Source organism: Stenotrophomonas maltophilia group sp. RNC7, assembly GCF_030910085.1.
In the GTDB taxonomy this organism is placed as follows: domain Bacteria; phylum Pseudomonadota; class Gammaproteobacteria; order Xanthomonadales; family Xanthomonadaceae; genus Stenotrophomonas; species Stenotrophomonas sepilia.
Window position 1 is genome coordinate 1 of the sequence record NZ_JAVFVN010000719.1, and the last position, 49,290, is coordinate 49,290.

Annotated in this window: 49 protein-coding genes and 2 pseudogenes; 30 read left to right on the top strand and 21 right to left on the bottom strand. The window is 67.0% G+C overall.

What is annotated here, in order from left to right:
* Positions 1-288: 288 nt before the first annotated feature.
* Together RCF13_RS15650 and RCF13_RS15655 are read right to left on the bottom strand one after the other, a co-directional pair.
* Positions 289-1,809 carry a thioredoxin family protein gene (locus tag RCF13_RS15650; RefSeq protein ID WP_134968372.1) on the bottom strand — a complete coding sequence of 507 codons (1,521 nt, stop codon included), beginning with the start codon at positions 1,807-1,809 and terminating at the stop codon, positions 289-291.
* A 123-nt stretch (positions 1,810-1,932) separates the two neighbouring features.
* Positions 1,933-2,382, bottom strand: coding sequence for a GNAT family N-acetyltransferase (locus RCF13_RS15655; protein ID WP_134968371.1), 450 nt, complete (start codon positions 2,380-2,382; stop codon positions 1,933-1,935).
* A gap of 66 nt (positions 2,383-2,448) precedes the next feature.
* Between RCF13_RS15655 and RCF13_RS15660 the strand changes: the two genes are divergently transcribed.
* From RCF13_RS15660 to RCF13_RS15700, 9 genes are all read left to right on the top strand, one after another.
* A complete protein-coding gene (locus RCF13_RS15660; protein ID WP_134968370.1) occupies positions 2,449-3,384 on the top strand; it encodes a TIGR03571 family LLM class oxidoreductase in 936 nt (311 codons plus the stop codon).
* 125 nt (positions 3,385-3,509) lie between these two features.
* Positions 3,510-3,821 (top strand): DUF3817 domain-containing protein, encoded by a 312-nt coding sequence (locus tag RCF13_RS15665; protein ID WP_134968382.1) that lies wholly within the window; start codon positions 3,510-3,512, stop codon positions 3,819-3,821.
* A 154-nt stretch (positions 3,822-3,975) separates the two neighbouring features.
* Positions 3,976-5,172: an MFS transporter gene (locus RCF13_RS15670; RefSeq protein ID WP_134968369.1), complete on the top strand. Its 1,197-nt coding sequence runs from the start codon at positions 3,976-3,978 to the stop codon at positions 5,170-5,172.
* Positions 5,169-6,362 carry an isochorismate synthase gene (locus tag RCF13_RS15675; RefSeq protein WP_231352151.1) on the top strand — a complete coding sequence of 398 codons (1,194 nt, stop codon included), beginning with the start codon at positions 5,169-5,171 and terminating at the stop codon, positions 6,360-6,362. Before RCF13_RS15670 ends, RCF13_RS15675 begins: the two co-directional genes overlap by 4 nt.
* Entirely contained in the window at positions 6,359-8,011 is a 1,653-nt protein-coding gene (locus RCF13_RS15680) for an AMP-binding protein (RefSeq protein WP_134969450.1), read from the top strand. The genes RCF13_RS15675 and RCF13_RS15680 overlap by 4 nt, the downstream gene beginning before the upstream one ends.
* Positions 8,011-8,643: an isochorismatase family protein gene (locus RCF13_RS15685; protein ID WP_061480001.1), complete on the top strand. Its 633-nt coding sequence runs from the start codon at positions 8,011-8,013 to the stop codon at positions 8,641-8,643. The genes RCF13_RS15680 and RCF13_RS15685 overlap by 1 nt, the downstream gene beginning before the upstream one ends.
* Complete coding sequence (locus RCF13_RS15690) at positions 8,643-8,900, top strand: phosphopantetheine-binding protein (protein ID WP_100478273.1); 258 nt, start codon at positions 8,643-8,645, stop codon at positions 8,898-8,900. Before RCF13_RS15685 ends, RCF13_RS15690 begins: the two co-directional genes overlap by 1 nt.
* Complete coding sequence (locus tag RCF13_RS15695; protein WP_231352150.1) at positions 8,897-12,787, top strand: enterobactin synthase subunit F; 3,891 nt, start codon at positions 8,897-8,899, stop codon at positions 12,785-12,787. The genes RCF13_RS15690 and RCF13_RS15695 overlap by 4 nt, the downstream gene beginning before the upstream one ends.
* The gene (locus tag RCF13_RS15700) at positions 12,778-13,536 is read left to right on the top strand and encodes a 2,3-dihydro-2,3-dihydroxybenzoate dehydrogenase (protein WP_134969318.1); all 759 of its coding nucleotides are present in this window, start codon (positions 12,778-12,780) and stop codon (positions 13,534-13,536) included. The genes RCF13_RS15695 and RCF13_RS15700 overlap by 10 nt, the downstream gene beginning before the upstream one ends.
* Before the next feature lie 149 nt (positions 13,537-13,685).
* Here the strand turns inward: RCF13_RS15700 and RCF13_RS15705 are convergent, their stop codons facing one another.
* The 4 genes from RCF13_RS15705 to RCF13_RS15720 are packed head-to-tail and all read right to left on the bottom strand — an operon-like array spanning position 13,686 to position 17,607.
* On the bottom strand, positions 13,686-14,054 hold the full coding sequence (locus RCF13_RS15705) for a DUF2894 domain-containing protein (protein ID WP_134969317.1): 369 nt from the start codon (positions 14,052-14,054) through the stop codon (positions 13,686-13,688).
* Positions 14,044-14,682 carry an OmpA family protein gene (locus RCF13_RS15710; protein WP_061479995.1) on the bottom strand — a complete coding sequence of 213 codons (639 nt, stop codon included), beginning with the start codon at positions 14,680-14,682 and terminating at the stop codon, positions 14,044-14,046. The genes RCF13_RS15705 and RCF13_RS15710 overlap by 11 nt, the downstream gene beginning before the upstream one ends.
* Positions 14,679-16,943, bottom strand: coding sequence for a DUF802 domain-containing protein (locus tag RCF13_RS15715; RefSeq protein WP_231352149.1), 2,265 nt, complete (start codon positions 16,941-16,943; stop codon positions 14,679-14,681). Before RCF13_RS15715 ends, RCF13_RS15710 begins: the two co-directional genes overlap by 4 nt.
* Positions 16,944-16,953: 10 nt before the next feature.
* Complete coding sequence (locus RCF13_RS15720) at positions 16,954-17,607, bottom strand: DUF3348 family protein (protein WP_154350971.1); 654 nt, start codon at positions 17,605-17,607, stop codon at positions 16,954-16,956.
* 146 nt (positions 17,608-17,753) lie between these two features.
* Here RCF13_RS15720 and RCF13_RS15725 point away from each other — a divergent pair, with 146 nt between their 5' ends.
* Positions 17,754-18,677, top strand: a complete 924-nt coding sequence (locus RCF13_RS15725) for a M14 family metallocarboxypeptidase (protein WP_061479992.1) — start codon at positions 17,754-17,756, stop codon at positions 18,675-18,677.
* Here the strand turns inward: RCF13_RS15725 and RCF13_RS15730 are convergent.
* The 9 genes from RCF13_RS15730 to RCF13_RS15770 form a co-directional block, all read right to left on the bottom strand.
* Positions 18,581-20,392, bottom strand: a complete 1,812-nt coding sequence (locus RCF13_RS15730; RefSeq protein WP_134969329.1) for a phosphoethanolamine--lipid A transferase — start codon at positions 20,390-20,392, stop codon at positions 18,581-18,583. The two genes, RCF13_RS15725 and RCF13_RS15730, sit on opposite strands and share 97 nt — an antisense overlap.
* Before the next feature lie 73 nt (positions 20,393-20,465).
* Positions 20,466-20,852, bottom strand: a complete 387-nt coding sequence (locus tag RCF13_RS15735; protein WP_134969330.1) for a diacylglycerol kinase — start codon at positions 20,850-20,852, stop codon at positions 20,466-20,468.
* Between the two features lie 57 nt (positions 20,853-20,909).
* On the bottom strand, positions 20,910-22,151 hold the full coding sequence (locus RCF13_RS15740; RefSeq protein ID WP_134969331.1) for a HAMP domain-containing sensor histidine kinase: 1,242 nt from the start codon (positions 22,149-22,151) through the stop codon (positions 20,910-20,912).
* On the bottom strand, positions 22,148-22,822 hold the full coding sequence (locus RCF13_RS15745; protein ID WP_134969332.1) for a response regulator transcription factor: 675 nt from the start codon (positions 22,820-22,822) through the stop codon (positions 22,148-22,150). Before RCF13_RS15745 ends, RCF13_RS15740 begins: the two co-directional genes overlap by 4 nt.
* A 278-nt stretch (positions 22,823-23,100) precedes the next feature.
* Entirely contained in the window at positions 23,101-23,448 is a 348-nt protein-coding gene (locus tag RCF13_RS15750; protein ID WP_021204235.1) for an RcnB family protein, read from the bottom strand.
* A 134-nt stretch (positions 23,449-23,582) separates the two neighbouring features.
* A complete protein-coding gene (locus tag RCF13_RS15755) occupies positions 23,583-25,019 on the bottom strand; it encodes an efflux transporter outer membrane subunit (RefSeq protein WP_231352148.1) in 1,437 nt (478 codons plus the stop codon).
* Positions 25,016-25,900 (bottom strand): biotin/lipoyl-binding protein, encoded by an 885-nt coding sequence (locus tag RCF13_RS15760; protein ID WP_134968992.1) that lies wholly within the window; start codon positions 25,898-25,900, stop codon positions 25,016-25,018. The genes RCF13_RS15755 and RCF13_RS15760 overlap by 4 nt, the downstream gene beginning before the upstream one ends.
* 1 nt (position 25,901) lies before the next feature.
* Positions 25,902-26,111: a DUF1656 domain-containing protein gene (locus RCF13_RS15765; protein ID WP_061479984.1), complete on the bottom strand. Its 210-nt coding sequence runs from the start codon at positions 26,109-26,111 to the stop codon at positions 25,902-25,904.
* A 4-nt stretch (positions 26,112-26,115) separates the two neighbouring features.
* A complete protein-coding gene (locus RCF13_RS15770) occupies positions 26,116-28,086 on the bottom strand; it encodes an FUSC family protein (RefSeq protein ID WP_235643202.1) in 1,971 nt (656 codons plus the stop codon).
* 70 nt (positions 28,087-28,156) lie between these two features.
* On the opposite strand from RCF13_RS15770, the gene RCF13_RS15775 reads away from it, so the two are divergent.
* The 8 genes and pseudogenes from RCF13_RS15775 to RCF13_RS15810 all read left to right on the top strand — a co-directional run bounded on the left by RCF13_RS15775 (position 28,157) and on the right by RCF13_RS15810 (position 34,659).
* Positions 28,157-28,951, top strand: coding sequence for a helix-turn-helix transcriptional regulator (locus RCF13_RS15775; RefSeq protein ID WP_134968995.1), 795 nt, complete (start codon positions 28,157-28,159; stop codon positions 28,949-28,951).
* A gap of 33 nt (positions 28,952-28,984) precedes the next feature.
* Positions 28,985-30,490, top strand: a pseudogene (locus tag RCF13_RS15780) (RHS repeat-associated core domain-containing protein); the annotation flags it as partial.
* A 521-nt stretch (positions 30,491-31,011) separates the two neighbouring features.
* A pseudogene (locus tag RCF13_RS15785) lies at positions 31,012-31,539 on the top strand (RHS repeat-associated core domain-containing protein); the annotation flags it as partial.
* A 426-nt stretch (positions 31,540-31,965) separates the two neighbouring features.
* Positions 31,966-32,130: a hypothetical protein gene (locus tag RCF13_RS15790; protein ID WP_181357905.1), complete on the top strand. Its 165-nt coding sequence runs from the start codon at positions 31,966-31,968 to the stop codon at positions 32,128-32,130.
* An 83-nt stretch (positions 32,131-32,213) separates the two neighbouring features.
* The gene (locus RCF13_RS15795; protein ID WP_181357904.1) at positions 32,214-32,654 is read left to right on the top strand and encodes a hypothetical protein; all 441 of its coding nucleotides are present in this window, start codon (positions 32,214-32,216) and stop codon (positions 32,652-32,654) included.
* Positions 32,655-32,829: 175 nt separating this feature from the next.
* Positions 32,830-33,153, top strand: coding sequence for a hypothetical protein (locus RCF13_RS15800; protein ID WP_134968991.1), 324 nt, complete (start codon positions 32,830-32,832; stop codon positions 33,151-33,153).
* A 487-nt stretch (positions 33,154-33,640) separates the two neighbouring features.
* Positions 33,641-34,030, top strand: a complete 390-nt coding sequence (locus RCF13_RS15805) for a hypothetical protein (protein ID WP_061479978.1) — start codon at positions 33,641-33,643, stop codon at positions 34,028-34,030.
* 149 nt (positions 34,031-34,179) lie between these two features.
* A complete protein-coding gene (locus tag RCF13_RS15810) occupies positions 34,180-34,659 on the top strand; it encodes a hypothetical protein (protein ID WP_231352146.1) in 480 nt (159 codons plus the stop codon).
* 19 nt (positions 34,660-34,678) lie between these two features.
* Here the strand turns inward: RCF13_RS15810 and RCF13_RS15815 are convergent, their stop codons facing one another.
* Positions 34,679-35,053: a hypothetical protein gene (locus tag RCF13_RS15815; protein ID WP_134968990.1), complete on the bottom strand. Its 375-nt coding sequence runs from the start codon at positions 35,051-35,053 to the stop codon at positions 34,679-34,681.
* A 566-nt stretch (positions 35,054-35,619) separates the two neighbouring features.
* Here RCF13_RS15815 and moaA point away from each other — a divergent pair.
* The 11 genes from moaA to RCF13_RS15870 all read left to right on the top strand — a co-directional run bounded on the left by moaA (position 35,620) and on the right by RCF13_RS15870 (position 43,590).
* Entirely contained in the window at positions 35,620-36,600 is a 981-nt protein-coding gene (gene moaA / locus RCF13_RS15820; protein WP_231352145.1) for a GTP 3',8-cyclase MoaA, read from the top strand.
* 8 nt (positions 36,601-36,608) lie between these two features.
* Positions 36,609-37,607 (top strand): bifunctional molybdenum cofactor biosynthesis protein MoaC/MoaB, encoded by a 999-nt coding sequence (gene moaCB, locus RCF13_RS15825; RefSeq protein ID WP_134968985.1) that lies wholly within the window; start codon positions 36,609-36,611, stop codon positions 37,605-37,607.
* A complete protein-coding gene (gene glp / locus RCF13_RS15830) occupies positions 37,604-38,857 on the top strand; it encodes a gephyrin-like molybdotransferase Glp (RefSeq protein ID WP_134968973.1) in 1,254 nt (417 codons plus the stop codon). The genes moaCB and glp overlap by 4 nt, the downstream gene beginning before the upstream one ends.
* Positions 38,857-39,117 (top strand): MoaD/ThiS family protein, encoded by a 261-nt coding sequence (locus RCF13_RS15835; protein WP_005416856.1) that lies wholly within the window; start codon positions 38,857-38,859, stop codon positions 39,115-39,117. The genes glp and RCF13_RS15835 overlap by 1 nt, the downstream gene beginning before the upstream one ends.
* 3 nt (positions 39,118-39,120) lie before the next feature.
* The gene (locus RCF13_RS15840; RefSeq protein WP_134968974.1) at positions 39,121-39,621 is read left to right on the top strand and encodes a molybdenum cofactor biosynthesis protein MoaE; all 501 of its coding nucleotides are present in this window, start codon (positions 39,121-39,123) and stop codon (positions 39,619-39,621) included.
* A gap of 107 nt (positions 39,622-39,728) precedes the next feature.
* The gene (locus RCF13_RS15845; RefSeq protein ID WP_134968975.1) at positions 39,729-40,271 is read left to right on the top strand and encodes a molybdenum cofactor guanylyltransferase; all 543 of its coding nucleotides are present in this window, start codon (positions 39,729-39,731) and stop codon (positions 40,269-40,271) included.
* A complete protein-coding gene (locus tag RCF13_RS15850; RefSeq protein WP_134968976.1) occupies positions 40,268-40,633 on the top strand; it encodes a hypothetical protein in 366 nt (121 codons plus the stop codon). The genes RCF13_RS15845 and RCF13_RS15850 overlap by 4 nt, the downstream gene beginning before the upstream one ends.
* Positions 40,634-40,701: 68 nt before the next feature.
* On the top strand, positions 40,702-41,478 hold the full coding sequence (locus RCF13_RS15855; protein WP_134968977.1) for a helix-turn-helix domain-containing protein: 777 nt from the start codon (positions 40,702-40,704) through the stop codon (positions 41,476-41,478).
* Positions 41,479-41,501: 23 nt separating this feature from the next.
* Complete coding sequence (gene modA, locus RCF13_RS15860; RefSeq protein ID WP_134968978.1) at positions 41,502-42,245, top strand: molybdate ABC transporter substrate-binding protein; 744 nt, start codon at positions 41,502-41,504, stop codon at positions 42,243-42,245.
* A 3-nt stretch (positions 42,246-42,248) separates the two neighbouring features.
* A complete protein-coding gene (gene modB / locus RCF13_RS15865) occupies positions 42,249-42,932 on the top strand; it encodes a molybdate ABC transporter permease subunit (protein ID WP_134968979.1) in 684 nt (227 codons plus the stop codon).
* Entirely contained in the window at positions 42,922-43,590 is a 669-nt protein-coding gene (locus RCF13_RS15870; RefSeq protein ID WP_134968980.1) for an ATP-binding cassette domain-containing protein, read from the top strand. Before modB ends, RCF13_RS15870 begins: the two co-directional genes overlap by 11 nt.
* Positions 43,591-43,683: 93 nt before the next feature.
* On the opposite strand, the gene RCF13_RS15875 is transcribed toward RCF13_RS15870, so the two are convergent.
* The 5 genes from RCF13_RS15875 to RCF13_RS15895 all read right to left on the bottom strand — a co-directional run bounded on the left by RCF13_RS15875 (position 43,684) and on the right by RCF13_RS15895 (position 47,963).
* Entirely contained in the window at positions 43,684-45,213 is a 1,530-nt protein-coding gene (locus RCF13_RS15875; RefSeq protein ID WP_134968981.1) for a sulfite reductase flavoprotein subunit alpha, read from the bottom strand.
* On the bottom strand, positions 45,210-45,638 hold the full coding sequence (locus RCF13_RS15880; protein WP_134968982.1) for a PAS domain-containing protein: 429 nt from the start codon (positions 45,636-45,638) through the stop codon (positions 45,210-45,212). Before RCF13_RS15880 ends, RCF13_RS15875 begins: the two co-directional genes overlap by 4 nt.
* A 136-nt stretch (positions 45,639-45,774) precedes the next feature.
* Positions 45,775-46,329 (bottom strand): hypothetical protein, encoded by a 555-nt coding sequence (locus RCF13_RS15885; RefSeq protein WP_134968983.1) that lies wholly within the window; start codon positions 46,327-46,329, stop codon positions 45,775-45,777.
* 591 nt (positions 46,330-46,920) lie between these two features.
* Entirely contained in the window at positions 46,921-47,235 is a 315-nt protein-coding gene (locus RCF13_RS15890) for an AzlD family protein (RefSeq protein WP_134968986.1), read from the bottom strand.
* Positions 47,232-47,963: an AzlC family ABC transporter permease gene (locus RCF13_RS15895; RefSeq protein ID WP_231352144.1), complete on the bottom strand. Its 732-nt coding sequence runs from the start codon at positions 47,961-47,963 to the stop codon at positions 47,232-47,234. Before RCF13_RS15895 ends, RCF13_RS15890 begins: the two co-directional genes overlap by 4 nt.
* Positions 47,964-48,090: 127 nt before the next feature.
* Between RCF13_RS15895 and RCF13_RS15900 the strand changes: the two genes are divergently transcribed.
* Positions 48,091-48,555, top strand: coding sequence for an Lrp/AsnC family transcriptional regulator (locus RCF13_RS15900; RefSeq protein ID WP_134968984.1), 465 nt, complete (start codon positions 48,091-48,093; stop codon positions 48,553-48,555).
* The last annotated feature ends 735 nt before the right edge of the window (positions 48,556-49,290 follow it).

Consider the following 49,290-nt stretch of genomic DNA (forward strand, 5'->3'; position numbering starts at 1 on the left):
TAGTGCCGGCCGCTGGCCGGCAATCAGCGAAGGTCGGGTTGCCGGCCCGCGGCCGGCACTACCAGACCCCGCTTTTCGAACCTCACCGGCGCGCTGATGTGCTGCCCGCGCTCGCAGAAACTGTCAGGAGGGGGCGGGGGCCGCTGGACAGGACCGTTGGCGCCAAGGATGGCGCCATCGAGCACCATGGAGGGGCTTTTGCGTGTCCTGGCCAGCGGCCCCCGCCCCCTCCCACACGTATCAACAAAAGCGCCGGCAGGCGAACCAGCCGCCCGCGTTTTCATCAACTCAACTCAACCACTGCTTGCACGCGCCATCCACCTGTTCACCGCACGCCTGCTGCATCCGCTGCTGCAGACGCGCCAGTGTCTCGGCACCCTGGTGCTTGCCGCTCCACGCTTTCAACTGCCCGGCCAGGCGCTCGAAGCGCTGGCGGGTGCGCTGGTGGTAGCCCGACGGCTGCGCCTCCAGTTCGGCGATCAGCGAGGCGGTGGCCTGCTCGATGCGCGGCGCGTCGTTCGGCGCCAGCTTCAGCAACCCTTCCACGTACAGCACGCCCCATTGCACGCGGGTGGCCGGGCCCTGCGCACCGTCGTAGGCACGCTTCAACCACTCCAGCGCACCGGCGGTGTCGCCCCGCTGCTCGGCCAGTTCGGCCAGTTCGGGCATGTAGTAGTACGGCTGCTCGCTGCGCTTCAGTTCGGCCAGCAGCAGCGCTTCCGCACCGGCGTCGTCACCGACCTGGCGCAATGCGTACGCCGCGCTGCTGATCGTTGCCTGGCGCGCGTGCGCATCGGTGGCGGCGGCATCGGCAGCGGCCACGCGCTGCTTGACCCGCTCAACCATGGCCGCGGGCAGTGCGCCCTTCGGCTGCTGCTGGCGGGCAAGCGATACTTCGATCAGCGCCCGCGACAATGCGTCGTCGGCGCGGTCGCCGCGCTCGGCATCTGCGCGTTCCAGCGCAACCAGCAGCTGCTGTCCCAGCGTGTTGCGGGTGGCCGGCCCGGCACTGGCCTGCTTGACCAGCTGCACGCCTGCATAGCCCAGCAACTCACGGTTGCGGCGGACTTCGGCGGGCTGCGCCAGCACGGCCTGCAGCAGCTCGCGTACTTCGGTAGGCGAGCTGGCGGGCGTGTCGGCGGTGGCCAGGGCCAGCAGGGCGAAGCGGCGCTGCAGGGCGGCATCCGGTGCCGCCTTGGACAGCTGCCGCAGTACATCCTGGCTCCTGCGCTCGCCAGCCAGGCGGTTGGCGTCGACTTCCCAGCCGTAGTCGCCCAGCACCTGCCAGTCTTCGGCAGCCAACTTCTCCGGCGTGGCCAGGGCGGTAGCCAGGGTGGCAGCGATTGCACTGCGGCGCCCGGCGGCGACGGTCAACGCCCGGGTCAGTTCGGCGGCGTCGTTGCCACCGGCCACGCGGGTAAGTTCATTGCGCTGTGGGTCCAGTACGATCAGGGTCGGGTAGCCGCGCACCCCGAAGCGTTCGCCCCAGGCCTGCGCACCTTCCTCGTCGCCATCCAGATAGACCGGCACGAACTTGCCGGTCAACGCGATGAACGCCGGGTCCTTGAACAGGCCGGCCTTGAGCTGGTTGCACGGCGGGCACCAGACCGCGCCCCAGTACAGCAGCACCGGCTTGCCGCTCTCTGCGGCTTCGGCGAAGGCATCATCGACGTCGCCCTGGCGCCACGCGATTCCCTTGGCCGGCGCAGGTGCCTCGGCGGAGTTGGCGGTGGAAACCGGGGCCGGGGTGCAGGCGCTCAGCGCCGAAGCCAGCAGCAACACGGAAAGCGCGACGCGCATCGGCGGCATCTCGAAGGGGGACAGTCCATTGTAGGAATGGCCGGGGAGTGTGCTGATTCAGTTTGCTTATGACGGGCGTGCTGCAGGGCATGACGCCCGCCGGGCATTGCCGGGCATGCCCGGCGGATGCCTTCAGGCCGCTGCCCGCACCATCTGCTGATACACCAACCCATTGAGCTCGCCGACGTCGCCGTCCAGCACGAAGCCATAGCGCAGATAGGTCGGCACAGCATTGAGCGATGCGCGTACGGTCAGGACCGGCTCGCGTACCTGCGGCAGCAGCGCCTCGAACAGTGCATGGCCGATGCCCTGGCCCTGGCAGGCGGGATCGACGAACAGCATCGCCAAGTGCCGGCCTTCCTTCAGCTCGACCACGCCGACGACGCGGCCGTCCTGCTCGGCCACCAGGATGTGGTTGTCGCCGTGCAGGCGCGCGCCGAACGCTTCGGCAGCGGCGACACTGCCGAAGGTGGCGATGCCGGCCGCGCTGAGCGAAGGCGCGACCGCGGCAGTGAACGCAGCCAGGCACACCGCACTGATCGCGGGCAGGTCATCGACATGGGCAGGGCGGATCATCGGCATGCAGTGTTCTTCCGGTAGTGGGCGGCGCGTCATCGTCGCCGCATGACTGCACGCTAAGCTGCCGGCATGAGTGATTTCAATCCCGCTTACGCTGCGTTGTTTCCGCAACAGGGGCTGAGCCTGGGCCTGATGACGCCTGTCGCCGCGCATGGGCTGGCCGATCCGCATGACGCCAGGCGCATCGCACGGCTGGCCGATGACCTGGGCTTTGCCGCGTTGTGGACGCGTGATGTGCCATTGATGGTGCCGCAGGGTCCGGACGCGGTAGCGAGCGCGCTGGATGACCCGTTCCTGTGGCTGGGCATGCTGGCCGCTGCGACTGATCGCATTGTGGTCGGCAGCGCGGCCATCGTGCTGCCATTGCGCCAGCCGTTGCAGGTGGCGAAGTCGGCCTTGAGCCTGGACCGGATCAGCGGCGGACGCTTCGTGCTGGGCCTGGGTTCGGGCGACCGCCCGGAAGAATTCGCCGCCTTCGGTGAGGATCTGGAGGGCAGGGCGGCGACGTTCCGTGAGCGCTGGACGTTGCTGCGCGCGGCGTTGTCACCGGAGGCCTATGAGCGGAGCGCTGTACTACAGGCCACGGGTGGCTTCGACGTGCTGCCGGCGCCGGCAGCGCGCATTCCGATGCTGGTGGTGGGTACCGCGCGGCAGAGCCTGCAGTGGATCGCGCGCGAGGCCGAAGGCTGGGCCACCTATCACCGCGACGAGGCCGCGCAGGAAGGACGCATCGGCCTGTGGCAGCAGGCGCTGGCGCAGCGGGGCGGACCAAGCAAGCCGTTCGTGCAGTCGATGCTGCTGGACCTGCAGGCCGATCCGCAGGCGCCAGCCGAGTCGCTGCCGCTGGGCCTGAAGGTCGGCCGCGATGGCCTGCGTGACTATCTGCTGCGCGTGCATGCGCAGGGCGTGGCGCATGTGATGTTCAATCTGGTCGACAACGGGCGGCCGATGGACGCGGTGCTGCGTGAGATCGGGGAGCAGGTTCTGCCGCATATGCTCGGGTAGGTGTCTACCTTGGTGGACACGCTCCAGCAGTCGAGCACGGCTCGACTCTACATGAGGTTCGCATCTGCGTATCATTCGCATTTGATACCCCGATGCCGGAGCCCCACGTGACCCAACCTTCCCCCATGCACCCGACCGGACGCCTGTTCGCCGCGGTGGCCTTCATCGAGGCCGTGACCTGGGCCGGCCTGCTCATCGGCATGTGGATGAAGTACGGCCCGATGGCCAGCGTGGCGCTGGTGAAGCTGTTCGGGCCGCTGCACGGCGTGGCCTTCCTGGCCTATGTGGCAGTCACCCTGTTTGCGGCTGTGCGCCTGCGCTGGCCGTGGTGGGCCAGTGCACTGGCCCTGTTGGCGGCGATCCCACCGCTGGTGACGTTGCCGCTGGAATGGTGGTTCAAGCGCCGTGGCCTGCTGGGCCTGCGTCCGATGCGCTGAACCGACTGTTGCATGCCCATTCAAGAGAATGGGTATCAAACGCAAATACGAGCCGTTATCATTTGAGGATGGCGTCCGGTCCTGAGCGGGGCGGATGCCGGGCGGGGCGCGCAGGCGCGTCCGGCCAATCCTTCCCTGTTACGGCTGGTGTTTCATGCACGCACGTCCCGTCGTTCCCGGCTTGCCGGCGCTGGTGTTGGCTGCCCTGATCGGCACCATGGCGATGATGTCCTTCGTCGCGGTGATCGGTCCGGTGGTCCGCATGCTCGGCTTGTCCGAGTGGCATGCCGGACTGTCGGTCACCGCCGCGGGCGTGTTGTGGATGCTGGCCGCGCGCCCCTGGGGCCAGCTCAGCGACCGCATCGGCCGCAAGCGTGTGCTGATGCTGGCGATGAGTGCCTACACCGTGGTCTACATCGCGCTGGCGGTGTTCATCGACGTGGCCCTGCAGGCAGTGCCGCCGGTACTGGTGTCAGTGCTGGTGCTGGTCGGTGCGCGCGGCCTGATCGGCCTGTTCTACGCGGCGGTGCCGCCTACCGCAGCGGCACTGATCGCCGACAAGGCACCGACCGGCCAACGTGCGAAATTCCTCGCCCGCCTGGGCAGCGCCAATGCGCTGGGCATGGTGCTCGGCCCCGCCGCTGCCGGCTGGCTTGCCTATACCAACCTTTCGCTGGCGCTGTACGTGGCCGCGTTGCTGCCGTTGCTGGCACTGGCATTGCTGGCCTGGCGGCTGCCGGCCACGCCGCCCGTGGTGGGTGCGTCCTCACAACGCCGCACGCCGGTGAGTCGCCTCGACACGCGCCTGCGCCTGCCGCAGCTGGCGGCGTTCATCGCGATGGTCTCGGTGACCATCGCGCAGGTCACGGTCGGCTTCTTCGCGATTGATCGCCTGGGCCTGGATGCGGCTGCGGGCGCACGCATGGCCGGCATTGCACTCACCGCCGTTGGCGTCGGCCTGATCCTGGCGCAGGCACTGGTGATGAAGCTGGAGGTCCATCCACGCCGCTGGATCGTCCTCGGCGCGCTGATTTCTGGCATTGGCTTTGCTTCGGTGGCGGGCGTGCAGCAGGGCTGGCAGTTGCCGGCGGCGTATGCGCTGGCAGCGTTCGGCATGGGCTTTGTATTCCCCTCGTTCCAGGCGCTGGCCGCCGACGCGGTGGAAGCGCACGAGCAGGGTGCCGCAGCAGGCACCGTCGCGGCAGCGCAGGGCCTGGGCATGGTGGCCGGGCCGATGCTCGGCACGCTGTTGTATCGCGGCGGGCCCAGCCTGCCATACCTGTTGGTCGGCGCGTTGCTGCTGTTGCTGTGCGCGCTGGCTGCAGCGCATCGGATGAAGGAGGCCCCATGAACGATTCCCTGAAGCAGAGCGCGTGGCCGGAGGCTGCGCCAGCGCCGCAGGAAGGCACCGACGACGCGTCGCTGTTCCTGCTGCAGCACGCCGGCCAGCACGTGCACGCACGCGGTTGCCGCGCCACGCTGCCGGCCGGTGCACTGGCGACCTTGGCAGAGCGCGTTGCGGCGTTCTTTGCCCAGCAGCGTGGCGGCCCGGGCCTGCTGGTGGGGGCGGTGCCGTTCGAACCGCGTGCGGACGACGCGTTGTACCAGCCCGAGCGCCTGCTGCCAGCCCTGCCGTTGCCGCCGCAGGCCGCGCCGGCGCTGGAGGGTGCCCTGCAGGCCGAGCCCGCGCCCGAGGCATACGCGGCGTCGGTGGCGGCTGCGGTGCAGGTACTGCGCGCGCCCGGACTGGACCTGCAGAAGGTGGTGCTGGCGCGCAGCCTGCTGGCACGCACGCGGCAGTCACTTTCCCCCGAGGTGCTGCTGGCACGCCTGGGCGCGGATCCTTCGGTGGCGACCTACGCGGTGCCGTTGCCGGTGGCGCCGGGGCAGGCACCCGCCTGGCTGGTGGGCGCGACGCCGGAACTGCTGCTGCGCAAGCGCGGCGCCGAGCTGTTGTCGCATCCGCTGGCCGGTTCCGCGCGGCGCAGCGCCGATGCCGCCGAGGACGAGCGTGCGGCGCAGGCGCTGCTGGCCTCGACCAAGGACCACGACGAGCACCGCCACGTGGTCGAAGCCATCGTCGAGGGCCTGGCACCGTACTGCAGCCACATCGATGCACAGCCGCGGCCGGCGCTGCATGCCACCGCCAGCATGTGGCATCTGGGTACCCGCATCCATGCCACCCTGAAGGATCCGCAGACATCGGCGGCCGCGCTGCTGGCGCAGCTGCATCCCACGCCGGCGGTCTGCGGTACGCCGCGGTTGGCGGCGCTGCAGCGCATCCGCGAGCTGGAACCTGTACCGCGTGGCTTCTATGCCGGCGCCGTGGGTTGGTTGGACGCGCAGGGTGACGGCGACTGGTACGTGGCGATCCGCTGCGCGCGCCTGCAGGGCACGCAACTGCGCCTGTATGCCGGTGCCGGCATCGTCGCCGAGTCGCACCCCGAGGCCGAGGTGGCCGAAACCGCAGCGAAGTTTGCTGCCCTGTTGAACGCGCTGGGTGTCCATGAATCCGCGCCCGCCATCGAGCCTGCCGCATGAATGCTTCCGTTGAATCCTCCCGCCTGCCACTGCAGCAGGTGTGGCCCGACGCGCTGGTGGCGCGCTATCGCGAGGCCGGTCACTGGCGTGGCGAGACCTTCCCGGCGTTCCTGCGCGAACGTGCGGAACGCTATGCCGACGACATCGCGGTGGTCGCCGGTGATGTCCGCCTGAGCTACGCGCAGCTGTGGCACGAGGCCGGGCGCATCGGTGCCGGCCTGCTGGCGCTCGGCCTGCAGCCTGGCGAACGGGTGCTGGTGCAGCTGGGCAACACCGCAGGCTTCATCACCACGGTCTGCGGCCTGTTCCGGGCCGGCCTGGTGCCGGTGTACGCGCTGCCGGCGCACCGCATCACCGAGCTGGCGCACTTCGCCAACAAGGCCGAAGCCAGTGCCTACATCACCACGGCACTGCACGATGGCTTCGATCATCGCGGGCTGGCGCGGGCACTACAGGCCGAGGCCCCGGCAGTGCGCCATGTGGTGATCGACGGCGATGCGGCGGAGTTCATCGCGCTGGAGGCGCTGCAGGGCGATCGCAGCCAGCTGCCGGTCGATCCGGACCCGCAATCGGTGGCGTTCCTGCAGATTTCCGGAGGCAGCACCGGGCTGTCCAAGCTGATTCCGCGTACCCACGACGACTACATCTACTCGTTCCGCGCCAGCAATGACCTCTGCGGCATAGACCGCGACAGCGTCTACCTGGTCGCGCTGCCGGCCGCGCACAATTTCCCGATGAGCTCGCCCGGCTTCTTCGGCGCGTTGTACGCCGGCGCCCGCGTGGTGCTCAGCCCCGGCCCCGGGCCGGACGCCGCATTCCCGCTGATCGCCCGCGAAAAGGTGACCTGCTGCGGCCTGGTGCCGCCGCTGGCGCTGCTGTGGGCGCAGGCCGCCGCCACCAGCAAGTATGACCTGTCGAGCCTGCAGGTACTGCAGGTGGGCGGTGCCAAACTGGTGCCGGAAGCCGCACGGCGGGTGATCGACGGCCTTGGCTGCACGCTGCAGCAGGTGTTCGGCATGGCCGAAGGCCTGGTCAACTACACGCGGCTGGATGATCCGGAGGACCTGATCGTGGCTTGCCAGGGCCGGCCGATCAGTCCGGACGACGAAGTGCGCGTGGTCGATGACCATGACCAGCCGGTGGCCGAAGGTGAGGTGGGGCATCTGCTCACCCGTGGCCCGTACACCATCCGCGGCTACCACAACGATGCGGTGGCCAATGCGCGCTCGTTCACCGACGACGGCTTCTATCGCACCGGCGACCGTGTGCAGCAGCTGCCCGGGGGCTATCTGGTGGTACAGGGGCGTGCGGGTGACCACATCAACCGTGCCGGCGAAAAGATCTCCGCCGAGGAGATCGAAGACCACTTGCTGGCACATCCGGGTGTGTTCGATGCGGCCGTGGTCTCCATTCCCGATGAGTACCTGGGCGAGCGCAGCTGCGCCTTCGTGATTCCGCAGGGCGAACCGTTCAAGGCGCCGGCGCTGAAGTCCTGGATGCGCGGTCGTGGCCTGGCGGCGTTCAAGGTGCCCGATCAGGTCGTGTTCGTCGACAGTTTCGATACCACCGCGGTCGGCAAGATCAGCCGCCGCGAACTGCGCGCGCAACTGCGTGCGCGTCATCTGCAACAGACAGGAGGAACGCGCTGATGGCGCTGCCCCGTATCACTGATTACCCCTTGCCGACCGCCGCCGAACTACCGCAGGCGCGTGGCCCGTGGCGCCCGCAGCGCGATCGTGTCGCGCTGCTGGTGCACGACATGCAGCGTTATTTCCTGGCCGCATTCGACGCCGGCAATGCACCGCTGCGGCCGGCCGTGGACAACATCGCACGCCTGCTGGCGCACTGCCGCGCGCAGGGCATTCCGGTGTTCTACACCGCCCAGCATGGCGACCAGGACCGGCGTGATCGTGGCCTGCAGGCCGACCTGTGGGGACCGGGCATGCGTCGCAGCGCCGATCATGAGCCGATCATCGAGGCGCTGGCGCCGCAGCCGGGCGAGCATGTGCTGGTCAAGCATCGCTATAGCGCCTTCCAGCGCAGCAACCTGGAGACGCTGATGCGGGTACGTGGGCGTGATCAGCTGCTGGTGACCGGCGTGTACGCCCATATCGGCTGTACCGCGACCGTCGTCGAGGCCTTCCAGCGTGACATCGAGGCCTTCATCGCCGCCGATGCGGTGGCGGACTTCTCGCGTGCCGATCACGATCAGGCGCTGCACTGGATCGCGCGCACCTGTGGTGTGCCGATGACCACCGATCAGCTGCTGGAGGTGCTGTGATGGCTGCCACCGGTGAGATGCTGGATCTGGAGCGGATGCGTGCCGACGTGGCGCGCGTGCTGGAGTGCACGCCGGCCGAGATCGGTGACGACGACAACCTGATCGACCTGGACCTGGATTCAATGCGCATGCTCGGCCTGGTCCTGGCCTGGGGCAACACTGGCCTTCCGCTGGAGTTCTCGCAGTTGGCCGAGCACACCACGCTGCGCCAGTGGTGGGGTGTGGTGCAACAACTGCAGGCCGCGCAGAACGCATGAACGCCGCAGCGCTGGCCACGCCGGTGGCGTTGACCGAGGCCCAGGCGGGGCTGTGGTTCGCACAGCGGCTGGCACCGGACAATCCGTCATTCAATACCGCGCACGCGGTATGGATCGACGGCCCGCTGGACGTGGCCGCGTTCGTCGCATCCGCAGACCAGGCTGCGCGCGAGGCCGAGGCTTTCGCATTGCGCTTTGCCGAAGGTGCCGATGGCCAGCCGCTGCAGTGGCATGACCCGGCACACGTGCCGCTGCTTTCGGTGCGTGATGTGTCCACCGAGACGGATCCCGCCGCTGCGGCACGCAACCTGATGCACGCCGACCGGCTGAGCCCGGTCGATCCCACCCGCGACCGGATCAGTCAGCAGGTGCTGCTTGAGCTGGGCGGGCAGCGCTGGGTCTGGTACCTGCGCGTGCATCATCTGGCGGCCGATGGCTACGGCATGGCGCTGTTCACTGATCGGGTGTGCGCGTTGTATGCCGGTCGTACCGGTGAGTCACTGCCGGGGCTGGCGGGCGTGCTGGCCGATGATGCCGCCTACCGTGCCGATCCGCGCCGCGCGCAGGCCGGGCAGTGGTGGCGTGAGCACATGCAGGGCGCACCGGCAGGCGCAGGCCTGGCCGGCACGCTCGCGGCCAGTGACGACGCGCTGCGCTGGGTGCAGCCGCTCGATGCGGCCTTCCGTGAGCTGTTGCTGCAGGCTTCGGTGCGTTGGCTGCAGCCTTGGCCGGATGTGCTGGTCGCGCTGGCGGCCGAGTACCTGCGGCGGATGAGTGGCGCCGATGAAGTGGTGCTGGGCGTGCCCTACATGGGGCGGTTGGGCAACGCGTCGGCGCGGGTGCCGGCGATGGTGATGAATGTGTTGCCGCTGCGCGTGGCGGCCGGCGAGGGCAGCGTCGAGGCCTTTGCCCGGGGCCTGGGTCGCCAGCTCAGTCAAGGCCGCAGGCACGGCCGCTACCGGGGCGAGCAGCTGCGCCGGGACCTGGGCCTGGTCGGCACGCAGCAGCGCCTGCACGGCCCGCTGGTGAATGTGCAGCCGTTCTATAGGCTGCTGGCGCTGACTGGCGTGCAGGCGGCGCTGGAGGTACTGTGCACCGGACCGGTGGATGACCTGGCGCTGGGTTTCCGTGGCGATGGCCAGCACCTGCTGGATCTGGAGATCGAGGCCAATCCCGCGCTGTACAGTCGCGAGGATATCCAGGCGCACGCGGCGCGATTGCTGCATTTCGTGTCGGCGGCGCTGCAGGCTGACGATATCGCCGCCGTGCCCCTGGCGACGCCCGCGGAGGCGCAGCAGCTGCTGCAGGGTTTCAACGCCACCGCGCACGCGCTTCCTGAGACCACCTTGGTTGAATTGCTGCAGCAGGGCATGGATCGGGACCCGCACACACCTGCGCTGGTGTTCGGCGATGCGACGCTGGATTACGCGACGCTGGAAGCGCGCAGTTTCGCGCTGGCGGCACAGCTGCGGGCAATGGATGTCGGCCCGGGCAGCGTGGTGGCGGTGGCATTGCCGCGCTCGCTGGAGCTGGTGATCGCGCTGCTCGCGGTGCTGCGTGCAGGCGCGGCCTATCTTCCGTTGGACCTTGCCCATCCCGACGAGCGGCTGGCGCGCATCTTCGCCTCGGCGCAGCCGGTGTGCGTTCTGGCTGCGGCGGAGATTTCGGCGCGCACGGCCGGCGTACCGGTGCTCGCGCCGGAGCAGTGGGCCGCGCTGAGCTTCGCTGCGCCCTGGGCCGATCCGGCGCCCAGCGATGCGGCCTATGTGATCTATACCTCCGGTTCGACCGGGGAACCGAAGGGCGTGGTCGTCGAACACCGTGCCATCGTCAACCGCCTGCTGTGGATGCGCGAGCACTACGGCATCCGCGCCGATGACCGCGTGCTGCAGAAAACCCCGGCCACCTTCGATGTGTCGGTCTGGGAGTTCTTCCTGCCGTTGCTGTGCGGGGCAACGCTGGTGATTGCCGGGCCCGATGCGCATCGCGACCCCACTGAACTGGCCCGCTTGATCCGTGGCCATGGCATCACCACGGCGCATTTCGTGCCGTCGATGCTCGATGCCTTCCTCGCTGCACCGGCCTCCGAAGGCCTGCAGCTGCGACGGGTATTCACCAGTGGCGAGGCGCTGGACGCCGCGTTGCGCGACCGCTTCCACGCGCGCATGCACGCCGAGCTGCACAACCTGTATGGCCCGACCGAAGCTGCGGTGGACGTCAGCTACTGGCCGGCGTCGGCGCAGGATCGATCGCGGCCGGTACCGATCGGCTTCCCGGTCTGGAATACCCGACTTTACGTGCTGGACGCGCGGATGCAGCCGGTGCCGGTCGGTGTGGCCGGTGACCTTTATCTGGGCGGTGTGCAGCTGGCGCGCGGCTATCTCGGTCGCGAAGACCTGACTGCCGAACGCTTCCTTGCCGATCCTTTCCTGGCGGGCGAACGCATCTACCGCACCGGCGACATAGCGCGCTGGCGCAGCGATGGCGCGGTGGAGTACCTGGGCCGCAGCGACCATCAGGTGAAACTGCGCGGCCTGCGCATCGAGTTGGGTGAGATCGAGGCGGCTTTGCGCGAACTGCCGGGCATGGAGCGGGTGGAAGTGCTGCTGCGCCAGGATGCGCCCGGCGACGCGCGTCTGGTGGCGTATGTGCCGACTGCGCTTGCCGACGCCGTGATGCTGCGCAGCCATCTGGCCACGCGCGTGCCGGACTACATGGTGCCCTCGGCGTTTGTCGGCGTGGACCACTGGCCGGTGACCGCCAACGGCAAGTTCGACCGCAACGCGTTGCCGAAACCACCACAACATGAGGTCGCCGGATTGGCGCCGCGCACGCCGTTGGAACAGGAGCTGGCGTCGCTGTTTGCCCAGGCACTCGGGCGAGAAGCGCCGGTGGCGGTGGATGCGGACTTTTTCAGTCTCGGCGGTGACTCGCTGTCGGCGGTGCACCTGCTGCTGGCGATCGAACAGCGCTGGCGCTGCGATCTCGGTCTGGGGGCCTTGTTTGCCCAGCCCACCGTGGCCGCGCTGGCGGTTCGCATTGCCGAGCCACCCGCGCTGGCCGATCACGCGCTGGGGCCGGTGATCGCGCTGGCCGCGACCGACGCTGCCGGGCCTACGCCGCTGTTCGTGCTGCACCCGGCCGGCGGCATCGCCTGGAACTACCGCACCCTGGCCCGGGCACTGCAGCCGGCACGCCCGGTGTACGGCCTGCAGTCGCCTGCACTGGACGCACGGCTGCCGCTGCCAAGCAGCATCGAGGCGATGGCCAACGACTACGTACAGCGCGTGGTCGCACTGCAGCCGAAGGGGCCGGTGCATCTGCTGGGCTGGTCGGTGGGTGGCATCCTCGCGCAGACGATGGCGGTGCGACTGCATGAGATCGGGCGCGAGGTCGGCGAACTGGTACTGCTGGACGCCTATCCCAGCGAGTGCTGGCGGACCGAGCCGGAACCCGATGCCATCGCCGCATTGCGGGCACTGCTGGCGATTGCCGGGCATGACCCGGATGCGCATCCGGAACTGGACAGCCGGGAGCGCATTCTCGCGTTCCTGCGTCGTGGTGGCAGTGCGCTGGGTAGCCTGCCGGATGTCGTGCTGGATGGCGTGGTGCGCGCCGTGACCGGCACCAATCGACTGATCCGTGAACATATCCACCGGCCGTTCGATGGCACGCTGGTGCATGTGCGTGCGGGCCGGGATCACCACGCGCGGCCACAGTTGCAGTCGGCGTTGTGGCGGACACACGCGCGCAGGGTGCAGTCGTTGGAACTGCCGTTCCTGCATGCAGAACTGACTGGCCGCGATGCGGTGGCGCAGCTGGCGCCGTGGTTGTCGGCGCGGTTGCGCCAATGGGACGAGCAACAGGAGATCGCAGCATGCGGTTGACCGGCTTTGAAGGTCGCGTGGCACTGGTGACCGGCGCTGCCGGCGGCATCGGCGAGGCACTGGTACGGTTACTGGCCGAGGCCGGTTGCTCCGTGGTGGCGACCGATCGCGAGGCGCCTGTTACGGCAGATGTGCGTGTGCATACCTTCGCACTCGACGTGACCGACAGTGCCGCGGTGGACGGCTTGGTGGATCAGGTCGAGTCCCGCATCGGGCCGATCATGCTGGGCGCCAGCGTGGCCGGTGTGCTGCATGTGGGCGGCGTGACCGAGACCGGCGATGACGACTGGCGCCGGGTGTTCGCGGTCAATGCCGATGGCGTGTTCCATGTCGGTCGTGCGCTGGCGCGGGTGATGTCGCCGCGCCGGCAGGGCGCGATGGTTACCGTCAGCTCGAATGCGGCCGGTGTGCCGAGGCATGGCATGGCCGCCTATGCGGCATCCAAGGCCGCCGCCACCATGTTCACACGCTGCCTCGGGCTGGAGCTGGCGCCGTTGGGCATCCGCTGCAACATCGTCGCCCCGGGCTCGACGCTGACCCCGATGCAGACCGGCATGTGGCAGGACGGGCACGGCGCCGAGCGGGTGATCGCCGGCAACCTGGAGACCTACAAGGCCGGCATTCCGCTACGCAAACTCGCCACGCCGGAAGACATCGCGCACTCGGTGATGTTCCTGCTCTCCGAGCAGGCCGGGCACGTAGCGATGAGCGATCTGTATGTCGACGGCGGCGCCACTCTGCGCGCCTGAGCTCCGACCGCCGCTGCCCGGCAACGGTAGTGCCGGCCGCTGGCCGGTAGTCCATAGCCCCCGGTAGTGCCGGCCGCTGGCCGGCAACCGCACGAACCGACGCGGAGATGCGTAGCTGCCGGCCGGCGACCGGCACTACCATTCAGTGTTCAGCGCGGCTTGCGCGTACGCTTTGGCTTTGTGGTATCACCGCCGCTGGCGGCGCTGTCCTGCAGCGCCTGCAGCCAGGACAACGTGTCCACATAGTCGATGAAGTGGCGCAGGTAGCCGGGGCTGGTGGCCTGCATCGTGTCGAGCATGCGTTGCACCAGCACCGCCGAGTTCAGCGGGCCGCCATCGGCCGGGGCTTCGGCGCGCAGCGAGCGGCGCACCTGCAGTTCGCTGCGCAGCTCCGACCATTCGCGCTGCACCTGCTGCAGCATCGGCACCTGCGGGTAATGCGGCAGCGAGCGCGACCCCGCATCGAGGTCACGCACCAATGCGCGCAGGCCTTCCAGGGCGGGCGGCTTACTTGGCATCCGGGGCCTTGGGCTTGGGAATCGGCGCGATCTCCACGCGACGGTTGCGTGCGCGGCCTTCCTCATTGGCGTTGGAACTGACCGGCTGCTCGCTGCCGAACGCGGCGGCGAACACGGCATCAGCGGGTACGCCGTCGGCAATCAGGGTGCGGGTCACGGTCAGCGAACGCTGCGCGGACAGCTCCCAGTTGTCGGCGAAGCGGCGGTTGCCCTCGCGCACCGGCGCATCATCGGTGAAGCCGCTGACCATCAGGATCTCTTCGCGGCTGCCCAGGTAGGCGGCCAGCGGTGCGGCCAGACTGCGCAGCAGCTCCTGGCCTTCCGGCTGCAGCTGGTCCGAGTTCAGCGCGAACAGCACGCTGCCGCTGATGCCGATGCGGCCGTCGACCAGCGTCACGCGACCGGCAGCCAGCGGGCCAGCCAGCGCCTGTTCCAGGGTCTGCAGGCGCTTGGCCTCGGCCTGGCGCTGCTTCACTTCCTGCTCCAGCCGCTGCGACAGCTCCAGCTGCACCGCGACCACACCCACCAGGATCAGCACGAACGCACCCAGCAGCACCGACATCAGGTCGCCGAAGGCGGCCCAGATCGGTGCGTGCGAGCCGCCATCGACCTCCAGCTCGTCACTCATGCGCTACCGGCCTTGCCGCGGCGGGCGGCCAGCTGCTGCAGCTCTTCCATCACCTGTTTCTGCGACAGCAGGCTGAGGTCGACCACCTCGCGCGCCTGCGCCACGTAGTAAGCCAGCTGCTCATCGCTACGAGCCAGCGAGGCATCCAGGGCGCCACCGATCTGTTCCAGGCGGCCGGACAGCGCGGTGGCGGCGGCGCCGAACTGCGCGACCGCTTCACCGAAGGCGCCGGCCAGCTGGCCGACGTCATCCGCGCTGCCGGTGAGTGCTGCCGCAATGCCGTCCAGCTTGCCGGTCTCGGCAGCGATATGGTCGGTGAAGCGGTTGCCGACGCGTTCCAGCAACTCGGCCGAGCCACCGACCAGCGCGTCTACGGCGGTGCGCTGTTCGTGCGACGCATGGTTGACCGCATCGAGCAGCGTCTGCACGGTGGCCAGCAGGCGGCCGCGCTCTTCCAGCATCGCGTTGTCGCGCACCAGGCTTTCGGACAGCGTACTGCGCAGCTCGTTGATGACGTCGGCCGCAGCCTTCGGAGCGGCGGCCGCGGTCTGCAGCAGGGTAGACACCTCGGCCAGCGTGGCACTGGCCTGCGCGCGACCGTTCTCGCCGATCTGCTGTGCGGTGGCTGCCAGCGCGTCGCAGACCTGTTGCTGCTGTGCAGCCAGGCGTTCGCCATTGGCCTGCAGGCGCTCGGCCAGCTCGCTGGAAACGTGCTGCAAGGCATCGCTCCAGCGCTGCAGGCGCTGTTCGTCACCGGCCTGCAGTTGCGCCTGCAGGGCGGCGTGGGCCTGCTGCAACTCGGCGCTGACCGCGTCCCAGCGTGCCTGGCGCTGCTGCTCGCGGCTGTCCAGGCTGGCCTGCAGTTGGGCATGCGCAGTCGCGGCGGCGGCCTGGGCGGCTTGCCACTGCTGCGAGCGCTGCTGTTCGTGGTCCTGCAGCAGCGACTGGCTGGCCTCGTGGCGCTGTTCCAGTGCCTGCAGCAGTGCCTGCGCGTGCTCGTCCAGCTGCTGGCCGGCCGCCAGCAGCGCCTGCTGCTGGCGCTCGATCAGCGCGCTGTTCAGTGCCTGCTGCTGCTCGATGGCGGCGCGCCAGGCCTCGGCGTTGCCGTTGGCATCGGCCTGCAGGCGCTCGCCGATACGCGCGACGAGTGCTTCGGCGTGCGTGCCCTGGCCATCGCTGAAGGCCTGCAGGTGCTGGCGCAGATCACTCACCAGCGCCTGCTGCGCCTGGGACTGTTCACTCACCACCTTGGCCCAGCTGGCTTCGGTGGCGACCCGGCTGCGTTCGAAACCGTCGCTCAGGCCCGCCAGCTGCTGTTGCACGGCTCGCTCGACACGGGCATGCAACGCTTCGCCATGGTGAGCCAGACCGGCCAGGGTGGTCTCGGCCATCGGCTGCAGCGCGCCACCGATGGCCGCGGCACTGGCTTCGGCACCTTCGCGCAGCGACTGCTGCAGCGACAGGGCCAGGCGTTCCTGCAGCGCCTGGCTCTGCGTCAGGAACTCGGCCTGGCCTGCCAGCAGGCGCTCATTGGCGGCCGCACTGTGCTGTTCAAAGGTGCTGGTCATCGCCTGCAGGCGGTCGACCAGCGCCGGCAGCGCGGCGGACTGTGCCTGCAGCAGGCGCAGCGATTCGGCGCGCTGCCAGGCCTGCGAATATGGGTGCAGGTCGCCGGCAATGGCGCGGTCCAGCTGCTGCACGGCCTGCAGGCGGTCGCGGCGCAGCAGCGCGGCCAACAGGCCGAGCATCGCCGAGCTGGCCACGCCGGCGATCGAGGTACCGAAGGCCACCGCCAGGCCCTGCACCGGCGAGGCCAGCGAGCCGCGGATCGCGGTCATGTCGGTCGCGCTCTGCAGGGCCAGCCCGGTGCCGCGCAGCGTGTCCATCATGCCCAGCAGGGTACCGAGCATGCCGAGCAGTACCAGCAGGCCAACCAGGTAAGGGGTCAGCACCGGTGCGGGCAGGGCGGTGCGCTCGCCTTCCACGCGCAGGCGCACGGCGTTGCGCAGGCCTACCGGCACGCGCTCCAGCCAGGGGGCGAGGCTTTCCTTCGCGCTGGACAGGTCGTTCAGTGCGGCGCGCAGGCCGTTGCTGGCCTGGCGGTAGCGGTACAGCTCCACGCCGCCGGTGATGTAGCAGGCCGCGATGATTGCCGCCACCGCTGCACCCAGCGGATGCACCGAAACGTAGCCAATGCCGATCCAGCACACGGCCAGCAGGCCGACAAGGAAAACAACGACATGGAGAGCAGTTCTGGACATGGTGTTCCGGTCAGTGGGAGCGCAGGGCATCTTGCAGCCCTTCGATCGGGTGGAAGCGCAGCTGCAGCTCGGCGAGCAGCAGCGTGCGCATGTCATGGCGGAAGGCCGCGCGCCAGCCGGGCTGGCCATGCACGCGTTCAAAACGGGCGCCGAGCACCGCCGGCGCGGTGGCCAGCAGGCTGTGCTCGCGCGGGGTGAGGGTCTGTTCCATCACCGCATCAACCTCGGCCAGTCGCGCCAGCTCCGGCGAGACCTGTACCAGCTGGTCGCGCAGGCGGCCGCGCAGGCGCCCGGTGGCGGTCTGGATGGCCTGCTGCAGCACCCGGTAGCGCTGGCGCAGCGAAGCGAAGTCGGGTGCGGCCGCGGCCTCGGCCAGGTCCAGCAGGCGCTCGGCCTCGGCGTCCTCGCGGATCGAGGCCAGCAGGCTGGCATGGGCCTGGGCGCAGTCGGCCAGTACATCCCCGGCCGCCTCGGCAGCTTCGCCGGGCTCGGGCAGGCGTCCGCCCAACGCGCCGGACAGGGCCACGGCACGGCTCCAGTCCACCCACTGGCCGAGGCGATCGGTCAGGACGGGACTGCTGGCCGGCATCGCGCCGTCGCTGAGACGGGCGAGCAGGCGGAGGAACTCCGGTCCACCCAGGACCGGCTGCGCTGCGTTCGCCATCAAGGGGTGAGGGGCCAAAAACCGCTGATTTTACAGCCAGATGACCCCGGCTGGATGAAGGCGGGGCCTGGGGGGCGGTACCCGCAGGCGCGACAAGGCTTAGAATGTCCGGCTGCATCCACCCGTTCGACCCCTGGAGTACCCCCATGACTGTTGCGCAGTTCTACCCGATCGGCACCCCCGGACAGCCCTGGGGCGACGTGGAACGCGCACAGTGGCGGGCCCGCCAGCAGCGCCAGCGCAGCTACCACGATGACGTGGTGGCCGCCCTCGAGCGCCTGGACGACAGCGTTTTCGACGTGATCCAGTACGGCCAGCTGGACTATGCACCGGACCATTACCCGCTGTTCGCGGTGGTCAACCACGACTGGAACCCGGCGCTGCCGACCGCGCTGATCACCGGTGGCGTGCATGGCTACGAGACCAGCGGCGTGCACGGCGCCCTGCAGTTCCTGGAACAGCAGGCCGAGCGTTACCTGGGCCGGCTGAACCTGATCGTGGCGCCCTGCGTCAGCCCGTGGGGCTACGAGCGCATCCAGCGCTGGAACCCGGGTGCGATCGACCCGAACCGCAGCTTCCGTGACGGCGGCCAGATCGAGGAAGCGGCCGCCCTGATGCGCTGGGTGGCCGAGCGCAAGCCGAACCTGCTGGTGCACCTGGACCTGCACGAAACCACCGACAGCGACCTGCACGAATTCGATCCGGCGCGTTGCGCCCGCGACGGCAAGCCGTTCGAGCGCGACACGATTCCCGATGGCTTCTATGTGATTGGCAACAGCGAAGACCCGCAGGCCGAGTTCCAGAAGGCCCTGATTGCCGCCGTGGCCCCCATCACCCACATCGCCCCGGCCGATGCCGACGGCAACCTGGTCGGCCTGCCGCTGCAGTCGCCGGGCGTGGTCTGGGGCGAGTCGCGTTCGATCGGCGCCTGCGCCGGCTTCACCGACGCACGCTTTGCCACCACCACCGAGGTCTACCCGGACAGCCCGCGCACCAACCCGCAGGAATGCAACGACGCCCAGGTGGCGGCGGTGTGCGCGGGTCTGGATTTCGCCCTGTCGGCGCAGTAACGCGCCACGTTGCGGGCGGTGACCGGCATCAGCCGGTGCCGCTTCTTCAGCGGCGCGGCGGCCACAGCCGGCGAACCCAACGCGCGGCATCCGGCAAACACATCCAGATCGCGTTCGTACACGACGCTGCTGACGCCAAACAGGCCCAGCAGCGAGTGGAAGACGTTGTCGTGGCTGTGCGCCCGGTGCAGGGCATTCCCACGCAGGCAGGCCGTGTCCAGGCCCGCGTTGCGGCCGAAGTCCGGTGAGAACCACATCACCATCGGCACCTGGGTCTGCTCGCGCGGCGCGATGAAGTAAGGCGTACCGTGAAGGTACATGCCGCGTTCGCCGAGCGACTCGCCATGGTCGGACACATAGATCAGCGCGACATCGCGCTGGTCCGAATAACCCTGCAACAGGTCGATGGTCTCCGCCAGCACCCGGTCGGTATGCACCAGGGTGTTGTCATAGGTGTTGACCAGCGCCTGGTTGCTGCAGTGCTGGATCTGGTTGCTGTCGCAGGTCGGGCTGAAGGCCCGCGACGCTGCGGGATACCGTTCAAAGTAGGTCGGCCCATGGCTGCCGAGTTGATGCAGCACGACCAGGGCATCGCCGTGGATGGCGTCGATGCGTGCGCCGAGCTGATGCAGCAGCACGTCGTCGTAGCAGGTGCCGTCGGTGTTGACGCACTGGCCGGCCACCTTGAGTGCGGGCATGTCCTCGGTCGGCACGCGCTCGCACACGCCCTTGCAGCCGCCATTGTTGTTGTTGCGCCAGAGCACGCTGACGCCGCTACGCTGCAGGATATCGAGCACGTTCTCCTCGGTCGCCGCGCGGACGTCGTCGTATTGCTGGCGGGTCATCTGCGAGAACATGCACGGCACCGAGATCGCTGTTGCGGTTCCGCATGAGGAAACATCACTGAAGCTGATGACGCCTTCCTTGCGCGAGAGCCGGGGATTGGTCGCGCGTGGGTAGCCGTTGAGCTGGAAGTTCTGTGACCGCGCGGTCTCGCCGACGACCATGACCACCAGCTTCGGGCGCGGGCCCGGAATGCGCCGCGCGTCCGTGCCGATCGGGCGCAACGGTTGCTGGCGGGCGCTGTAGAGGCTTTTCAGGTAACCGTGGGTATGGCGCATCACGTTCAACGGCAGCACCTGGTCGCGGATGTAGCGGTTATTGCGCAGCAGTGAGGAGTAGTCCTTGTAGAACGCAAAGCCGATCACCAGCAGCATCACCAGCGACGCCAGGACGTTGGCCGGCCACACCAGCAGGGAACGTATCGAACCGGCCCCGCTGGTGGTGCGCACCAGGGCGAGCCCGGCAGCGGGCAGCACGCCCAGCGCCAGCAGCGTGAGCAGCAGCGGCAGCGACAGATAGGCGTTCAGTTCGGCCTGGTTGGTCTCGAACACGTTCTGCACCATGCTGAGGTCGATCAGCACGTTGTAGTGCAGCATGAAGTAGCTGCAGCCGGCGCTGACGACAACCAGCAGCACCAGCAGCGGCTTGCGCACGAAGGGTAGCGCCAGCAGTGGCGTCAGCATCAGATTGAACAGGCAGAACAGCAGCAGCGGCAGGGTGGCCAGGAACAGGATGCTGCGCACACCGTTGAGATCAATCAGCCCCCACAGCGTCTTCCAGAGGGCGATGTTTCCAATCGTGGCGAAGAACAGTGCGGCGGCCCAGACCAGAACGATTGGATGGGACCGTGGAAAACGGAGGCATTGGCGCACGAGCAGGTTCCGCGGAACAGGAGTGCGCGCAGTATCGAAACGGCTTTATCAGGAAGTTGTCAGCCTGGCCGGGCTAGCCCAGCAGGATCACGCCCCACACCGCGCCGACCATCAACAATGCGGTGGTCTGCGCGGCGCTGCCCATGTCCTTGGCGTTCTTGGACAGCGGATGCTGCTCCAGCGAGATGCGATCAACCACGGCCTCGATTGCCGAGTTGAGCAGTTCCACCAGCAGGCTGATGAAGCAGACCGCCAGCACCAGTGCGCGCTCGGTCGTGCTGATGTCCAGCACGAAAGCTGCAGTGATCAACAGCGCGTGCAGGAGCAGGAGCTGGCGAAAGGCGGCCTCGCCGCGGAAGGTCGCGATGAAGCCATCGCGCGAATGGATCAGGGTGTGGAAGATGCGGCTCAGGCCGGTCTTGCCGTGCGGATACTTGCCGCTGTGTTTGGGATGCTGCATGGCGCTTTCAAAGTCGGGGGCAACCCCGAGCATGTGCACGCCGCTGTCAGGAATACGTCAGATGCGGGCCGCAGGCCAGTGCAGGGCGAACCGGCAGCCGTGCTTCGAGGACTGTACTGTCATCGTCCAGCCAAGGTGTTCGACGATGCGCTGCACGATGGACAGTCCCAATCCTTCACCGCTGAGCGGTGCCCCGGGCACGAATCGTTGGAACTGCTGCGGGTCGATGCTGGAGGGCAGGCCGGGGCCGGTGTCTACGATGATCAGTGTGGTGGTGTCCAGGGTGATCCGGACCTTTCCCTGTTCGGTGTATTGGCAGGCGTTGCGCGTCAGGTTCCAGATCACGCTGTGTACCAGGTCCGAATTGGCGTGCATCGTCACCTCTCGACCGGGATCGACGGTGATTCCGACCGGCTTGCCGGCCAGCCAAGGCTGGCAGCGCTCCACGCAGGACTCGATCAACGGACGCAAAGCCACCTCGCTACGCGGGACTGAGCCGGGGGAACGTGAGAGCAACAGCAGGCAGGACAACTGGCGCTGCATCTCCTGGGTGGTACGCAGGATGCGCTCCGCGCTGGGAACCAGGTGGCTGTCAGGAGGAAGCTGGCAGGCAAGGGTTTCCGCAGCACCGCCGATGATGGCCAGCGGCGTACGCAGCTCATGGCTGGCATCGCCGCTGAAGCATTGCTCGCGGTGCAGGAAACGCTCCAGTTCATCACTATGCCGGGCAAAGGCGCGGGCCAGAACGCCGATCTCGTCGCGTGCGTCCTGGTAGGGAAAGGGCTTGTGGCCGTCCTGCACCGCATCGGCCAATCGTGTGATGGGCGCGATGACGTGGGTAGCGACCTTGCGGCCGATCAGGAAGGCGCCGAGTACGCAGACCGAAATGACCAGTGCCGCAAAGGCATTGATCAGGTGTTCCAGATAACCATAGGGTGCAGCGTCCTGCAGCAGGTAGTAACGTTGGCCACGACTGTCGAACACACGCAGGTGCCACTCGTTGGGCGCCTCTTCGCCGTGGTAGCCCGGGCCGTATTGGCGCAGCACGACAGGCACGTCCTGGGCATCGAACAGCTGGGTCCCTGGTGGCAGGGCGGGGTGTTGGCCACGATCCAGCGCGGCCTGCAGCCTTTGCACTTCGCCGTGCTGGGTCCGTGCGACGACAGCAGCCCGGACCTGGTCGTAGTCGACCTGTTCGGCCAGTACGATGAAGCCCATGGCCCCGGCCATCAACAGCACGAACGAGATCGTGATGCGGGTGCGCAGGCTCAGGCGGCGGTAGAGGGAGGCAGGGCTCACGCCTGCATGCGCCAGCCGACGCTGTGCACCGTGGTGATCAGTGCGGTGTCGAAGCTGCGGTCCACCTGCAGGCGCAGCTCATGGATGTGGGTTCGCAGCGCGCCGCTGTCCGGTGGCTCGTCGCCCCAGACCAGGTATTCCATTTCCTGCTTTCGCACCACCGCGGGAGCCGCACGCACCAGGCACATCAGCAGCTTGTGCGACGTGGGCGTCAGCGCGATGCAGCGGCCTTGCCGCCAGGCCTGTGGCGAGCGCGTGTCCACCTGCAGGTCCTTCCACGCCAGCACGCTCTGGACCTGGCGCCCCTGTGCCCTTCGTATCAGGGCCTTGATCCGTGCATCCAGTTCCGTCAGCGAGAACGGTTTGACCAGATAGTCATCCGCGCCCAGTGCCAGGCCCTGCACGCGGTCTTCGACTGGATCGCGCGCGGTCAGCATCAGGATCGGCACCGGATTCTGGAACTCCTGGCGCAGCTTCCGGCACAGCGCCATCCCGTCCAGGCGCGGCAGCATCAGGTCCAGCAGGATGGCGTCGTAGTCGTGTTGCGTGGCCCGGCGCAGTCCGCTGGCACCGTCGCGGGCGTCGTCCAGGACGTAGCCCAGCGGTTCAAAGAAGGCATACAGGTTGGCAACCAGCTCGGGGTTGTCTTCGATGATCAGCAGGCGGGTCATGGCATGCGTCCTTGCGCGTGGCCGAACTCTGCCCGATCGATGGCCGGATGCCAATGCCTTGGCTGAATGAATCGTGGGTGCGACTGGTCCGCACCCGATTCCGTTCAATCAGCGGGGCTGCGTGAATCGCGTATCGAATGGATTACCGAGAAGAGGCCTGCGATGAGCCAAGCAGCGAGCAGCGCACTCTGGAACCCAGTGGTTCGCATCATTCACGTCGGCCGCGGCATGGAGGGAGCGCGGAGGGGCCCACAGCAGGACCCCGCCGCCCTCCACATTCAGCGATGCAGCGCGTCGATGATCAAGCCGGTCGCGATCTCCACCAACAGGTACTCGGTGTCGGACTGGCGCACCCAGCGCTGGCCGCGACCCGGATTGCGCAGGTCATAGCGCGCGTAGTCGTCTACCCAGTAGCGGCGGTCCACTTCGGCCCAGGGCAGGCGGTCGCCACGACGCCAGGCCTTCTTCTGCCAGCCCGGCGGCGGCGCATCGCGGTTGTGCGGGCCGCCTGCATGCGGCGGCGGGCCGTTGCCGCGGGCGTGGTGCGGCGGATCGGCGAAGGCGGGGGCCGCAGCCAACGCGGTGGCGGTGGTCAAGGCGATGGCAAGTAAACGTGTGGTCTTCATGGAGATGCCTTCGTCATGGCCGCGGCATGCGGCGCTGTGGCGGGAATATAGGGCAGGCAGCGTGAATGAATACGGGTGTGCGCGGCACTTTCCTGAACACACGGCGTGACGTGCAGTCGCCGCCCCGGAACGGATCAACGGGTCCCGTCCCGGGCCGGATCCGTTGCGCCCCAACCACCGCCCAGTGACAGGAACAGATCCATCTGGCGATCGACCCGGTCCGCGCGCGATGCGGCCAATGCGGACTCCGCATCTGCCAGTGCGGCCTGGGCCGAAAGCACATCGAGAAAATCGATCCTGCCGAAACGGTAGAGCTGCTGTGCCTGCGCCGCGGCCCGCGCTGCGTCCCCACGCGCCTGTGCCAGGCTGTGCTCGCGTTCGAGCTCCTGCGTGCAGGCAGAAAGCGCAGTCTCGGTCTGGCGCAGTGCCTGCAGCACCGCGCCGTCAAAGGAAGCAAGAGCGGTATCTGCATTGGCACCGGCCGCTGCGATGCGGGCCTTGGCCACGCGGCGGTTGGGCCAGTGCCATGACAGCAGCGGCCCGACGCTCGCCCCGAAACTGTCGGCGGAAAGCAGCTGCCGTCGCATGCCCGCCGTGCCCAGGGACGCGCCCAAGGTGATCCGCGGATAGAGTTCCGCAGTCTCTACGCCGATCATCGCTGTGGCCGCGGCAAGGCTACGCTCCGCGGCACGTATGTCGGGGCGCCGCTGGAGCAGCTGCCAGCCCTCGCCGACCGGCAGCGCCTGCCCCAGCTCCGGGGGGCGCGGGCACGCTTCCGCCTCCCTCGGATAGTCTGCCGGCACCCTGCCCATCAGTGCGGCCAGTTCGAACAGTGCGGCCTGGCGCTTCGCCAGCAGGTGCGGTATCCCCGCCGCGCTGCGGTTGACCGCGGCTCCGGCACGGCTGACATCGAAGTCCGTTCCGCGCCCGCCCGCGGCCAGGCGACGGGTTGCCTCCAGCGTGGCGCGCTGTATCGCCAGCACCTGCCGGGTCGCAGCGAGCGTGTGATTGCTTGTGCAGATCTGGAGATAGGCACGGGTGACGGCCGCAGCGACGACCACGCGGACCTGGTCCCGTGCTGCAGCGACAGCCTCCGCGTCCGCGTTGGCGGCTTCGATGCCGCGGCGGATGCCGCCTGCAAGATCCAGTGGATAGGAGAGGTGAAGGCCCAGCGCATAGGACTGCGGCGCGGCCGACGCCTGGGTGTAACCACCGGCATGGGTGAGCGTGCCCGATGCATCCACCTCGGCCTGCACGGCACCGCGCGCGCGGTACTCCAGCACGGTAGCGCTGGCGCGCCGAAGATTGGCATCAGCGGCGCGCAGGTCGGTGTTGGCCGCCAGTGCTTCGCGCACGTAGCCGTCAAGCTGGGTGTCGCCATACAGTTCCCACCACCGATCCGGTGGCGCGTCGTGGCTGAACGATGCCTCCCGGCCCGAGACGAACGCCTGCGCCGCGTGTGTGGAGGCAGCGACGGCATTCGCAGGCAGGTGATAGTCGGGGCCGGAGACGCAGGCCGTCATCGGCAACAGCAGGGCAAGCAGCCCACCGCGTAGTGTTCGCAAGCTCACTTGCAGGCTCCTTGTGCCGAGGGCGTGATGGTCACACTCGCAGTGCGACCGACGATCAGGCGGGTATCCGGCGGCGCATCATCGATGCGGATGCGTACCGGGATCCGCTGTGCCAGCCTCACCCAGGTGTACGTCGGCGCCACGGCGGGCAGCAGGTTGTGCGTGCTTGAGCGCTGATCGTCGGCAATGCCGGCGGCGATGGTATCCACGTGCCCGCGCACGTCGTGGTCGTCGCCCATCAGCCGGGCCACGGCGGCATCGCCCTCGGTGATGCAGCCCAGCTTGGTTTCCTCGAAATAGCCCTCGATGCGCAGGCTGCGGGTGTCGATCAGCGCCAGCGCCTGTGCCCCCGGCTGCAGGTAGTCGCCCGCGTGCAGGTCCAGGTTGGTGACGATGCCATCGGTGGTCGCGCGCACCTCGGTGCGTTGCACATTGAGCCGGGCAACGCGCTGTTCGGCCCGCGCCTGCGCCAGGGCGGCCAGCTCGGTATCGACCTTGGCGGCATTGCGTTCGCGGGTTTCCGAAGCGACCAGGTTGCCCAGTGCGTTGTCCCGCGTCGATTCGCGGCGGGCCAGCGCCAGCGTGGCGCGTGCGCTGCTGGCCGCTGCGTCGGCCTTCTCAAGTGCGGCAGCGAAGCGCGGCTGGTCCAGCACCAGCAGCAGCTGTCCGGCGCTCACCCGCTGGTTATCGTGCACCAGCACCTGGGTGACCAGCCCCCCCATGTCTGATGCAACGCGCACCACGTCGGCGCGCACCCGTCCATCGCGCGTCCACGGGCGTGTTTCGTAGCGATGCCAGATGGCCAGTGCAGCGACGACGGCAATTGCGAACACCACCAGGGTTGCGCTCCAGCGCCCGATGACAGCAAGCGTGTGTTTCATCTCATTTCTCGAACAGGGGCGCGAGCCGGATCATCAGCTCCGCCAGGATCACGAACAGGGACAGGCCCACCAGTGGCCACGCGGCAAACAGCCGGTACAGGCCGAGGCTGGCGAGCAGGCGCGAGGCCACTATCGACAGCGCCAGCGCGGCGAAGGCCACCGCAAGCAGGCCGGGAATCAGCACGCCGTCAATCGAAAGATCAGGAAGCATGAGCTCAGCGCCGATGAGTGAGCGGAGATACGAGAAGGTCGCGGCGCAACCCGCAGAGCAGGTGCGACAGCTGCTCCCGATCAGCCCCGCTGCTGGCCGCCGCAGCCTCGCGCATGCGGTCCAGCAGTTTCAGAAGATGGATGTCGCCACTGCTTGGCGCGCGAGTGCGCATCCTGAAATGTGCGGCGATGCGCTCGACCAGCGCGGCGTGAAGCGACTGGGTGCGCGGATCGTCCAGGCGCTTGCCCAGTGCGCGGAGTTGGCTGGATGCACGTGCCGCACGAACCTCCGCAAACAATGCCCGCAGGTCGTGTCCCGCGCTGGAACGGCCCTGCAGCCTGGGAGCGAGCAGCCCGATTCGATCCAGCATGCGGCTGAGCCAGGCGCGTGTCACATCACCTTGTCCGGCGGCGTGTCGTGCGATGTCCCGGCGGATCGAACGCTCCAGCCGAGCGCGGTTGCGGCCCGCATCGGCGGTCTGGAACAGCTGCATGCTGCACAGTGCCACCGTCGTACCGACGAACAACGCAACGCTGTTGTTGAGTGCGCCGACGATGTTGACCGAATTGGTCGCGCCCAGGCCTGCGATGATCGGGAAGGTCAGTACCACGCCCAGGGCGGCCATGATGAAGGGCGGCCGGGCCAGGAACGATCCGCACAGCAGCAGCACCGGCGCGAGCGCGGCAATCAGGCCGGTGATATCGGACAACGCGGGGAAGATCAGCAGACCGTAGAGCAGGCCGACGGCCACGCCGATCAATGACCCCACCAGATAGCGCATGACATGCGGCGCAGGCGCTTCGATCGTGCCGAACAGCACGCACGCCGTGCCGATGATGGACACCGCCGTGGCGCCCTCCGACCAGCCGGTGACGATCCACAGAACGCAGCTCAGCAGGATGCCCACGAACGCGCCCAGCGCGCTGCGCAGGGCAAGCTGATGATCCCGGTGAAGCGCCGCACCACGCGCATGTCGCGCAAGGCGAGCAGGTACATGCCGGCGCCAGTCGGGCCGGGCAGTGTGCAGTTGCGCCTGCAGCACGCGGCAGTCGGCGTGGGCGAGGTCGAGCTCGGCCTGTTGCGCGGCGAGGCCGGTCTGCATCAGCTCGCGCCAGCCAGGCGAATCCATGGCGCTGGCCTGTGATGAGCGCAGCCGTGCGATGGAATCTTCCACCGCGCTGGACAGCAGCAGGACGTCCAGCATCCGGTCATGCACGGCACGCAGGATCTGCACCTGGGCCACGCCGTGGGCGCTGTCGAAGGGCAGGTGGATCGACAGCACATGCAGCTCGAGCAGGTCGGCGGCCACTTTCGAGCGGTCCGTCGCCAGCACCGTGTCCGATGCACCGGCGCGCATGTCGCGTGTCCATCGTTCCGCATCATCCAGCACGGCAGCAACCCGTGCGTGCACGCGCGACGAAACCCGGCGCGGCAGCACCAGCCCATGTACCAGCGTAGCCGCCAGGATGCCGATGGCGATTTCCTGCACCCGCGTGATGGCGATGGTGAACACGTCTGCCGGCACCATCACCGCCGGAAACCCGATCAGGCTGGTGGTATAGCCGGCCAGCAGGAACGCATAGGCACGTGGCGTGCGGTCGAGCATCGCCAGATACAGGCACAGCGCCATCCACGTGGCGAGCGCGGCGCTCAGCACCAGGGGAGCATTGGCGAAACGTGGCACCAGCACGACGGTGGCGACGGCCCCGCCCACGGTACCCAGCAGGCGGAACAGGCCGCGGCTGAGGGTCGCCCCGGACAGGGGCTGCGACACCAGATAGACCGTGCCGATCACCCAGAACGGGCGATTCAGACCGATCCGCAAGGAGACATACAGCCCCAGCGACGCGGCGAGCAGGCATTTGAGCGAGAACAGCACCGCCTCCCGGTCGGTCCTGAGGGCAGGGCTTTTCAACCGGGCAAATGCCTGGAGCACGTGGGGGCGGAACGGGGTGGGGGAGTGCATGCGGCTCATGCTAGTGAGCGACCGCAACGGCGAATTTCGCTACAATGACAACCAATCGCTAAAACCGGTCAATGTGAGAATGGCTCGCATTTCGCTCCCCGGCTTTGACCTGGACCCGGACGAGACCGATCGCCCGGCGGTCGCCAGCCGCCTGCAGGTGGCTGAGCACGACGCGGAAATTCCCGTGCATGAGCACCGCAAGGGCCAGCTCATTCTTGCGCTGCATGGCGCGGTGACCTGCGAAGTGGCCAATGCGTTGTGGATCGTGCCGCCGCAGTGTGGCGTCTGGATCCCGGGCGGCATGCCGCACAGCAATCGCGCCACCGCCAACGCGCGCCTGTGCTACCTGTTCGTCGAGCCCGGCGTCGTCGAGCTGCCGGCGCAGTGCGTGACGCTGGCGATCTCCCCGATGCTGCGCGAGATGATCCTGCACCTGGCCGACGCGCCTCTGGACTATCCGGATGGCAGCCACACCGACCGGCTGGCGCGGTTGTTGCTGGACGAGCTGGTACAGATGCCGGCCGAGCACCTGTCGTTGCCGGTCAGCCCTCACCCGAAGGTGCGGGCGTTGGCGGCGGCGCTGTCGGCGGATCCGGCAGATCGCAGCACCATCGGCCAGTGGGCCATGCGCCTGGCCCTGGGCGAGCGCACGTTGACCCGGCTCATCGAACGGGAAACGGGATTGTCCTTCGGGCGCTGGCGGCAGCAGCTGCACCTGCTCATCGCCATTCGAGAACTTGCCGCCGGTGCACCGGTACAACGCGTTTCCGAGACGCTGGGCTATGAGTCGGTGACGGCCTTCATCACGATGTTCAAGAAAGCGCTTGGCCTTTCCCCGGCGCGGTACTTCGCGGTGCGCCTGCGTGGGCAGTAGCCGGGAACAGCGGGGGAAGCCCCTGCCTGGAACGTGCGCGATACCCAGGGCCGCATCAGCCAGATCGGCCTGACCCGGCCTGGCCAGGCGCGCCAGATCGTGGTGAACAACGTGACCTATGCGGCCTTCGGCCCGGCGACCGGCTGGACCTACGGCAATGGCCGCCAGCTGCAGCGTCCGTTGGATCTGGATTACCGCCCGCAGGCGGTGCACGACCCGGCCGCGGGCGGACTGTCGCTGGGCTACGGCTACGACCCGGTCGGTTCGATCACCGAGCTGAAGAACGGCACAGGCTCAACGGTACTCGCCAAGTACGCCTACGACGCGCTGGGCCGCCTGACCCAGACCCAGGACGGCACGACCGGCACGCCGATCGAAATCTATGCCTACGACGCCACCGGTAATCGGACCGCGCTGACCACGTCGGCAGGCACCGCCAGCTACGCCTATCCCGCAACCAGCCATCGCCTGACTGCGGTGGATGGCGAAGCGCGCACCCATGACGCAGCGGGCAATACCACCAGCATCGGTAGCAAGACGTTCACCTACAATGACGCCAACCGCATGAATGCGGTGAAGCAGGGCAATGCCGTGCTGGAAAGCTACGGTTACAACCATCGCGGCGAGCGCATGTTGCGCTCCCCGGCCGCCGGCGCGGCTCAGATCACCCTATATGACGAGGCGGGGCAATGGCTGGGCAACTATTCGGCCACGGGCCAGGCGCAACAGCAGGCCATCTGGCTGGACAACTACCCGGTGGCGCTGATCAATGTGCCGAGTACCGGCGTGCCGGAACTGGCCTACGTCCAGCCGGATCACCTAGGTACGCCGCGCGTGGTGATCGACCCGGTACGGAACGTCTCGATCTGGGAGTGGAGCAACAAGAGCGAGGTGTTCGGCAACCAGATTCCGAGTGCCGACCCGGATGGCGATGGTGTGGCGATCGAGCTGGCGCTGCGATTCCCGGGCCAGCAGGCGACGGATGCGAGTGGGTTGTTCTACAACTACTTCCGTGACTATGACCCGGCGTCGGGTAGATACGTGGAAAGCGATCCCGTTGGGTTAAATGCTGGCGTCGGTACGTATGGCTACGTGATCTCGAATCCCACCCGATTTACTGATCCGCTCGGGCTGACGACTACGCTGATAACGACATATAATTTTGGTATTGCAAACCACTCAGCGATTCATGTTTCGAGACCTGGCAAGCCCGATTTCCTGTACGACCCTTCTGGCACGTATGCACCTGGTGGCCGTCGAGGAACCGGCGGGCTATTTGAGGGGCGCGACGCCAGCTTGGCCAGCTACAAAAAGTATCAGGTGGGAACTGGTAGCCGAGTTGAATTAACGGTAATCCCTTTGACTCCGGAGCAAGAGTTAACTCTCATTGCGAACGCGGAGGAGTGGGGGGATGCACGTGGCTTCTGGTGTGCGAGCCACGTGTCCGGCGCGTTGGATGGAATGTGTGGGATAAAGCAAACACTCTTCCCGGGTGTTCTTCACAAGAGTGCAAAGGCGGCAGAATGTCCAGTCAAATGAAGGATAGGCTTATCTCATCATTGATATGCTTCACTCTATCTGTTTCTGTGAATTCTGCGGGATGGATATGGATATCCGCTTTCATGAAGATAGGAGCGATGCGAGTTCCATACGTACTGCTTCTCTCACTACTTCTTTCGGTTACATTCTATGCGCTCTCTCGATGCGAAAGTATGCGCCGCATCCCGCGAAGTTTAGTGGTGGGGTTGATCGCTGGTCTTGTACTCGGGGTCGTGGCTGTCACTTCTTCCAATCTGGCAGTTGATGGGGCGGCGCGCTTGCTTCTACAGAGCTTTGAGAGATTCGGAGCAACGGCATTGGTGGCAGACCTTTGGCCATCGCTATTACTTGGAAGCTGGCTTGTGGGAGCGATCGCATTTTGCGGGGCGTCGGTTTACTTGAGGCGAGCGTTCCTGGGGATGCCATGAATAATCGCCGCAGAGCCTTGGATTTCGACCGCGCTGAATTGATCCTATGCCTGCGGCGCCACCGGTAATGGCCGCGCTGACCACCTCGGCGGGAACTACCAGCGGGAATACGACGCTGCGACCGGACGCTATACGCAAGCGGATCCCATAGGCCTGTCCGGCGGCATCTCCGCCTACGGGTACTCGAGTGCCTCTCCGCTTCGCGCGGTTGACCCACTTGGGCTTGAGCCTGTGTTCGACACAAGTACGTGTGGCGGACAACTGGGAATGGTGACTTGTGATGGCAATGGAGGGTTCCTGGTCAGTGTCTGCAATTCGGGCTGCGACAAGATATGCACCGTTATGCATGAGCGAAACCATAAGGCGTTACTGGAAAAGAGGGTTCCTAATGCCTGCGTGGGTAGGCCCAAAGGTGCAAGTCCATTCCCAAAGAACTGGGAATATGGTGGGATCGAGCATCGGCAGCTGGCAAATGAGCTTGAGTGCCGTGCATATCAAGAGCAGATGATCTGTGCAACTCGGCTGCGCGACGGCGGACTCGGAGGCGCCGCAGTAGACAAGGCTTACAGCAGGGCAGTAAAGGAAAGGAGCGACAGGCAATGCGATGCATTCGGATACTAGCCATCCTCTCGCTCGTTCTGGGCCAGCTGGGGTGCCGGGATGAGGTGGAGAGTTCAACGTACCCCATGGGTCAGACGGGAAAGACTTGCACTGTCTACAAAGGCTTTGATCGCCAGCCTCCAGAAGTGGTTGTTGCCGAACTGGTCAGACGGGGTGTGGACAGTCGCAGGTTGATCCATAAAACAGTTTGCGGCTCGATCACCAGTTGGGAGATCCTTCCTGCAGGGGCGTCGATCAATCGGATACCTCCCCCAGATACCTATGTGAACCTCTGGCTGAGGGAAGACGGCTCTGTCTCCGTCAGTACGGACCGCCCTTGATGTCGGCGCTGCCCCTGATGCTCACGCATCGGACCAGCGCCCCTGTGCAATAGGCCTGCCAAACTGGGGAACTGCGCTCACTCAGCGTCATCCGGGTGAGCCTCGCGTGGTGATCGATCGGTCATCCGATGTCTGGGCTTGGGAGTGGAGCAACAAGAGCGAGGTGTTCGGTGACTGGATCCCGAGTGCTGATCCGCAAGACGATGGAGTGGTGTTTGAACTCGGCCTGCGCTTTTGGCAAATCGCCTCGGACGATCATCTGGACAAATGAACCGTACGGGGAGTTGCTCGCAGATGTGCGGGAGCTTATCGTCCGGGTGGAAGCTTCCCCTACTGATGACTCGGACGCCTCAAATGCACGCTGCCAAGCTGCTCCCAATCGTGATGCTGTCAATCACACTTTCTGGTTGCATGGAAGTTGCCAGCACCGAGTATGCAGACCGCAACCAAGCCGTCTCAAGACAAGCAATCGGTGAATCGAAGTGGTTGCCTTCATGGTTGCCTGAGGACGCAGTCAACATACGCGAGTCGCACGACATGGACACAAATGAATCGTGGCTGGTTTTCCGCCTTACCAGTGGGGTACTTGCTTTGCCCGAAGACTGCAGGCTAGTGAGCAGGCCGGAGATGTCCGACGCGCGAGTCATGCGGAGATTTCCTCAGTTTGCCCGCAACGCGTGGTCGCGAGCGTCAAGCTATGGCGGCAAGTTCTATCTGTGCCCGGAGGGTAATGTTGGTCGCTGGGTCATGCGCGATGAACAGCTGGGCCTTGTTTACAGCGGAATAAAACTCTAGGTGGATGGACGGTCTCACCTGGCAAGCGAATGCGTGAGTGGCATTTGGCAGCCTCCTTTTCCGGCACCTGATTCGGCAATTTCCGGCTGAGCGTCGTGTGTGGGAGGGGTTCTGGGATATCGGCCCCATGGGCTATGGTGGCTGTAGGACAGGCGGCAAGTAGAGGCGAATAGAAATGAAAGGCAATCTGAGAGAAAGAGATGCGCTGTCGCCAACTGGCTTCTATGACCAATACTATGCGGATAGTGGCCTGGATCAGGAAATCGTAGGGGAGCTGCTGGAGCATGTTGCAGACGAGCTTCGTTTGCCCTCCGGGAAGCTCCGTCCTGGAGATCGATTTTCGAAGGAACTGTCGCCTGGTGAAGCTGATGGCTGGGACTCGGGGTATGGGGTGTTGATATTCGAGCTTCAATCGCTCGCAAGAAAACGTGGTATTGCAGTCGATCGGCGGGTGGATTCGCTCGACGACTACATTCGTATCATGGCGGGTATCTATTGATGAGATTGATGCGTTCCTGAATGGCTATTGGCATGAGACGTCGCAGTGCGTACTGAGGATTCGGGGATGCCAAAGGTGAGGTGTGCCGCAGCTGTCATTGCCGGTCTGGTTCTGGCCGGCTGTGCAACATTGGGTGGCGATATGATCGTGCGCGTCTCGGGAAGCGTGCCGCCAGGTCAGGGTGACGTTCGCGCTCTCGATTGTGAGCTGAGCATGCTCGGGGAGGGCGAAGGTGTAGTTTCGTCGAAACCGGTTGGAAGCACATTCTCGGTCCCCATGATGGTCGTTGCAGGGCCGGAACCCCAGAGCTACCAATTCGCCGTTGAATGCAGGGACGGCCGGAGGTTCGCATCCAAGCCGGTGCAGATCAGTAGTCGGCGGTCCTATGCCCGGGATCTCAATCTTGGGGAGCTTCAGGAGCGGTGAGAGAGAGGAAGGGGCGACCGGGGTCGCACCTCCGTGGTATGCATCTGACGGATTCCAGTGGATGAATGAAGATTTCAACTTGCTCGAATGGTGTGACGCCACGTTGCTGGCCATCAACATTGACAGGAGCAAACCTGGCGTATGCGACGAGGTAAAGGTCCACGTGCGCTGGCCGGACGGCCGGCAGGCAACCGTCTGCTTCTCGGAAGCCTACGGGTGCTCGGCGCTCATGAACTTCGGCGTACTGGGGGAGGAGGGAATAGAGTTCGCCAGGGTCGAGGACGACGAGCCGGGGCTTGCTCATCTTCTTGATCGTTGGAAGGCGGTTGGCTATCCGTTGTCCGGCCTGAAATGTTTCCGTATCGAGACCACCTCGACCGGAAGCGTAATTCTCATCTACGCCAGGACATGGCGGATCGAGCATCTGCCGATGGCGGGTGCAGTGCCCTGAAGGACATTCCGTGCCCAGATTCCTCACCCCGACAAGGCTCCCTCATCCGGGGGAAGGCGCCTGAGAAGACCGAGCGGAGACGTGCTTGGTTTCACGATTTTTGGCCCTGCGGCGACGTTGGCCGCCACACTCTGCAAATTGAGGCCTTGATGATGGTGAGGATCCTGACAGCACTACTTCTGATTGGAGTCGGACTTGGATTCTCTGGCGGCGCATGGGCTGTAGGAAAGCGGCCCTTCAAGATGATTCAGTTCTGCGTGCATGACCAAGAGGGCGTGAATCGGTTCAAGCAGACCCTCAGCTCTATCGCCAAGGACGAAGGAATGCAGTACTTCGATGGCAGCGCTGAATTGGATCGCCAGCTTGCCAGAGCAAAGGTGGACGTGAAGCGCCCTGTCGTCTACGTCGGAGTGAAGCGGGAAGATGGCTCAGGACTGGAGGCGGGGAACCTCGGATTGGATCGCTTCGAGATAGCCATCGGCTTCTCTGAAGGGAAGATGCCCGCCGAGGCACTGTCATTCTCTGTTCGCGTCGAACGTACCTTGGCCGAGCGCTGGAATGTACTCGCGATTCCCTCGGCGAAGGGCGCTACGCCGCTGGCATGTCGGGTGGAAGGCGGTTCTCGTTGAAGTCCGTTGCACATGACATTCACCCTTCGGGCTGCAACCGCCCCACCGCCTGGGCGCACAACGACTGGCAGGCCATGACCAACCCTTCCATCACCCGGTCGCCCACGTACTGCCCGGGGTCGCAGTTCTGCCGGGTGCGTTCGGCCGCCAGCAGCATTTCCAGCACCACCCGCAACCCGGTCAACGCGCAATCGGCGTCGGCCAGGGCGAGGCAGCGGCCGGGCAGCTGGTGACGCTCCGGCCACGGTTGCCCATCGGCCGCCGCACCGGAGCCGATGCGGTGGAGATTGGCAATGAAGGTGTTCCTGTCCACTGTTGGCGCAGCCTGTGGCGAACCGTCATCGCCGGCGGTGCTGCGGTAGGCGTGCAGATGCGGGAAGTCCGATTCGTTCATGGCAAGGCTCCGTGCAGGGCAATCGGTAGCCGCCACCCGAAAGGTGGCGGGCGGTACGTGGTTCGAATCCGGGTTGGCTTCAAGCCGGCGGGCGCGAACGCCCCCAACGCACCGCCCGCCATAGCCGGCAGACGGATTGCCAGCCGGCGCCACGCATGGTGACGCCGGCTGGCAAGCGCACTTACTCAAAGCCAACACGGGATTCGAAGCCCGGCCACCCTTTTTCCGGTGGCACGCCATCTGAGCCCCTGGCGCTGTGCAATGCCAATCAGAAGAGTTGCAAACATCACTCGATTGGAGACGCTTTCGGCATTCTCCCACGCTGTTAAGCCCCGCCAGTGCTGGCTGGCGTAGTGATCCGCCCGCAGCGTGCAATCTGCGACAGGTGTCGAGGTTGTCACGGCGAACGGAGCGGGCCGGGAGGGCCTATCACGACAGGCGGTGCCAATTCAGGCTGCGGGCTGTCCCGGGTTGACGCTTTCAACGCCCCAGCGCACTCTGCGGGCTGGGGTCGACAACCCGTTCAGGGGCAGGGCTGCAGGGTGGTACCAGGAGGCGGAACAGCCATGAGCCAACTCACCGACAGCTTCGGACGCAGCTTTCCGTACCTGCGCTTGTCGCTCACCGAAGCCTGCAACTTCCGGTGCAGCTACTGCCTGCCCGACGGCTACCAGGCGGACGGCCGCCCGCGTTTCCTGCAGGTGGAGGAGATCGGCCGCCTGGTGCGGGCCTTTGCCGCGCTGGGCATGAGCAAGATCCGCCTGACCGGCGGCGAGCCCAGCCTGCGCAAGGATCTGGACGAGATCATCGCCACCGTGGCGGCGGTGCCGGGTATCCGCAAGGTGGCGATCACCACCAATGGCACGCTGCTGCCGCGGCGCCTGCCGGGGTGGCACCGGGCCGGGCTGACTGCGCTGAACGTGAGCATGGACAGCCTGCAACGCGAACGCTTCAAGACCATCACCGGGCACGACCGCCTGCCGGAGATCCAGCAGGGCCTGGCGCTGGCGCAGGCGTTGGGCCTCCCGGCGATCAAGCTCAACGCGGTGCTGCTGCGTGGCCTGAACGACGACGAGCTGCCGCAGTGGATGGACTACCTGCGCGATCGACCCTTCAGCGTGCGCTTCATCGAACTGATGCGTACCGGCGACAACGAAGCCTATTTCCAGCGCCACCACCTGCGCGCCGACGTGGTGATCGAGCAGCTGCTGGCCGCGGGCTGGCACGAGCGACCGCGCGCGGCCGATGCCGGCCCGGCGCGCGAGTTCGGCCACCCTGACCATCGCGGCAGCATCGGCATCATCGCGCCGTATTCGCGTGACTTCTGCAAAGGCTGCAACCGCCTGCGGGTGACCGCCAAGGGCGACCTGCGGCTGTGCCTGTTCGGCGAGTTCGGCGTGCCGCTGCGCCCGCTGCTGCAGCGCGACGAGGACCATGACGCGCTGCTGGCACGCATCACCACCCAGCTTGGCCTGAAAGCGGCCGGGCACGGACTGCACCAGGGCCAGACCGGGCTGACCCCGCACCTGGCCTCGATCGGAGGATGAGCAACACGATGAGTGGGGAATTGAATGCGGCCTTCCATATGGCCGATGTCCGCGAGAAGCGCATCACCCGCCGCCGTGCGGTGGCAGTGGGCGAGCTGCATGCCGGTCCGGTGGCCTATCCACTGATCGTCGAGCGCCGCCTGCCGAAGGGCGACGCGCTGGTGATGGCCGAGATTGCCGGCCTGCAGGGCGCCAAGATGGCCTCGATGCTGATGCCGCTGTGCCACCCGCTGCCGCTGGAACTGGTGCAGGTGTTCTGCGCGGCGGTGCCGGAGCGGCAGGCGATCCGCGTGTGGTGCGAGTGCGCCAGCGAGGCGCGCACCGGCGTGGAGATGGAGGCACTGGCCGGTGTCAACGCGGCGCTGCTGACCCTGTACGATCTGAGCAAGCCGGTGGAACCGGCGCTGCGCATCGAAGGTATCCGCCTGCTGTTCAAGGAAGGCGGCAAGCGCGGTGTCTGGTTGCACCCGGACGGCATGGACGAGGCCGAGCGTGAGCGGTTCAAGCCGCGTGCGCCCAAGGGCCTGGAAGGCGCGGCCTGCGCGGTGATCACGCTGAGCGATCGCGCCAGCGAAGGCACCTATGAGGATATCTCTGGCCCGACCCTGGTGACCGGCGTGGAAAAACTGGGCGGCGAGGTCGTGGCTGCCGAGGTACTGCCTGATGGCATCGAGCCGTTGGCCACCCGCCTGCAGGCGTTGGCCGCCGAGGGCGTGCGCCTTTGCCTGTGTACCGGCGGTACCGGATTGGGCCCGCGTGACCTGACCCCGGAGGCGCTGCGTTCGTTGAATGCGCGGCCGGTGCATGGCCTGGCGCAGATGGTGCGGGCACTGAGTGCACAGCACACGCCGATGGCCTGGCTGAGCCGCGCCGAGGTGGTGCAGCTGGGCAACATGCTGGTGTTCGCGCTGCCCGGCAGCCCGAAGGCGGCGGCGCAGTGCCTGGACATCCTGGCGCCGGTACTGGGCCACGCCCTGGCGATGGTCGAGGGGGATGGCCACGGATGATTGCCTACAGCGAGGCCTTGCAGCACCTGCTGGAGGCGGCCACGCCACTGCCGGCCGAACGCTTGCCGCTGCATGAGGCCGGCGGCCGCACGCTGGCCAGTGACATCATCAGTGGGCAGTCACTGCCGCCGTTCGACAATTCGGCGATGGACGGCTTCGCGCTGCGCGCCAGCGGCGCGACGTTCGAGGCCGGCACCGAATTCGGGGTGCAGGGCTGGCAGGCGGCCGGCGATGCCGGCGCCGAAGGTGGCGAGGGCGCCTGGGAAATCATGACCGGTGCGCGCATGCCGGTCGGGCTGGATACGGTGGTGCCGGTCGAGAATGTGGAGATCCTCGCCAGCGAAGAAGGACGCCCGACCCGCATTGCCCTGAAGGGCACGGTGAAGCCAGGCCAGAACGTGCGCCTGCGCGGCGAAGACGTTAGCGAAGGCGAGCGCGTGCTGCAGGCTGGGCAGGTGCTGGACATCAACGCGCGCACCCTGCTGCATGCCATCGGCGTAGGCGAGGTGGCGGTGGTGGCGCGGCCAAAGGCTGCGGTGATTGCTACCGGCAAGGAGCTGGTGACCGAGGCGGCGCAGACGCTGGCATCCGGGCAGATTCGTGACAGCAACCGGCCGTATCTGGTCGGCCGCCTGCAGGCCGCCGGTGCCGAGGTGGTCTGGCAGGGCACGGTGGGCGACGACGTGGCCGCCTTCAATGCCGTGCTGGATGAAGCGCTGGACGCGGGTGCGCAGCTGTTGATCAGCACCGGCGCGGTGTCGGCCGGCCGCTACGATTTCGTTCCCGACGCGCTGCGCGGACGGGGTGCGCGCATCCTGTTCCACAAGGTGGCAATCCGCCCCGGCAAGCCACTGCTGTTCGCGGTGCTGCCCAACGGCGCGCTGTATTTCGGCCTGCCGGGCAATCCGGTCTCCGCTGCGGTGGGCCAGCGCTTCTTCGTCGAGCCGGTGCTGCGCCGCCTGCTGGGGCTGGCACCGGAGCCGGTGCTGACGTTGCCGCTGCAGGCCGACGTGCGCACGCCGCCCGGCCTGCGTTTCCATGCGCGGGCGCGGGTGGAAGTGGATGCGCAGGGCCGCCTGAGCGCGCGCGTGCTGGCCGGGCAGGAGTCGTTCCGTTTGATGTCCATGCTGCGGGCCAACGCCTGGGTGGTGCTGGAAGGCGAGGGCGGCGTGGTCGCCGCCGGCACGCCAGTGCGCGTGCAGGGCTGGGGTCATCAAGACCCGGTGCAGCTGGCGAGCCAGGAGTCATGATGAAACAGGTGAATCTGCAGTTGTTCGGCGCGTTCTCCGATCTGGATGCCAGCCGCGAGATTGCCGTGGAGGTGGCCGGCGGCACCGTGGCCGATCTGCGCCAGGCGCTGCGCGAGCTGCTGCCGCTGCGTTGGCCGGGATTCCGCGCCGGCCTGCTGGATTACTCGGCATTCGCCGACCAGCAACGCGTGCTGCGCGACCATGAGGCGCTGCCCGACGATGGCCGGGTGGCGATCCTGCCGCCGGTGAGCGGGGGCTGAGCCATGAACGAGAAGATCATCGCCAAGGTGGTGGACCGCGCGCAGGCGGCGATTGATCCGGCCGAAGGCATCGCCGCGGTCTCCAATCCGGGCTTCGGCGGCATCGACGTGTTCATCGGCAAGGTGCGCGACGTCAATGTGGGCCGGCGGGTGACCGGGATCACCTACGATCTGTTCGAGCCGCTGGTATTGAACGAGTTCAAGCGCCTGGCGGCCGAGGTCGAGGCTACGTTCGGTCCGAAGCTGAAACTGTATGTGGCCCATGCCAAGGGCCGGCTTGGCATCGGCGATGTGGCGGTGGTGGTGGCCGCCGGCAGCCCGCACCGCGACGAGGCGTTCCGCGCGTGCCGGCAGCTGATCGAAGCGGTGAAGCACCAGTGCCCGATCTGGAAGCAGGAGCATTACGAGGACGGCGACAGCCAGTGGAGCGAAGGTTGCAGCCTGTGCCATGCGGACAGCGAAGCTTCGCACTCCCACGACCACACACATGACCACGGGCATTGACCGCGCCCTTCGGGAGGCGCCGGGTCCAGCAGATCCACGCCATGCGTGGATGAGGCGTTCCCGATGAATCCGGCCGGCGCAGCCACGCATGGCGTGGCTCTACTGCGATGAGCATCAACGGCATCGTGCTGGCCGGCGGCCTGTCCAGCCGGATGGGCCGCGACAAGGCGCTGCTGCCTTGGCAGGGCCGCACCCTGCTGGAACACATGCGCGGCGTGTTGAAGCAGGCGGGCGCCCGGCGGGTGTGGGTGAGCGGCGACTACCCGGCGTTTGGCGGCGTGCCGGACCGCGTGGCACGCTGCGGGCCGCTGGGCGGGCTCTACAGTGTGGCGATGCAGATGCCTGACGGGCCGGCCTGGGTGGTGCCGGTGGATACGCCGCGGATGACGCCCGCGCTGTTGCTACTTCTGCAGGCCGATCAAGGGCGCGCCTGCACGGTATTCGACGATGAACCGTTGCCGATGCGGTTGCAGATCGATGATCATTGCCGCCGCGTGCTGCAGGCCTTGATTGATGATCCGACGGCGCGCCGTTCACTGCGAGCGCTGCAGGAACGCCTGGGCGTGACCCGGCTGCCATTGGCACCCGAGGATCAGGCGTTGCTGCTCAACTGCAATACACCATCAGAGTGGGAGTCCATCACAGCATGAAGGTCCAGCTGCAACAGCAATCGATGCGCCTGCGCGTGGATGAGGAAGAACTGGCACGATTGCTGGCAGGTGAGTCGGTCGAGAACCTGACCCGCTTCGGCGGCAGCGGCGGCTGGGGCGTAGCGGTCTCGTTGCATGCAGGCGATCAGGCCGTGCTGCTTGATGGCGGCACGTTCTGCCGGTTGGTGTTGCCACGCGAAGCTGTTGAAGGGCTGGCGGGGCGGCTGCCTTGCCGCGATGGCCTGGGCTTCGGAATCGCCCTGGATGACGACAGCATGTTGCAGCTCCAGTTCGACGTGGACGTGCGCGACAGCATGCGCCAGCGTGGCCCGCAGCGACGGGCTGAACCTGCGGCAGAGTAGGCGCATGGTGCGCAGGGTGGGGCGCCCCGCTGTCGTATGATGACGGCCTTCGTTCCTGCGTTGCTGCAATGCCCCTGAACCCCTCCGCTCCCTCTGCGTCCCGACCTGCTACGCCCAATCCGGCAGCGGCCGATGACGGTGACGCGCTGCACTTCTGCAGTACCTGTGCGTTCTCCGACGCCTGCATGTCGCAGGGCTATGACAAGGCTGCGCTGGGCGAGTTGCATGTGCTGGTCGACCACGTCGGTCCGTTCCAGGCTGGCGACTATCTCTTCCGTGCCGGCGATCCGTTCGATTCGATCGCAGCGGTCCGCGCGGGCATGGTCAAGACCTTCGTCGATGACAGCCAGGGCAACGAGCAGGTACTGGGGTTCAGCCTGCCCGGCGAGGTGATCGGGCTCAATGCCATCCACGGTGCGCGCTTCCCCTGCAATGCGGTGGCACTGGATACGGTCTACCTGTGCCGGATCTCGTTTCCGCGATTGAGCCTGCTGGCCACGCGCATGCCGGGGTTGCAGGCGCGGCTGTTCAGCCTGCTCAGCGCCGAAATCGGCAAGGTCGCCACGCTGGCGGCCAACCATCGCACCGAGGAGCGCATGGCGGCGTTCCTGCTGGATCTTTCCGAGCGCTATGCCCGGCGCGGTTTCTCGGCCACCCGTTTCAACCTGAGCATGGCCCGTACCGAGATTGCCAACTACCTGCGGATGGCGCCGGAGACGGTGAGCCGGGTGCTGCGCCGGTTGAGCGACGAGGGTGTGATTGCGGTGAACCAACGTGAGATGCTGTTGCTGCAACCCGAGCGGCTGGCGGAACTGGCCGTGACCCGGGAATCCGGACTGGACTGATCAGGTAGGCGAGGGGCCGACCCATGATGCGAGTGGGACTGTTGTTGCTGGGGTTGGTGGCCTCCGTGCCGGCCTGGGCGGCCGACCTGACGGTGTCGGCGGCCTCGAGCCTGACCGAGAGCTTCCGCGAACTGGGCACTGCCTATGAGAAGGCGCACCCGGGCACCAGGGTCGATTTCAACTTCGCCGCCTCTGGCGTGTTGCTGCAGCAGATCAGCCGTGGCGCGCCGGTGGATGTGTTCGCCTCGGCCGATGAAACCACGATGGACCAGGCCCAGCAGCAGCATCTGCTGGCGGCCGGCACCCGCGAGGTGTTCGCAGTGAACGCGCTGTGGGTGGTGGTGCCGCCGCAGGCCAAGGCGGCGCCGCGTACCTTGAAGGACCTGGCCGGTGCCGGTGTGCAGCGCATGGCACTGGGCAACCCGGACAGCGTGCCGGTCGGACGCTACGCCAAGGGCGCGCTGGAAGCGGCCGGGCTGTGGCCCGCAGTGCAGGGCAAGGCCATCACCACCCAGAACGTGCGCCAGTCGCTGGATTACGTGGCACGGGGCGAAGTGGATGCGGGCTTCGTCTATGCCACCGATGCGCAGGCGATGCCCGGCCGGGTGCGCCGTGCGTTCGCGGTGCCGGTGTCCGGGCGCATCGCGTATCCGCTGGCGGTGACCAGGGCCAGTACGCAGCCGGCGGAAGCCAGGCGCTTCGCTGCCTTCGTGCGTTCGCCGCAGGGCCAGGCGATCCTGGCCAGGCACGGGTTCGGCAAGCCCTGACGCATGGATCTGGACTGGAGCGCACTGTGGTTGTCGCTGAAGGTGGCCGGCTGGGCCACCGCGATCAATCTGGTGCTGGGCGTGGCACTGGGCGCTCTGCTGGCGCGTCGGCGCTTTCCTGGCCGTGAGCTGCTGGATTCGCTGCTGACCCTGCCGATGGTGCTGCCACCGACGGTACTGGGTTATTACCTGCTGGTGCTGATCGGTCGCAACGGCCCGATCGGCGCGTGGCTGCAGTCGTGGTTCGGCATCAACCTGGTGTTCACCTGGCAGGCCGCGGTGATCGCTGCGGCGGTGGCCTCGTTGCCGCTGGTGTTCAAGCCGGCACGCGCGGCGTTCGAGGAAGTGGACAGGCAGTTGGAGCAGGCCGCACGCACGCTGGGTGTGTCCGAAGCGGCTGTATTCTTCCGCATCACGCTGCCACTGGCGTGGCGCGGCATCCTCGCCGGCCTGCTGCTGGCGTTTGCGCGCGCGATGGGCGAATTCGGCGCGACGCTGATGGTGGCCGGCAGCATTCCGGGGCGGACGCAGACGTTGTCGATCGCCATCTACGAGGCGGTACAGGCCGGGCAGGATGGGAAGGCCAATGCGCTGGTGATCCTGACCTCGGTGGTCTGCATCGTGATCCTGTTGCTGGCCGCGCGGCTGGTGGGCGGGCGTCGCCGGGAGCTGCGCGATGTGGCTTGACCTGCAGGTACAGCGTCGCCTGCAGGCGGCCGGCCAGGCATTCGTGCTGGATGTATCGCTGCAGTGCACGCAGCGGCAGGTGGTGCTGTTCGGGCCTTCGGGCGCGGGCAAGAGCCTGACCTTGAAGGCGGTGGCCGGACTGCTGCGGCCGGGCCAGGGTCATGTGCGCGTGCAGGGGCAGACCCTGTTCGATGCGGCCACCGGCGTGAATCTGCCGCCGCAGCGCCGCCGGCTGGGCTATGTGTTCCAGGATTACGCGTTGTTCCCGCACCTGAGCGTGCGCCAGAACGTGGCGTTCGGGCTGGAGAAGAGGTGGTTGAATCCGCGCGTGGGCCAGCGCTTCGATGCGGTGGAGCAGTGGTTGCACGCCTTCCGCATCGACACGGTGGGTGATCTGCTGCCCTCGCAGATTTCCGGCGGGCAGCGCCAGCGCACCGCACTGGCGCGGGCGCTGGTGACGCAACCGCAGGCGCTGCTGCTGGATGAACCGTTCTCCGCACTGGATCATGACCTGCGGCAGCATCTGCGCCAGGAGCTGGAGGCGGTGCTGGACAAGACCGGCATCCCGTTGTTGTTGATCAGCCATGATCCGCAGGACGCGGCCATGTTCGGCCAGCAGGTGGCGCGCATGGTGGACGGCCGCATCGTCGGCGATTGACCTGCACCTGTAGAGCCGAGCCCATGCTCGGCTGCTCTGCGCGACACCGCCAACAGCAGCCGAGCGTGGGCTCGGCTCTACAGGATCAACGGATCAATACAGTTCACAGTGCGTGCGGCCTTCATTGCGCAGCGCGTCCCAGCACCCTTCGCCACCGATGGCATCGATGGCCTCGCGCACCGCGCCTTCCAGGTGGCGCTTGTTGCCGCACAGGTACAGATGCCCGCCCCGGGCCAATACGTCGCGCACTTCGGCGGCACGCTGCTGCAGCACATGCTGCACATAGACCTTTTCGACGCCATCGCGCGAGAACGCGGTATGCAGGCCAGCCAGCACGCCCCGGGTATGCCAGTCCTGCAGCTGGTCGCGGTACAGGTAGTCGTGCTTGCTGTGCTTCTCGCCGAACACCAGGTGCACTTCACGTTCGCAGGCGTTGGCCTGCAGTTCCTGCATCAGGCCCATCAAGGGCGCGATGCCGGTGCCGGTGCCGACCAGCAGCAGCGGCGCTTGGCCGGTATCGGGCAGGTGGAAGCCAGGGTTGGAACGACAGTACACCCGGGCGTGGTCGCCACCGTGCAGCAGGCTGCCGGTAGCGGTGCCGAAGCGTTCGCGGCCGCGCAGGGTGTAGCGCACTTCGCGCACGCACAGGCTCAACGGGTCGTGGCACGGGTGCGAGGCGATGGAATAAGCGCGCGGCAGCCGCGGTGACAGCAGTTCGTGCAGCCTGGCCAGCGGCACGCTGTGCGGCGTGGCGTGGTCCTGCAGCACATCCAGCAGGTCCAGGCCGTGCAGGTAGGCTTCCAGTTCGCGCTTCTGGCTGACCTTCAACAGGCCCTTCAGTACCTCGCTGCCACTGAGCCGGGCCAGTTCGCGCAGCACCCCCTTGCTCAGCAGGCGCAGCTCGCGGTCATGCAGGGCGGCCACGGCGGCGTTGTCGCCATACCAGGTGGCCAGCGCTTGCAGCAGGGCAGGATCGTTTTCCGGCACCACGTGCAGGGTGTCGCCGGCACGGTAGGCCATGCCGCTACCGCTGATATCCAGCTGCAGGTGCCAGGCGGCGGGGTCGCTGCTGTTCAAGCGGCGGCGTTCGAGAATGGGGGCGGCAAAGGCATTGTCTTCGCCATAGGCGGTGACCTGCAGGTGCAGGTCCTGGCCAGCGTTGAGGTCGCCACCCAGCACCTGGCCCAGCACCGGCTGCCATTGCTGGAAGAACAGCTCGTAGCCGAGGTCGGCATCCACGCGGTGCAGCAGCGGCTGCGCCTGGCGCTCGCTCAGCGCGGCATCCAGCGCCTTGGTGAAGCCGCAGAAGCTGGGATAGCCGGTGTCACCGAGGCCGAACACCGCATAGCGCAGGCCGCTCAGCGTCGGGGTCTGGCGCAGGGTTTCGAAGAACTGTTCGCCATTGGCCGGCGGTTCGCCATCGCCGAACGAGCTGGAAATCGCCAGCAGCACATCGCCGTGGCCGAGACTGGCCACGTCGATGTCGTTGAACGGGAGCACCTGCGGCGCGTGCGGCTGCAGGTCCGCGCCCAGGCGCTGGGCCAGGGCGCGGGCATTGCCCGACTCGGACGCGAAACCCACCAGCAGGCGGCTGAAGGGCGTACTGGTCGGGAGGGCGTTCACGCGGCCTCGTAGAAGTCGTCGAACTTTTCCTTGCTGAACTCGACCAGGTCGTAGTTCTGCATCAGGTCGTTCACCACGCGGCGGATGCTGATGTACGAGGTGATGTTGCCGTCGGCGTCGAACAGCGGCTGCACGGTGGTGTCGACCACGTAGAGCACGCCGCCCTTGCCGAGGTTGGGCACGATGCCGGTCCAGGTCTTGCCGGCCTTGATGGTGTCCCACATGTCCTTGTAGACCGCCTTGGGCACATCCGGGTGGCGCACGACGCTGTGCGGCTGGCCGATCAGTTCCTCGCGGGCGAAGCCGGTGAGCGTGCAGAACAGGTCGTTGGCGTAGGTGATGTTGCCCTGCAGGTCGGTGGTGGAGATCACCATGACGTTCTGCAGCGCATTCACGAGCTGGGCGTTGTCGGGGGAGTAGCTCATCGCAGGGTCCTTGTAGAGGCCGGTAACGCCGGCGTGTTCGGGTTCTGCATAGGAATACGCCCGCGTGGCAGCGGGCGGTTTGACATTGGTCAAGCGCGTAGCGCGAGGGCCTGCGACCGGGTGTCGCAGGGAGCGTTCACTGCTGCAGGGGAAAGCCGATCGTCTCGTGGCAATGCTGCACGAGGTGGCGACCTCCCTCATTGAGGTGCAAGGTGTCTGCGTCACCGAAGAACCGCAGCAGTGCTGCCCCGGTCGTACTGCCCGCGTGCGCGGAGCTTCTGGCAGCAGATGGCAGGAACGGATCAGCTCGCGGATCGTGTCCGCCCGGGAGGTTCGCGCGCGCAAGGGTGCCTTCGATCAATAGCTGCGCACATGCGCCAGCCAGATAGGCGTCTGGTTCCCGTTGCCGGCCGCGCCGAGGCTGGCCTGACAATGCGGTGGCGATATGCTGGAACTCATGCGCGGTGGTGGCGATCACGCGCCTGCGCAGCGAATCAGCGTCCGGGCTGGAGGGAAACCAGAAGCTGACCACCTGGCCCGGCCGCTCTGGTCCTGGCAGTTGTCGCCAGATGCCGCCTCCGTCACTTACGATCGTGAGCTGATAATGCACAGGCGTCCGTTCCTGCCCATTGGCCTGGAGCGGCAGTCCAGCGGATCGTGCAGCGGCCTCGCAGAGCTGTGATGCTTGCATGGCCGAAAGCGCTCCATCTGCCCAGAGAAGTCGAGTTGCGACGGATGACCACCCGCACTCGATGGACCGATTGGGATACTCCGAGCTTTCCGGGCCGGGTAGCACCGACACTGTGCTGATCTTCAGATGTGAGGATGGGCCTCGCAGCAGGGTGGCATACCCTCCATCGGGACTGACCAGGTCCCGGGGAGGCAGTTGGATGGATTGGCACGCACTTGTGGCCAGAAGGATTGCCGTCAGCCCAGCATAGAGCGCGAGGGCGGAGCCCGGTTGGGTACGCTTGGGCTGACGGCGCTGCATCAGGGGAGCAGCACGCCAGCAGAGATGAAGGTGATACCGATTGCCGCCACGATTGCTCGTAGATTGCTCATTGGTACGCTCCAGGTTTGACGTCGATTGACCGATCAGCTCAACCCGCTGGCTCGGTAGTCAATGCGTATCGACTCTGGCTCGATCAGACAATCGGAATTGTTTCAAACACTTGCAGTAGTTGGCTCCGGGCCACATTCGATGCGCCAGAGACATGCGCAGGTCGCGCCAATGGCGACACTTGCGCCTCCAGTCACATCATGTGGGGAAGTCGCGGGCGCGTCAGCCCATCGAATAGCGCAGCACACCCGCCGAGACCACGCCGATCAGCACCGTCGGCAGCATCGACAGCCGCGTGGCGGCCAGCAGGGTGATCGCCAGCGCGGCCAGGTCGGCGGGCTTGTCGGCGACGAAGTCCGGGGCGATCACCGAGATCAGCACGCAGCCCGGCGCGGCTTCCATCACCGTCACTGCGCGTTTGCTCAGCGTGCGGTTGCGCAGGGCGAGGAAGCCGACGATGCGGGTCAGGTAGGTGGCGGCGGCCATCAGCACGATGGTCAGCACCGAGGTCCAGTGGATCAGTCCGTTGAAGATCATGCTGCGTCCTCCGCCAGCAGCCAGGCAGCCGCCAGGCCGGCCAGGGCGCCGCTGGCCACGTACCACGCGCCCGGAATCAGCAGGTAGGTGGCAGCGGCCACCACCAGGCTCACCAGCCACGGCCGCGCCGCTTTCATGCCTTGCCACATGCCGCGCAGCAGCACCAGGAATACGGCGGGGAAGGCCATGTCGAAGCCATAGGCGTGGATGTCGCCCAGCATCGGCCCGACGATCGCGCCCAGTGCCGTGCAGGCCACCCAGACCGTGTACAGCCCTGCCGAAACGCCCAGGTAGTAGGCCAGGCTGAAGCCGAGTGCGCGGCGACGCGCGTCGGCCACACCCAGCGCCCAGCTCTCGTCGCACATGAAGAACAGCGCCGGCAGCACACGACGGCGCGGCAGGTGCTGCAGCAGTGGGGCCAGGCTGGCGCCCATCAGCAGGTGGCGGCTGTTGACCAGTGCGGTGATGGCCACAATCAGTGCGATGTGCGGTGGCGAGGTCCACAGTTCGACGGCGGCGAACTCCGAGCCGCCAGCGAAGTTGAGGCCGGTCATCAGCGGCACTTCCAGTGCGCTCATGCCCTTCTGGGCCGCCTGCGCGCCGAGCACCAGGGCGAACGGAATGAAGCCGATCATCACCGGCACGGCGGCACGCAGGCCGCGCAGGAATTCGGCACGCGGGGCCGTGTCGCAGGCGTCGGGCAGGGGGAGGGTGGTACGGGCGTCCATGGAACGGCACAACGAGATGGGGGTGGCCCATGCTAGCGGTCCGATCGCGAAATCGGGTTGCGTTGATGCCACTGGATTCGGAATGATTGATATTCCATGCGGCCAGAGTCGACCAGGACGAAATTTCATGCAGTACCAGCTCGACAACCTGGATCGCCGCATCCTCGCCGCCCTGCAGCGCGGCGGCCGACTGCAGAATCTGGAGCTGGCCCGTCTGGTCGGGCTGTCGCCGTCGGCGCGCCTGCGCTGGGTGCGGCTGCTGGAGGAGGGCGGCTACATCGACCGCTACGTGGCCTTGTTGAACGAGGCCAAGGTGGGGCGGGGCTTCACGGTGTTCGTGCGGGTGTGGCTGCGCGGGCAGGACGAGGACACCACCAACCACTTCATCAACAGCATCAAGTCTTTCCCGGAAGTGCTGGAATGCCATCTGATGGCCGGTGACTGCGATTTCCTGCTGCGGGTGGCGGTGGCCGACCTTGATGCCTACCGGCAGTTCCAGATGCAGCACCTGAACCGGATCGCCGGCGTGCAGAACACCAAGACCGAGATTCCGATGCAGCGAATCAAGCAGACGACCCAGTTGCCGCTTTGAGGGATGGGGTTTGCGGCCGGGTTGCACCCGGCACCCGCGGGTAGTGCCGGCTGCTGGCCGGCAACCTCAGGAGCAACAGCAACAGCGGGCCTGCTGAGGGATGGCGGGGTGGGTCCGGTTGCGGGGGACGCTGCAAGTCCCCCTCCGGGGCCCGGCCCAGCCGCGGGCGGCTGTGCGTTCGGGCGCTTGCGAAGCAGTGCTTCGCAAGCAAAGCGCCCTCACCCCTGTAAGCTCGGTCGCCGCATCCATGCGGCTCACGCCCCTGCGCAGCCCACCCCGACCGGCCACTGACAGTTTCCGTGGGCGTCCAGCCACGGAAGAAAGAAAGAAAAGCAAGAGCGGGTCGCTTCGCTGCGCTTGCTCTGGTGACGACCAACGGTCGTCACCCACCACAAGCAAGACACGTGTCGACCAAGGTCGACACCCACCAACAGCAGTCAACAGTCAGCAGTGCAGTACGCAGTCCCGGCAGATCGCGGGAACCTGTCGAAGGCCGGGGGGGGGGGGGGGGGGGGGGGGGGGGGGGGCGGGGGGGGGGGCGGGGGGGGGGCGTCGGCGCGCCGCGCCCCCCCCCCCCCCCCCCCCCCCCCCCCCCCCCGCCTCCCCTCAGGAAGCCAGCTTTTGACGTTGCTTCTGCGGGTGCAGGGCGCAGCCCTGCCAACAAACCCCACCCTCAGTAACGAGGCCGGCCTTCTTCCAGCACCTGGCGCAGGAACGGCACGGTGATCCGCCGCT

What these genes read in the sequence shown, in the direction of transcription:
- RCF13_RS15650 (WP_134968372.1), bottom strand. Translation starts at nt 1,809, where the DNA reads ATGCCGCCGATGCGCGTCGCGCTTTCCGTGTTGCTGCTGGCTTCGGCG.
- RCF13_RS15655 (WP_134968371.1), bottom strand. Translation starts at nt 2,382, where the DNA reads ATGCCGATGATCCGCCCTGCCCATGTCGATGACCTGCCCGCGATCAGT.
- RCF13_RS15660 (WP_134968370.1), top strand. Translation starts at nt 2,449, where the DNA reads ATGAGTGATTTCAATCCCGCTTACGCTGCGTTGTTTCCGCAACAGGGG.
- RCF13_RS15665 (WP_134968382.1), top strand. Translation starts at nt 3,510, where the DNA reads ATGCACCCGACCGGACGCCTGTTCGCCGCGGTGGCCTTCATCGAGGCC.
- RCF13_RS15670 (WP_134968369.1), top strand. Translation starts at nt 3,976, where the DNA reads ATGCACGCACGTCCCGTCGTTCCCGGCTTGCCGGCGCTGGTGTTGGCT.
- RCF13_RS15675 (WP_231352151.1), top strand. Translation starts at nt 5,169, where the DNA reads ATGAACGATTCCCTGAAGCAGAGCGCGTGGCCGGAGGCTGCGCCAGCG.
- RCF13_RS15680 (WP_134969450.1), top strand. Translation starts at nt 6,359, where the DNA reads ATGAATGCTTCCGTTGAATCCTCCCGCCTGCCACTGCAGCAGGTGTGG.
- RCF13_RS15685 (WP_061480001.1), top strand. Translation starts at nt 8,011, where the DNA reads ATGGCGCTGCCCCGTATCACTGATTACCCCTTGCCGACCGCCGCCGAA.
- RCF13_RS15690 (WP_100478273.1), top strand. Translation starts at nt 8,643, where the DNA reads ATGGCTGCCACCGGTGAGATGCTGGATCTGGAGCGGATGCGTGCCGAC.
- RCF13_RS15695 (WP_231352150.1), top strand. Translation starts at nt 8,897, where the DNA reads ATGAACGCCGCAGCGCTGGCCACGCCGGTGGCGTTGACCGAGGCCCAG.
- RCF13_RS15700 (WP_134969318.1), top strand. Translation starts at nt 12,778, where the DNA reads ATGCGGTTGACCGGCTTTGAAGGTCGCGTGGCACTGGTGACCGGCGCT.
- RCF13_RS15705 (WP_134969317.1), bottom strand. Translation starts at nt 14,054, where the DNA reads ATGCCAAGTAAGCCGCCCGCCCTGGAAGGCCTGCGCGCATTGGTGCGT.
- RCF13_RS15710 (WP_061479995.1), bottom strand. Translation starts at nt 14,682, where the DNA reads ATGAGTGACGAGCTGGAGGTCGATGGCGGCTCGCACGCACCGATCTGG.
- RCF13_RS15715 (WP_231352149.1), bottom strand. Translation starts at nt 16,943, where the DNA reads ATGTCCAGAACTGCTCTCCATGTCGTTGTTTTCCTTGTCGGCCTGCTG.
- RCF13_RS15720 (WP_154350971.1), bottom strand. Translation starts at nt 17,607, where the DNA reads ATGGCGAACGCAGCGCAGCCGGTCCTGGGTGGACCGGAGTTCCTCCGC.
- RCF13_RS15725 (WP_061479992.1), top strand. Translation starts at nt 17,754, where the DNA reads ATGACTGTTGCGCAGTTCTACCCGATCGGCACCCCCGGACAGCCCTGG.
- RCF13_RS15735 (WP_134969330.1), bottom strand. Translation starts at nt 20,852, where the DNA reads ATGCAGCATCCCAAACACAGCGGCAAGTATCCGCACGGCAAGACCGGC.
- RCF13_RS15745 (WP_134969332.1), bottom strand. Translation starts at nt 22,822, where the DNA reads ATGACCCGCCTGCTGATCATCGAAGACAACCCCGAGCTGGTTGCCAAC.
- RCF13_RS15750 (WP_021204235.1), bottom strand. Translation starts at nt 23,448, where the DNA reads ATGAAGACCACACGTTTACTTGCCATCGCCTTGACCACCGCCACCGCG.
- RCF13_RS15760 (WP_134968992.1), bottom strand. Translation starts at nt 25,900, where the DNA reads ATGAAACACACGCTTGCTGTCATCGGGCGCTGGAGCGCAACCCTGGTG.
- RCF13_RS15765 (WP_061479984.1), bottom strand. Translation starts at nt 26,111, where the DNA reads ATGCTTCCTGATCTTTCGATTGACGGCGTGCTGATTCCCGGCCTGCTT.
- RCF13_RS15770 (WP_235643202.1), bottom strand. Translation starts at nt 28,086, where the DNA reads ATGAGCCGCATGCACTCCCCCACCCCGTTCCGCCCCCACGTGCTCCAG.
- RCF13_RS15775 (WP_134968995.1), top strand. Translation starts at nt 28,157, where the DNA reads ATGGCTCGCATTTCGCTCCCCGGCTTTGACCTGGACCCGGACGAGACC.
- RCF13_RS15795 (WP_181357904.1), top strand. Translation starts at nt 32,214, where the DNA reads ATGCACGCTGCCAAGCTGCTCCCAATCGTGATGCTGTCAATCACACTT.
- RCF13_RS15800 (WP_134968991.1), top strand. Translation starts at nt 32,830, where the DNA reads ATGAAAGGCAATCTGAGAGAAAGAGATGCGCTGTCGCCAACTGGCTTC.
- RCF13_RS15805 (WP_061479978.1), top strand. Translation starts at nt 33,641, where the DNA reads ATGAATGAAGATTTCAACTTGCTCGAATGGTGTGACGCCACGTTGCTG.
- RCF13_RS15810 (WP_231352146.1), top strand. Translation starts at nt 34,180, where the DNA reads ATGATGGTGAGGATCCTGACAGCACTACTTCTGATTGGAGTCGGACTT.
- RCF13_RS15815 (WP_134968990.1), bottom strand. Translation starts at nt 35,053, where the DNA reads ATGAACGAATCGGACTTCCCGCATCTGCACGCCTACCGCAGCACCGCC.
- moaA (WP_231352145.1), top strand. Translation starts at nt 35,620, where the DNA reads ATGAGCCAACTCACCGACAGCTTCGGACGCAGCTTTCCGTACCTGCGC.
- moaCB (WP_134968985.1), top strand. Translation starts at nt 36,609, where the DNA reads ATGAGTGGGGAATTGAATGCGGCCTTCCATATGGCCGATGTCCGCGAG.
- glp (WP_134968973.1), top strand. Translation starts at nt 37,604, where the DNA reads ATGATTGCCTACAGCGAGGCCTTGCAGCACCTGCTGGAGGCGGCCACG.
- RCF13_RS15835 (WP_005416856.1), top strand. Translation starts at nt 38,857, where the DNA reads ATGAAACAGGTGAATCTGCAGTTGTTCGGCGCGTTCTCCGATCTGGAT.
- RCF13_RS15840 (WP_134968974.1), top strand. Translation starts at nt 39,121, where the DNA reads ATGAACGAGAAGATCATCGCCAAGGTGGTGGACCGCGCGCAGGCGGCG.
- RCF13_RS15845 (WP_134968975.1), top strand. Translation starts at nt 39,729, where the DNA reads ATGAGCATCAACGGCATCGTGCTGGCCGGCGGCCTGTCCAGCCGGATG.
- RCF13_RS15850 (WP_134968976.1), top strand. Translation starts at nt 40,268, where the DNA reads ATGAAGGTCCAGCTGCAACAGCAATCGATGCGCCTGCGCGTGGATGAG.
- RCF13_RS15855 (WP_134968977.1), top strand. Translation starts at nt 40,702, where the DNA reads ATGCCCCTGAACCCCTCCGCTCCCTCTGCGTCCCGACCTGCTACGCCC.
- modA (WP_134968978.1), top strand. Translation starts at nt 41,502, where the DNA reads ATGATGCGAGTGGGACTGTTGTTGCTGGGGTTGGTGGCCTCCGTGCCG.
- modB (WP_134968979.1), top strand. Translation starts at nt 42,249, where the DNA reads ATGGATCTGGACTGGAGCGCACTGTGGTTGTCGCTGAAGGTGGCCGGC.
- RCF13_RS15870 (WP_134968980.1), top strand. Translation starts at nt 42,922, where the DNA reads ATGTGGCTTGACCTGCAGGTACAGCGTCGCCTGCAGGCGGCCGGCCAG.
- RCF13_RS15880 (WP_134968982.1), bottom strand. Translation starts at nt 45,638, where the DNA reads ATGAGCTACTCCCCCGACAACGCCCAGCTCGTGAATGCGCTGCAGAAC.
- RCF13_RS15885 (WP_134968983.1), bottom strand. Translation starts at nt 46,329, where the DNA reads ATGCAAGCATCACAGCTCTGCGAGGCCGCTGCACGATCCGCTGGACTG.
- RCF13_RS15890 (WP_134968986.1), bottom strand. Translation starts at nt 47,235, where the DNA reads ATGATCTTCAACGGACTGATCCACTGGACCTCGGTGCTGACCATCGTG.
- RCF13_RS15895 (WP_231352144.1), bottom strand. Translation starts at nt 47,963, where the DNA reads ATGGACGCCCGTACCACCCTCCCCCTGCCCGACGCCTGCGACACGGCC.
- RCF13_RS15900 (WP_134968984.1), top strand. Translation starts at nt 48,091, where the DNA reads ATGCAGTACCAGCTCGACAACCTGGATCGCCGCATCCTCGCCGCCCTG.